This window comes from Bartonella sp. HY328 (assembly GCF_025449335.1).
GTDB lineage: Bacteria > Pseudomonadota > Alphaproteobacteria > Rhizobiales > Rhizobiaceae > HY038.
In genome coordinates, this window is the sequence record NZ_CP104883.1 from 173,014 (window position 1) to 230,684 (window position 57,671).

Sequence of the window (57,671 nt, forward strand, 5' to 3'; positions counted from 1 at the left end):
ATTGAAAGCTCAGAAGTTGGCGGAACAATAAAAACCGCTTATTCCGATCGCGTGGTATTAAGTGAAAAATTTTGGCTCTCCGTTCGCCCAGAAAGGGTAGAAATTGCCAAAAGCGGAACCCAAGGTGTTGAAGGCTTAGATGCCACTATTGAAACCATCACCTATACGGGCATCAAGCGCAATTACCGTATGCGTCTTGCCACGGGCAAAATCATCGACGCCATCCGCGTTAATCAAGGCATTGAAGACGACTTCGAGGTTGGCGATAAAGTCATAGCCCATTGGCAACCAGATGCTGCCCGACTATTGGCAGATTAGGCAGGAGGCTTTTATTATGATAAATCCTGATAAAAAAAGTTGGGGCGCAAGACTGCTCATCAGCATACCAGGACTTTGGTTGTTCTTATTCTTCCTTGCGCCTTTTGCTATGGTGGTGGCGATTAGTTTTTCTAGTCCTCGGGTTGGCATGCCACCTTATGATTTTTTGGTGGTGATAAAGGATGAAATTGTTTCCATTACCATCAATCTTGAAAACTTCCTTTATATTTTTTCAACCAATACCTATGTCTCTGCCGCTTGGACAAGTATTCGTATTGCGGCTATTTCCACCATTCTTACCTTATTGATTGCCTATCCGCTTGCTTATGGCATAGCAGCATGTCATCGCCGTTCGCGTAGTTTCTTAGTATTTTTAATCATTATCCCGTTTTGGAGTTCCATGCTTATTCGCGTTTACTCATGGATGATTATTTTACGCTATGAAAATGGGCTTTTGAATAATTTTCTTATGTGGCTCCATATTATAGATAAGCCGTTGGTGATCCTTAATACCGACATTGCCGTATATATTGGTATCGTCTATACTTATCTACCATTTATGGTTTTACCACTTTACTCTACCCTATCGGCGAGTGATAAAACTTTGATTGAAGCAGCACGCGATCTTGGCTGTTCAAAAATTGTAGCCTTTTGGCGTGTAACTGTGCCAATGAGCATGCCAGGGGTCATTGCCGGATGTACGTTGGTTTTCATTCCAGCCATTGGTGAATTTGTTATTCCAGAACTTTTAGGTGGCGTTAATACCAACATGATTGGTCGCGCAATTTGGTTTGAATTTTTCAATAACCGTGATTGGCCGCAAACGGCTGCTATTACAGTTGTTTTACTTGCTATCCTTATTATTCCAATAACCGCTACTCAGCTCATTCGTGCTCGGCAAACAAAAAATGGAGGGAAATAAGATGTTAAGAGCAACATGGTTTAATTATCTATCGCTTATTCTAGGCTTTTCCTTCATTTACTTGCCAATAGTTGTTTTGGTGGTTTACAGTTTTAATGCCTCAAGCCTTATTTCGATTTGGGGTGGTTTTTCCACCAAATGGTATGGTGAAGTTTTTAACAACGATTCATTACTTAGCGGTGCAAAAATAAGTTTTATTGTTGCTGGATGCTCAGCAACGGGTGCCACATTTTTAGGAACATTATCAGCTATCATCCTTAACCGCTTCAAACGATTTCGTGGTCGCAGCCTATTTAATGCAATGCTATTGTCACCAATGATCATGCCAGAAGTAGTTTTGGGTATTTCGATGCTTTTAATGTTTGTAGCGCTCGGCATTAGTCGAGGCCCGCTTACCATTATCATTGCTCACATTACTTTTACGATGTGCTTTGCCTTTGTAGTAATTCAATCGCGTTTAAGCGAGCTTGACCCATCTTTAGAAGAGGCGGCACGTGATCTTGGTTGTACACCTTTTAGCGCTTTTATTAAGGTAGCACTCCCCAATCTTACAACGGCTTTAATATCGGCGTGGCTTTTATCCTTTACGCTGTCTTTAGATGATTTGGTTATTGCTAACTTTACCTCTGGGCCGGGCGCATCAACCTTACCGATGAATATTTATTCGCAAATTAAATTTGGTGTGACGCCAGAAATTAATGCGATTTCAACCATTATTCTTGGTATTGTAACAAGTGGCCTAATCATTGCGCGATTATTAACTCGCAATTCAAAATCCGCCGCTGCTGCCGCTACGATATAAGAGTCTGTATATTGTAAGCAAAGTTACGATAATTAACCATTTTTTAAATAACTGATTATCGTAACTACATCTTAATTTCTCCTGGGGAAAGACCCACTATAAGCAGTACTCCTAAGATTAAAGGAATTGAGGCTATCGTCTCTAAAATTGATGGAGGTTTCCCCAACATTGTAGCTACTTGTTGATTTTTATCGTTTACTATTGGTCTTGTATTCTTTGCAACAGGTTTCTTTTGCTGACCTTTCTGTTTTGGCTGACTATACGCAGCCTGATAATATTCGGGCTTTTTGGTGCATGCTGTTAATAGCGATGATATAAGCAATATGCTAATTGCTATTTTTAAAAATTTAATCATTGAATTACCCCTTTAAATTGAACAATGTTCATAAAAATTACAAAAAAATACAGCGTTTTTGCATATAATTAAAATGTTCGAAATGGATGCAATCTCGTCGCAATTAAAAGCGAAGAAACCTCATTCAAAACAATAATGCTCTAGCGTTGATTAAATCCTAATGATTTAAACTGAAGTTCAACCGGTTCAGACTTTGCCTATAAAGCTTAACCAATTTAAGATGTTAGTATCATATACAATTGCAACGCCGCAGCAAAAAGATGAGTTTCATGGATGCTTTCCAATTTTTAAAAAAAGCATTTTTTAAAGTCATTTAAGCCGGTTTTCAAAATTAAGTTAAAACTGATTTGAACGACCATTAGCAAAAAATCTTTACCCCCCCTTTAATTGAACATCGTTCATTTTTGCAAAAAAAGCAAGCGGTATTTTTGAATAATTGATAATCCAAGATATTTGAGTTAATGTGGGATAATTATAGTGGAAAAACTAAAATAGGCACATGAGTTTAAACTCACGGTCAATAAACGCCTGCCTCTAACCCGATAGACGCTTAAACTTAAATTGCTACGTTTATGGTTGCAAATTACCAATCAATTTTAACTACACCTAACAGCCATGTTGCGCCACGAAGAAAATCCTTCTTTTTGTAATGATACTATCTTTCAATCAAATTTACGTTATTAATAACTTGACTTATAAACTCATGTTTGCTAGCGAGATATAAATCTACTTACATTGATATATTATAATAAAATAATTCAAAATAAAATTTGTGGTTATTTTAATATAAAAAAATTTTATGTAAGAAAAATTATATACAATATTATTGATATATAAATGTACAAGAAAATGGAAATTCCAGATGAAAAGTAAAAATCAGCTTTTAAAAACTTTAATGTTAACTTCAACTGTTTTTTGCCTTCATTACACCGCGGCAAATGCGCAAAGCGTAGAACATGAACATTTAGATACGGTGGTAATTCAAGCTGATAATAATCCAAATAATAAGGATATATTGGTTGACAAAATTTCAGCCAAAGAGATAAGCGCTAAACAAGTGGACAATGTCCGTGATATTTCTCGCTTGGACCCATTGATTAATTATAACCGCCAAAATAATAGTTTTAACATTCGTGGTCTTGATAGTAATCGCGTTTTAACTACTATCGATGGTATTCCAATGCCGTGGTTAAACGACATTTCTCGCGGTGTTCGCGGTGGTCCATCATCTTTTGATTTTGGTGCATTAACCTCGCTTGATATTGGTCGCGGTTCTGATTCAAGTCTTTATGGCTCGGGTGTTTTAGGCGGCATTGTCATGCTGCAAACCATCAATCCCGAAGATCTTATTAAAAACAATAAAAACTGGGGGTCCATCACCAAGGGGGCATATGACTCATCGGATAATAGCTGGCATATAAACCAAGCCTTTGCAGTTAAGGCGCAAAATACATATGTTATGTTGCAAGGCGGATATGTTGACGGCAAGCAGCGCCGCAATAATGGCGAAGGCGGCGGCTATGGCACGGCACGCGTTCTTGAAAATCCCGAAAATTACGATCAAAATAATCTTCTATTTAAGCTTCACCACTATATTAATCCCAATCATAAAATTGGTTTTACTGCTGAACGCTTTAGATCAGATCGTAATATTGATGTTTACAACCAATCAACTGTTACCTATCAGGCTGGTACTGCCGAGCAAGAACAGAAAAATCGTCGTGATCGTTTTTCATTATCTTATGATTATTATGGTGATGGTCAACAATTACTTGACCGCTTTGCAACGGTTTTCTATTGGCAAAACCAAGAAAACAATATTGAATCTCATGCTCAACGCCTTGTGGTGCCGAAGGGAGATTTTAAGCGAAATAATGAAATCAAGGATGAAAGTTACGGCTTTAGTTTAAGGGGCGAAAAGAAGATTGAAACCGGCACAATAAGCCATAATTTCCGCTTTTTGGCCGATGGTTCATCATCAAAATTCCAACAATATGCTAGCGGAAGTGATAGTTGTCCACCACCACCCCATACTGGTATTTATTTGCAATGTCGGATGCTGCACACCAACCAATCTGACGCGCCAGACACCAAAAGCAAAAGCTTTGGCTTTTCTATAGAAGATGAAATCGGCTTTTTTGATAATCGGTTACGGCTTACCCCCAGTGGACGCTTTGACTGGTATGAGCATAATCCGCAAAAAACGGCTAGCTTTGAAGTTAATCCATCCTTTAAAGGCTATCCTGAAAAAAACAACGCATCACGATTCTCGCCAAAGCTGCGGGCGGAGTGGCAAGCCAATCATGAATTAATGTTTTATGCGCAATGGGCACAAAGTTTTCGTGCGCCAAGTGTAACAGAACTTTATCTTGATTATACCAATCCTGGCATTTATCACGTTATCGGTAACTCTGCCCTAAAAGCAGAAACAGGCAATGGTTATGACATTGGATTAAAATACGGCAATGAAACTCTAAATGGCTCCCTTGGTTTATTCACCAATCGCTATAAGAATTTTATTGATTATATAGAATTGGCGCCAACGCGTGAATATATTCGTGGGCAACGCGCCTATATTAATAAATCACGAGTGAAAATTTCCGGTATAGAAGCAAAAGGCCAATGGCAGATCACCCATAATTGGCAGGCAAATCTTGCCCTCACTTATATGGAAGGTAAAGACACCGAAACCGGCGAATATTTAAATTCCATTCCACCATTTAAAGCCGTTTCCAGTATTGCATATCAACAGGAGAGTTGGGGCGCAGAATTATTTATGACTGCAGCTGCAAAACGCGACAAGGTCGCCGCTAATTCACAATTTGCAGTTGTACCAGGATTTGCAGTCTTTGACATGACAGCATGGTGGCGCCCAATTGGTGAAAAGGGGCCAAGATTACAAGCTGGAATTTATAATATTTTTGATAAAACTTATTGGAATAGTGTCGAAATGCCCGCCCTTTCAAACTTTAAGAAAGACTATTATAGCGAGCCAGGCCGTAACTTTAAAATTTCTTTTGTACAAGAATTTTAATTTTACAAGAATTGACTAAGGCTAAAAATATTTGTTTTTATCAAAGTTAGGCAAAACCAAATTATGGATCAAAAAACAGCACAAGCACTGGTTTCACGCTTTGAAGCTTCAGTTGTAACATCAAAGGGATTCATTCGTGAGCGTGATTTTGCCAAACAAAATGGTATAACTGAAGCAGATATTTTTAACGCCTATAGTATTATCTCTCAATTTGAAGAATTTGTCCCCAATCTTGATTTGCTTCTTCCAACGCTCAGCCAATTGGGGCCAATCATGATTATCACACGCAATGATTATGCAGTCCACCAATTGCGCGGTTGTTTTGACGGTTTTGATGATCAGCATGGGGTTATCACAACCTATGGCGATATAAATTTGTCACTTTCAAAAAATCAATGTCATCGGATGTTTTTTAAAACCAAAATCATCGATGATCAAACTTATTCTTGTTTGGCCATATTTGATAATCAAGGGGTTGCAGTATTAAAGCTATTTGAACAACCAAATTCTAATCATCAAGCATGGCAAGATTTAATTAAAGCTTTGCGAAGCAATAAAACCTTGCCAAGCAAACCTTCGGTCGGTGAAATAAACAATAATCAACCAAAACAATCAATAGAAGACAAACAGGTCACTTATGAATTTTTAAAATCTTTAATAGAATTTGCAATTCAAAAAGGCCTTAAATTTCATTGCAATGTATGCAATCAAAGCTGCTGTCAAAGCTTTAGCGGTATCATCCATAATTTTAAAATTATAAAAACATGGTTTAATATTATGGATGGCAGTTTTAACCTTCATCTAGATATCAGCCAATGCCAATTAAGCGTCAAAAAAGATAATAAGAGATTATTCTTAAATGCTAAAAGCAGCGATAATGACGAAGCATGTGAAATAAGCTTGGATTTGACCGATGTATCGGTCGAAGACTATTTTGATGAGATTACCAACCAATATGGGATGAGCAAACAATGATGAAATATTTATTACGCATTGTTTTACTGCTATCGGCTTTTTTAACTCTTCACGTCAATTTGGCAAACAGTGCCGAACTTGCTCAGCTAAGCGAACCTTCAATAAATGAAAAGCCAGTAAATAAAAAGCTAGCAAATGAAAGGCTTGTGGTTATTGGTTCAGGCCTTATTGAGACAATTTTTGCCTTAGGCGCTGGCGACAACATTATTGGTCGTGATACCGCTTCAACCTATCCAGAACAAGCAAAAGCGATTGCTGATATTGGCTTTATGCGCGCCTTGCCGCCAGAAAACATCTTATCGCTTAATCCGCAAAAAATTATTATGTCAAAGGGAAGTGGGCCAGCGACATCAGTTGAGCTTTTAAAAAAATCATCGGTCCCACTTATCATTATTGACGAGGAATTTTCGCAAAAAAGCGTTACACAAAAAATTCAAGAGCTCGGACAATATTTAAACAGACAAAATGAAGCCAAGGCACTCACAGAAAGCGTTAATCATCAGTTTGATGAATTAACGAAATACGTCAATAAAATTGAACAAAAAAAACGTGTTTTGTTTATCATGTCTATTCGCAATGGCCGTATCATGGCAGCTGGACAAAACACCGGCGCAAATGGCATGATTAATTTAGCTGGCGGTATTAATCCAGTTCAATATGACGGCTATAAATTGATTAATGATGAGGCAATCATTGAGCTTGCCCCTGATGTTATTTTAACGATGAACTATAATGGCATGGCGGTAACAAATGAAGAAATATTATCGGTGCCCGCATTGCGTTCAACTCCAGCCGGCAAAAGCCAAGCTTTTTTTAGCATGGAAGCCCTTTATTTGATGAATTTTGGCCCAAGAACTGCAAAGGCAGCTCTTGAACTGTCTAAAAAAATCTATCCCTAACAGCTTAATGATATAGGATTGTTGGAAAAGCCATTTTAGCTTTTTCCAACAAAAGTAGATTTAAAATCTTAGCTTATTAATTTTAAGCATAGCGTGAAATATCAAGCCCATTTGGGTCAATTTCAGGCCTATTACCACTGATAATATCAGCTAAGAATTTGCCACTGCCTGTTGACATTGTCCATCCTAGCGTGCCGTGGCCGGAATTCAAATAAAGCCCTTTAAATGGCGTTGCACCAAGAATTGGCACGCTATCAGGCGTAACTGGGCGGCGACCAGACCATAATTCACTTTGCGAAGAATCCCCAGCGCCTGGAAACATTAAATGCAGGGCTTCTTGCAATGTATTACGCCGCGCCTCTTTATAGGTGAGATTATAATTAGAAACCTCTGCCATGCCGCCAACACGAATGCGGTCCCCAAGCCGCGTAACGGCCACCTTGTAAATATCGTCAATAACCGTTGATACAGGTGCTTTTGCCTCATCAATAATCGGCACGGTAATCGAATAGCCCTTTACCGGACAAATTGGCGCATAAAGACCAAGCGGCTTTAATAAAAACGGCGTAAACGACCCAAGGGCCACTAAAACCGCATCAGCAGTAATACGCCCCTTCGATGTTTGGGCACCAATCACCCTATCACCATCACGCAATAGGGAATGGATATCGGTATTAAATAAAAACTCAACACCTTTTTCTTGGCAAAGCTTGGCCAATTTTTCAGTAAAAATTTTGCAATCACCGGTTTCATCATCGGGCGTGCGCAAACCACCAATAATTTTATCACTAAGACTTGATAAGCCAGGTTCAACGCCAATGCAGCCCTTAGCATCTAGCATTTCAAAATTAACGCCATCAGCACGTAAAACATCAATATCCTTTTGCACTGCTTCTAATTGATGAGCATCACGAAAAAGCTGAATAGTTCCGCGCATACGTTCATCATAATGGATATTAGTTTCCTCGCGCAATTCTTTAAGACATAAAGCGCTATAATCTGAAACGCGGATCATCAAGGCTTTGTTTTTTTTATATTTTTCTTCACTACAATTACCTAACATGGCAAAAAGCCAGCGGATCATCGCAAGATTAAGGTGGGGATGAATAATTAATGGCGAGTTTTTGCGAAACATCCATTTCATTGCCTTAAGCGGCAAACCGGGCGCTGCCCATGGCGTTGTATAACCAAAAGACACCTGACCTGCATTGGCAAAACTTGTTTCCTCTGCCGGTGCGCTTTCACGGTCAATAATTGTTACCTCATGGCCAAGCTTGGTAAGATACCAAGCTGAGGTAACACCAATAACACCACTTCCCAAAATAAGAACTTTCATAATTATTTCCCCTTTTATATCTTGCTGCATTTATAACTATGACAGTCAAAATAAGTTTTTATGATCTATAGGAGGAACAAAAGAACATTTTGGCAAAAGGTGAATTAATTTTTGCCAAATGCTCTAGCTTGAAATATAACGACGCTCATAACGCCGCCCAAGTGACGTTAATATTTCATAAGGAATGGTTCCTGCATCCCTTGCTACTTCATCTATGGTTTGATGTTTGCCAATAAGCTCGACATAATCACCGCGTTTTAATTTCCCCTCCGGCAAATCAGTTATATCTATAGTCATCGAATCCATTGAAACTCGGCCAATAATTGGTAAACGGATGCCGCTAAAATAAGCGGCGCTTTTGTCGCCAAGGCAGCGATGCCAACCATCAGCATAACCAACGGCAATCGTTGCCAAACGACTAGGGCGAGTGGTGATAAAAGTACCACCATAACCAACCCGCACGCCTTCACCTACCAAGCGTTGCTGAATAACGCAGGCTTCAAGACTAACCACAGGGCGCAAAAACTTACCCGTTTCCCCCATGGGATCAATGCCATATAATGCAAGCCCCGGACGCACCAATTGAAAGCGAAAATCAGGCCCTAAAAATGTGCCGCCGGAATTAGCCAAAGCAACCGGCGTTTTAGGCAAACGCTCAAGCATCGCTTTCAGGCGGTTTAATTGGTCGAAATTGACAAGACTTTCAGGCTCATCGGCGCAAGCCAAATGGCTAATAATGAATTTTATATCGGCATATTCAAATATTTCTGGATTATCCGCTAAAATTTCAAATTCAAGCTCATCTAGTCCAAGCCGGCTCATACCGGTATCAAGCTGCAAAAGGGCTGGAAGTCTTTTCTTGCGCTTTTGGCATAGTGCCTGCCATTCCAAAACGGAGTCGAGCGAATTTAACACCGGCAAAATACCGCGTTCGGCAGCTATGGGTGCAAAACCCGGTTGAATATCATTAAGGACGGCAATCTGGGCATCACTTGGCAAAATCGATTGCAATTCAATCGCTTCATTGGCTTGCGCCACAAAAAACATACGCGCCCCAGCACGATAAAGCGGCGGCGCAATAATATCAACACCAACACCATAGGCATTGGCTTTCACAACTGCCGAAACTTTGGCCGGATAAGCTTGCCGGACCAAAATCCGGTAGTTATGAACCAGCGCATTGAGATCAATGGTTAAAACTCCCCCCGCAGAGAGCTCCATCAACTCATCCATATCTGCCGCTGATTGATCAAATTCTAATTCTGTGCCCATAACTATCCTGCCTGACCGTTGCCAGACCATTATCTTCATGAGCACCATGCCCTAAACAAATAATAGCCCAACCTTATTCGAATGTTGTGTTTAAATATAAAATATTATACGAATTATGCATCAATATTATTAGAAACTGCGAAAAACAAAAAGATAATTGTCATGTTTCATCTCGATGCCATTGATCGTAATATAATTAGAGCATTAAGGCGAGATGGACGCATGACCAATGCCCGTATTGCTCAAGAGGTTGGTTTGTCAGCTTCTGCCTGCTTGCGCCGCGTACAAATATTAGAAGAAACAGGGGTTATACGCGGCTATACTGCCATTATTGGTGAAGTTGGCAATGACGAAGGCCTTAATATTATTGTTCAAATCACTCTTGAACGCCAAAGTGAAGAATTCTTACAAAAATTTGAAAACGCTGTTCGCCGCCATCCAGAAATAAAGGAATGTTACCTAATGGCAGGTAGCGCCGATTATTGGCTACGGGCAGAGGCGGAAAATGCCGCCGCTTATGAAATCATCCATAAGCAAATATTGTCACGCTTGCCGGGGGTTATGCACATTCAATCTAGTTTTTCGATAAGATCGGTATTGACGCAAAGACAATCATCTCAATATTGAGTAAAAACTATCGGCTGCGTCAATAGAGGTGATAGTATTTTGTTCGCATTTGGGGTACTGACTGATAGATCTTAAGCCTTTGCGGAACAATATCTCATGAGCGATACATTTAAACCATCTAATAAACTGTCAGACCTTAAAGTCCCCAATGACAAGCGTAAGCTGCAGGATATGGTCAAAAAAGCCAATCAGACCGTTACCATTAATGAAGGTGGTGTTATGATTCCTGCGGCATTTTTGATGTTTGGTATCGCTATTATATCGCTCGCTATACAAGAATTTTTAATCGGCAAGGTTTTAAGCGTTATTTTTTTGGTGGGCTTTGCCATTGTGCTCTTTACCTTGTTTACCCGCGCATTGTTACGCCGCCGCACGCCTTTTTTCGTTCTGACCCCGCAAGGGCTTGAAACCAGTGTTTTTCAAACGCCATTGCCATGGCGCGGTATAACAGATTTTCAAATTAATGCGACAAAATCCAATGCCTTTAATATAACTGTAGTTATGGAATTTGACATTGATGAAAAATATTTACCCGCTTTAAATAAAAAATGCCGCCCTGCGTCCTATTATGATGAAAAGCGTAAAATGCTTAAAGTTTCAGGCCTTAATTTTCGCCTTGATATGGGGCGCGATAAATTAAATGATTTAATTAATGATTATCGTTTAGCCGCCCTTGCAGAGCAAAAATTAACAATGCGCAAGTTTAACTAGCTTGTTATCAAAGCAATATTGCGGCTAAATACGCCAATATTGAACAAAAAAATGACATGTTTTGCCGCTATTTTTATAGTATCTTTCTTTATGCGCCCACCAAACGATGAGTGACGGCGATTTATCTACATATATGTAACATCCAACTGTTAGACAGCATATTTCATTGTAAAACATGATAGGGCTGCACCTTTTATCTATATGATACCTACTATATTGACTATCTTATCCACAGCCATACTTTATTTTGTCATATTAATGCGCAATTTTAAGCCATCCGATTTGAAAACCCGATTAGCGATGCGGATGTCGAGCAAAATATCGACCAAAATGTCCATAAGCGAGGTCTTCAACTCTTTGGATTTGTGATAAGGAGATGACAATGCCACGTCTTTTTACAGCTCTTGAAGTTCCCCATAATATTGCTTCTTCTTTATCGCTTGTGCGCGGTGGTTTACCCGGTGCCCGTTGGCTTGAAAATGGCGACCTTCATATCACTTTAAATTTCTTTGGCGATGTTGAAGCCCATATAGCTGATGAAATTGTTCATGCCCTTGATCGGGTAGAATTGCCATGTTTTAACCTTCGTTTACGCGGACTTGACGTGTTTACCCGCAAGAAACCAAGTACACTTTATGCGGGACTTGAAGCGAACCCTGCTTTAATGACCTTGCACGAAACCATAGGACGTAAATTGCGCCATCTGCCATTAGAGCGTAATAAGCGCAGTTTTACTCCCCATATTACCCTTGCCCATGTGCGGCAAAGCAAAATTCATGATCTTATTAAATATTTGACCGAACGCGGTGGCTTTTTAACCGACACATTTGAAGCCAAGCGCTTTGTGTTAATGTCATCGCGAGAACTGGTGGGTGGTGGCCCTTATATTATTGAAGAAAGCTGGCCATTACACCAAAGTGTCATGGCTGTAAAAGCGGCTACTGCCTTGTAAACACTAAACTCAAATGCCAATTTTTAACCCAATAGCGCCAATCTTAATTGATTGGCGCTTTTCTATTTTGTTATTGGCTAATCACAACGCGGGTAATAAGCGCCTGTAAATGTAGCGCATAGGCATTATCAAGCACCGAGCGATTAGGATCAGAGGTTACAACCACCGTTAGCGCCTTATCGGGTACAACAAAAATCATTTGTCCGCCATAGCCCCATGCATAATAGATTGGTACGCCGCCAGCACCGGAAATAAACCAACAATAACCATAGCCATGACCAGTAAAAATAGAATTGGTGCGCTTGACCCAAGATTGCGCGATCCAATCTGCGCTTATTAATTGCGTCCCATCGCTAAGCCTTCCCTTATTGCGATAAATCTCACCAAAGGCGGCCATTGAATGCGGTGTCATGGCCATTTCATTGCCACCAATAGCAATGCCTTGTTGGTCCTTTTGCCAATTGGTGATTTTAAATTCACGGCAGGGCGAAAACCATTTTGCTGCAAGCACGTCAGTAGGTGTGCCGCTTGCCTTCATCAGTATCGCTGATAAAAGATGGGTGGAACCAGTTGAATAAAGCATGCCGTCATTCGGACGGCCAATAAAGGGTTGCGCAAGGATAAAAGCAACCTTATCACGAGCCTTGGCAAATTGCCCATATTTAGGGCCAGATAGCGGCGCAAGTCCAGATTGCATCGATAATAAATCACCGATAGTTATATTATAAAGCTGACGATTGGCATTCCTAGGAAACTTGTTTTCCAAAAAATCGGCAATTTTCTGGTCGGTATCATTAATAATATTCTTATCAATTGCCATACCAATAAGAGCTGAAACAACTGACTTTGAAGCCGATTTTATATTGGTTGGTTTATTGACACTTGCGCCATTAAAACCTGCCTCATAAATATTAGAACCTTGTTCATAAATTACTATAGTCCGGATAGCTTCAAGGTTAGAATAGTCCTTTATGATTTTACTAAGCTTTTCTTTTTTATAAGTTAATATATTTTTCGAAAAGCTATGAACACTGCTCAAAATCAACGATGAACTTGCAAGGCCAGTTATAAAGCCGCGCCGATGAAGTGGTTTCATCTATCCCCCTTAAAATTATCGCGTATATTTATTGATAAAGCATGGAATAAATAATGCATAGGGCTATTTTAAGGCCTATATTTAGCTTTTATCGCCCCATTGCTCATTAAAAATTAGATCCTCCAAGGGCAAGCGATCACGCCAACCTTTACATTGCAATTCTGGCTCTTCATAAAAAAATTCCACATAGCCAAGACAAAGATAAGCGATAATTTCGATATTTTCTGGAATTTTCAATAATTGCCGTAACTTCGCTTCATGATAAATTGATACCCAGCCAACGCCAATATTTTCGGCGCGTGCGGCAAGCCAAAGGTTTTGCACGGCGCAAACGGTACTAAATTGCGACATTTGCGGGTTATGAAATCGACCAATGCCGCTTGTCCCATCGCGCTTAGTATCGCAGGTAACGCAAATATTGAGCGGCGCTTTAACAATGCCTTCAAGTTTTAATTGTCGATAAAGGCTTTGCCGTTCTCCGCTAAAAACTTCAGCTTCTTCTTCATTGGCTAATTTAAAAATATTTTGGACAGCCTGCCGACGGGTAAGGTCGCGGATAAGCAAAAAGTTCCACGGTTGCTGAAAACCCACTGATGGCGCAAGATGAGCTGCCGATAAAATCCGCAGCAAGGTTGCATCATCAATCGGTTTTGGCAAAAATTCATCGCGTACATCGCGGCGCGCTGCCATTACGCGATAAATGGCTTGTTTATCCAACATGTTATTAGTCCAAATCTTTTTCAGTTAACGCATGAAGCAAGCAAATTTTCATATTGTCGCAGCAAATTATAATTCGATTGCAGCGCAACCATTTTCGCTATAACTTGTTTTAAAGAAGTTAGCATCAACTACCAACCAAAAAATTGGTGCAATGGAATTATTATCGCAATTTCGCGTAAATTGAGGAACATATGGAAAATTCAGCACGAAAAACTCTTGTTTTAACCGGTGCAAGTCGCGGTATTGGTCATGCCACGGTTAAACGTTTTTCCCATGCCGGTTGGCGGGTTATCACCTGCTCGCGGCAAGATTTTGCCGATAATTGCCCTTGGCCAGCTGGGCCAGAAGATCATATCAAGGTAAACCTTGCCGATGCGGAAGACGTTGGACGTGCTATTTCAGAAATCCGCCGCCGTTTAGAAGCAGAAGGCAGCGTGTTGCATGCTTTGGTTAATAATGCTGGCATTTCTCCCAAGGGCGAGGGTGGCAAACGCCTCAATTCTATCGAAACCAATATGCAAATTTGGCGTGCCGTCTTCCAAGTAAATTTTTATGCACCAATTATGCTGGCACGCGGTCTTTTCAATGAATTAAAGGCCGCCAAGGGTGCAATTGTCAATGTAACTTCAATTGCTGGTAGCCGAGTGCACCCTTTTGCTGGTACCGCCTATGCAACTTCTAAAGCAGCCCTCGCTGGCCTTACCCGTGAAATGGCATCTGATTTTGGCCCCCATGGCATAAGGGTTAATGCCATTGCGCCAGGTGAAATTGATACTTCCATCTTGTCACCGGGCACTGAAAAGCTGGTAGAACAATTACCTATGCGCCGTTTGGGGCTTCCTGCGGAAGTGGCCGATACCATTTATTATTTATGCGGTAGTGAAGCTTCCTATGTAACGGGGTCAGAAATTCACGTTAATGGCGGCCAGCACGTATAATAATTTCATATCTTTAAAAATATTGAAAATCCCGAAGCTAACCATCTTCGGGATTTTTTATTTGTTTCATGTGAAACATTTAACCATGCTAAACACGCTTCTATTTACGCTAAAACTAGAAATCTAAAAAAATAAGCGTAACTACTATGATTTTTCATCACGAATAACATCATAGCAAAGCCAAACGAAATCTCGTTCAATTTGCTCAACATGGCTTAACTGCAGGTAAAAGCCTTGATTAATTTTAGCAATATCATCGCCCATATACTCCATAATTGATGGAGCGCCCGATTTACCGTAGATAGCAGGATAAACCATAATGCTATAGGCATCAATTGCATCTGCACCATAAAAGCCGCCATTAAGCACTGCGCCCCCTTCAAGGAGTAGGCTTCGCACATTGAAATAGCGTTTGATTTTTTGCAAAGCAAGATTGACGTCATTGCCATCTTTTCCCGCAAAAATATAAGAAATATTGAGTTGCTGCAAAGCGGCAAGATAATTAATATCTGCGCCCTCAGCAATAATTGTTACCACTTGTGCGCCTTCAATTTTATTACTTGGATAATGCACTTTGCCGTGGCGATCGACCACAATCATCAATGGTGAACCATCACGCGGCACAAAAAAATCTTCATCCGCCCTGGCGGTTATATCGGCAGGAACCGCCATTTTAATGCCATCACCCAACATTTCCTCGGTGGTAGCGCGTCCCATGATAAAGCCGTCGGCATGAAATTTATGCCCCACATCATGATAAATGCGCAATAATTCTGGCACATCCATCGGCTCTTTGGTTTTAGAATAATAATCTGTTTGCAACCGACCATCAATGGAACTTACCATATGACAAATAATTTTAGGACGCATATAAATTCTCCCACCCAATAGGCACTTCAACAAGAAATGCATTAAAAAAAATGATAATTTCAAATTGCCTTATAATAAGTGTTAATTAGAGCATTTTGCAGCCGCAATATAGCTTAAAAATCAACCAACGGTATTTAAAACAGCTTACCCAATGAATCTACAACGCCTTGAAATTATTAATAATTACAACGACAATATGACGCAAAATACAATTTATTTCAAATTTTTAATTTATATTGGAACCAAATAACCTTTAAATTAGTTGTATCTAATGTAGTCAAGAATTTAATAAAATGGAGTACTATTATGCGTCTATTTACACTAGTTGCTGCAGGCACCACCCTATTGAGTTCCGTTGCTTTGGTGCATAGTGCACCTATTGTGCAGGAAGTTTTCGTCACAGCAAATCCTACCAGTATTGTAACCAGTAATGTTTTAGGCTTAGATATTACCAATCATAAGGATGAAAACATCGGTAAGATAGAAGACGTTATTATTAATGATGATGTTCTTACTGGTTATATCGTCTCGGTCGGTGGTTTCCTCGGCGTAGGCGAAAAATATGTTATCGTGTCACCATTGTCAGTTAAAATTACTTATTCAGAAAGCGACAAAAAGTGGTGGGCAAAAATGGACACTACCAAAGAGCTTTTGGAAAAAGCACCAGAATTTAAATATGAAGGTCGTTGGGGCAAATAAGATTTATTAACGTACAAATCACGCAAAGAATTTTGTATTTTAACAACTTATTTCACAGTCAATTTTAATTTAAAGGAAACCCAAAATGGATTGGAACCGTATCGAAGGTAATTGGAAACAATTTAAAGGTAAGGCCAAAGAAAAGTGGGGCGACTTGACCGATGATGATCTTGATAAAATCAATGGCAAAAGAGATCAGCTTGAAGGCATAATTCAGGAACGTTATGGCATTGCCAAAGATCAAGCTAAAAAAGACATTGATGATTGGTACAATAATCAATAGTTGCAGTATTTTTGTATTTAATCGAGTATTTTGATAATTTGTTCTATTTAATTGCGAAGCAGCTATTTTAGTCTGCTTCGTTTTTATTTGGAGATACGCTTGTTTGAAACACCAAAACCTAAAGGGGTGATTTTAACGATTTGGCCGCGATAAAACAAAAGCCGCGCTTGCAATAAAAATAACTGCGACAATACTCAGCCAAAGCAGATCTGGTTTTACCAAAAAATAAAACATGCCAAAGCCAAAAACCATGCTGATTGCAGCTATTAGTTTAGCTTTTGGATTGATCGCACCACGCTCTTCCCAATCACGTAACATGGGGCCAAACACAGGTTGGTTGTAAAGCCAGCGGCTAAAACGTGGCGATGAGCGTGAAAAGCACCACGCCGCAACGATTAAAAATGGCGCCGTTGGCAGAACAGGTAGCCAAACGCCAATAAAACCCAATGTAACAAATATAAAACCAATTGTTAAATAAACATAGCGCATAGAAGCGCTCCTATATTGTTTCTTAAATAACGCATTTTCAAAGCATGTTTACGAAACATAGCAGCTTTAAACCTTAATAAAACCACCAAAACAACCCCGACACATTATTGTTTTAAATTGGCAGTACCATAAAATTTAGAACATGACCAAAGCACAATAGCAACGCATTTTATTTTGAGTATTAGGTAAACTTCATTTAAAATTAATTTTTACATCAGGAATTGTGATTTTAAAGGTTGGATCCCAATCACCACTATTATTTTCATAATAAATCTTATCCTTTTTAAAAATAATAGACATAGTAGAGGCATCCTTAAGTCCATAAAAAACCATGCTCATTGCGGCCAAATATATTTAATAATGGGAACTGTCTTAGAAAACTGAAATTATTTAAGGTTAGTCCCTGAGAAAAAGTCATTTAAGTTGGTATAGCAATGCAAGGTTATAAAACTGTTTATAGCTCGTCAACAGTTAAAACAGCGCCGCTTTGGTGGGTTTCAATAAAACAACAGCCGCCTATTATTTCCTTTATTTTCAATTGTTTATTTATCCTCACAGCTAACATTTAGAAATCTAGACAAGTGAAATTAAAACAGATTAATCTTATTTTGGCGGGTGATGTATAGGCAAACATGGTCGTTGTACTTTGGGAAAAGTACTCGTCTTTGGTCTTCTAAAACGTGACATTAAAGTTTACACAGTACATGTTGCCAATACAAAAGCAGTTACTATAGTTCCAGTATAAAAGAGCATGCCAAACCAGATAGTATTATTTATACCAATACACATCGAAGCTATGATGTTCTTATGGAAAGTGAATCAAATCATTATCGAATTAATCACAACAAATTATTTGCTAATAAACGAGTCACATTAATGTAATTGAGAATTTTGGGTACCAAGCCAAGAAATATTTGCGAAAATTTAATGGTAATCCTCGCGAGCATTTCCACCTATTTTTGAAGGAATGTGAATGGCGTTTTAACAACAGTGACCTAAAATCTAAATTTTCTATCTTAAAAAAAATAGTAAGAAATAATTTAGCCTAGTTATTTAGGACATTTTTTATGAATTTTAGCCGTTTTTAAATTTTCGTTATAAGATTTAATATCCGCATGCTCTTAGCATATTTACTACTTCATGTGGTAAACGATTTTGTAAATCTATAGGTAAATCAATTTCTGGTAAGTCTGATCGTGCAGCAAGTAGTAAGCAGACTGAACTAATATTATGTTCGCCACATTCAATTATTTTAGATAAGCGATTTTCGGGCAAAACTATTGGATTGATTAATAAAGCTGCAAATTCGTAATTCGGTTGAGGTGCAACTTTAAAATCTAATTTGTTCCATATCGTGAAAATATCTTTCAAAACTGCATTTTCACACCATGTTAAAGCAGTCGCCGCCTCTTTTGTCCAACCAATAGCATGGTTAAGTGAAATCCAATTTTGGGCAGGAAAAGTTTGCAATTTTTCTGCCATGCGTAGTGATACGGCTATTTGCTCTTGCCAATCTTCTGATTTTTGGCGATTTTTTAACCAAAATTGCGCATCGGCATGAATTTCATACCAAATATCAACAGCCGAAAAACCACCACCCAAATCAATTAGAGGATTAATATCATCAATATCCCATGGTTGCATTATGAGTTATTAATCTCATGCATCACCATCATCAAAAAATACATCTGGCGATCCTGTTTGCGAAACTCCACCGCAATCGATTGCATCTCCAATACGTGCGGCGGGATAACCATTTATAAATATTGTCGGCGATCCATCTGCTTGCTTTCTAGGATGATCAGGGGCTGGACATGTTGGACAGCCATGCGCCGCATAACTATCCCCAACTCGAACAGCAGGAATATTATTAATAAACACATCAGGGCTACCGGTGATCGCCTTAGTGGGCGGATAGTGGCAGCTATGACCAGAGCCTATATCACCTTTTCTTACAGAAGCTGGCATTTTAAAACCTTCTTTTCAGTTAATACTACTTAACACTATTAATAACAAAGTTTAAAAAATCAATATTTTTTGATATCCTAAATATATATATATCTTCATCAGCTTATTTAATAATGAATATGTTCAAAAATACATTAATGGGGTAATATTATTAATTAAACGTTATAATCAATAAATATATTAACTTTTTTGGCTTCTATATATAATATTAATGTCTATAACATTAAAAATTAATTATTTTTATATGTTAGGTTGAATTAACTCATAAATTATATAAATTAAAAATTTAATTATTATTTAATTTATATAACACATAAGGCAATATTTTATTATTTATTTTATTTTTATTTATTTTTTTAATATTTTCATAACCGTTAATATTTATTTTTGAACGTAATATTACAGATATAAGATATATATCTTCTTCTAATAATTCGTGTAAATCAAAACTTTTTAAAAATGTTTCATTTATAAAAGAAGATATGATGTCATCATATTCTAAAGCTGCCAAATATTTCGATTGAGTTAAAACATGTATAATGTCTTCCTTTAAATATTCTTTACAATACGATAAAGCAACCATTGACAATGGAAACCAACCACAGCTATTACATAATAAAATCCAATCTTTAGAGTTAATTTCTGGTAATAATAATATAAATTTTCTTATATCTTGTTTTAAATCATTAATCATTAAATTTTGATTTGTAGTCATATTTAAACAAATTGTATTATCCCATGTACGGTTAAACGATAATAACGATCTCCAAACATCTGTAATCAAAAAATTACTTTTCAATACCTCAACAGTTTTATAATTTGGCGTAATGTTATTCATTAATCTTATCCTTAACATAATTATGCAATTTCTTAATAATAAACCTTATTAAAAGCAAAATAAAAATAATAGTTACAGTGATAAAAAAACCAGCATAATATATTTTATCTTGATTAATTAAATATAAATAAAACAAAAATAAAAATAAAAATAAACTTAACAAAACATCAATAAATGCAATTAAAATACCAAAAAAAGAGTAGTTTAATATTTTTTTTATCATGAAAAATCCTTTTTATATTGAGAAAATACATTTTGAAATGCCTTAGTTGCGTCACTATATAATTCGAAAAGAAATTTAACTATGTTATTTATTATTTGCAACTCAGTATCACTGAACTTAATCACTAATTTATCATTTTTAAGAAGATATAATAATTCATTATAAGCTTCTTTACCCAATGATTTTTCTACAGACACTAGATCAACCCCTCCTGTCACAATATGGTTTAAAATAAGAGACAAGCCATCTTGAATGACCTCCCCTTTCCTTTTTAATTCTCGTATTTTTAAACACGCTTGTAATATTGCTCCTGCAATTGCAGCAAAAAAAGCTGAAATAGATCCTAAAGTGGAACCAATAGCTGCACCTGGTACACCTCCTATACTAGCACCAATATCAGCCCCAATATTCGACATAATAATTTTTGAAACAGTGCCTCCAACTAAGAGCCTTGATAAAGAGCTAACAAAAGTTTTACCGCGAGTTGATACCTGTAAAGAAATTAAAAAAAGTAAAACAGCAACTCTGATATTATTTTCTGTATCCTCAGCTGACTTACCTTTAGCTGTTTTAAATATTGAAAGAAATATTTCTAAACATTCATCGGCCTCTTCCTTTGCTTCAACAATTTTTGGTAAAAGTAAAGCTATTCCCCAAGTAATCCCAAAAACGACATCTCTAGGATGAGAGTAGGCGCCATAAGCTGCTGCCCCTAAAATTTCTCCAAACCATTTGATAGTAGATTCGTCTCCAGATCTTGCAATATGCAAAATAACACTTTCACCCTCCCTTACTAGAGTTATTTTTCCGTGATTATCTAAATTATATTCAGCTAATGTCTTTATCTTGGTGTTATTTAAATGTTGAGCTTTGCTCGCTTCATTTAAATAATAATTATCGTTTCCTTGCAGCAATAAATTATATGGCCCCATAGCTATATCCAATCTCCAATCTATTAAATCTTAAAATTTATTTTCTATAACTTAGTTGATATTTACTTTTGCAGATTTAATTATGAACTCTAGCTCACTTAATAAAATAATTCGATTACCAATATCAAATTCCAGATCTTGTGCTTTTATTCTAATTCTTCCATCATTTGTCATTAAAAAATGTGATCTTGCAAGTTCAATTTTAAATGTTTTATCGGCTGATATAGTAATATTTTGTCCAGCTTTTAAGTTACAGTCGATCTTTGATGAAGAAGTAATACTACCAGCAGAAGCTGTATCAATATTACCCTTTGAATTAATAGTCATGTTATTTTTTGACATTAATTTAAATGATGAATCAGAAGAGAAATTAATGGAACCTTGTGTTAAAATTGAAAAACTATTATTACTTCCTTCAAAGAATTTATCATTATCAAGAAAGTCAGGCCTTTGTAAGTTATCCTCCCTTAAATCTAATAGATCAGTAGTTGATTTTTTTGAATTACCATATCCAATAATTATATTATATGAACCTGCTACATACGCACTATAATCTTTACTTATATGTTTTATTTCATCTTTATCTATTTTTCTAATATTTGATCCTGAAATATTTTCTACTAAATTATTTTTAATTCGCACCCCCATATCCTTTTGTGCATGAATGAATATTTCCTCTTGATCCTTTTCGTCTTCGAAACGTAATTCATTAAACCCATCACCCTTATGGGTTTGAGATTTAATCGTCATACGTGTTTTATTCTCAGGCAAGGCGTAAGGTGGCATGTTCTGTGCATTATAAGTGCGGCCTGTCACAATTGGCTGATCGGGATCACCTTCCAAAAAGTCAACAATGACTTCTTGCCCAATACGAGGAATAGCAATATGCGCCCATTTAGCGCCTGCCCAGTTAGATGCCACCCTTATCCAACATGATGAATCTTCAGCTTTTGGGTCTTTGTGGCGGTCCCATGGGAAGTGGACTTTGACGCGGCCATATTGGTCGGTGTGGATTTCTTCACCCTCTGGCCCCACAACCGTTGCTATCTGTGGGCCGTCGATGAGTGGTTTCACTGTCTGCGGTGCGCGGTAAGGCAAATGCGATGGCTGCACGGCAAAAGCATTGGCATAGACGGTGGCATTATCTGAACCATTGTTGTTGCCGGCAATGGCTAGCCCCATGCGGCGGTTTAAGCTCTGAGTGAGCAAGTTAGGGCTATGCGATGAGGTGGTACCGAAGCTAAGGCCTGACAGCATTGTACCATGCAAACCAGGTGCAACAATGCCGGTATCTGCCATACTTGCCCCTTGCGCATCCTCGCCCCATGCTTGCGGTTGCACGCCCTCATGACGAATGGTGAGGAGCCGCCATTTTTGGTTTAACCGATCATCTGGATGCTCAAACAAGGTAATACCATGACCGGTCAGCAAATGTGGCGCATTAGAAACACCATAGCCTAATGACGCATCAACACGCGTTGCTTCTAGCTTATAACGGGTGAAGGCTTTACCAGCACTATCCTTCTTATAGCGACCTGGATAATCATAAAGCTCATAATCATGCTTTTCGCCATTGGGGTTTGCGGTCTTTTCCTTATGCTCCTGATTATAAACTGGGTTCTTGAAGGTATAATCGCGCTGCACAACGGTTGTGGCGCGCAATTTCTCACGATAAGAAAGCGATGAGCAGAATAGTCCCTTAACTGAGCCTGATGAGAGAGAATTATATTCAATCTCTTTTAAGCCTGGGCAATCATGTAAAACATTGGGCTTATCGGAGATGATGAGCTTTAAAATTCCTTCCTTGTCATGCTCAAAGTAATAGAAAATACCTTCTTCAGCCAAAATACGCTCAACAAAGCCAAGATGGCTTTCGCGATATTGCACGCAATATTCACGCGCATCATGACTACCTTCATCAATGTCCCATGTGACATTTTCAATACCATGCTCTGAGAACAGTTCCTTAACAATATCGCCAACTTTTTTGGTCTGAAACACACGGCAATCAGACCCATGATCCAAACGATAAAGGCTTGGCATAAGCACAAGACGATAGGCAGTACGGTGATGACCTCGGTCACCGCGCTCAGCTTCCACCACAACGCCGGAAAAGTGACGCAATGTTTCCATATATTTATGATGCACGGTTAAAGTGCCAGCACTATCAAGCAAGGCTTGCAAATCAATATTATCATCACTGCTTGACAGCATGACTTCAATCTTCGTCATGCCAAAGATTGCTTCATCGACCGCAAAGGCAGTGACGACAAAGGTATCATTAGGCGCTTCCTTCATCCAATAGCTAAAGGCAATATCTTGATCTTGAAATTGTTTTGGCAATATTGGCATAGCGCTCATAGATATTCTCCGGATGATAAAGTAAAAGCAGGACTATTCAGAACTAGAAACAAGGCCCAAAGAGCCAAGTCTTCACTTCAATGAGGCAAAAAAATAAACACCGCCCCATTGTCTTTATTTAAAAAATATTATTTAATTTTATAAAGCCTTAAGCACATAGCTAATGGTTTAACATCATCGGTATGGCTATGCCCCGCAAAGCCATACCGATGCTTGTTCCCTCATTCATAGCTCTGATCTTATCAATGAGGGAGGTGAGCAAAGTGAAGCGTTTATTTTTAAACCCCATATAAACGCTTCATTCCTTGCCTAATGGCTTAAACCTTAGGCGCACGCCAGTCGTCAGCACCTGAAGTACCAGCAACTGCATGTTCCCATTCAATCTTACGATAGCTGAGTGATACAGTTACCAACTGGGTAAAGTCTGCATTTTTTGCATCTTGGCAATGCGGCATGTTGCAATCAATATCAACAATGATCGCATCGGTAAGCTTGGTGGTGAAGAAATGCTCTTGCTTACCGGATGTATTGGTACGATACCATTTTACTTCACAAGTGCTGAGCATTTCACCTGAAGTAAGCGCATTGTAAAGCAAAGGTGTTGCTTTGCTCAAAGCTGCTGTGAACTTGAAAGGCTTATGGACGCGCTGACCTGAAGGCTGACCTGACTGTGGATCACGAGGAATGGTTACAACATGGTCAATGGCCTGAACGAGGATTTCGTCTTCATGGCCTTCTTGCCAGATATTGCCGATTGAATCTTCAGAAGCTGCTCCTTGAGTGATTGGGCCCTGTGTTGTACCTTCGATTTTAATATAGGCTGGTGTTGGCATTTCTTTATCCTTTTATATAAACAAACAAACTTACATTTTAAAAACTGACGGCACTTTACCCCCGATTGAGAGCTTAAAATGATGATAGCCAACAGTCCTGTGAGCAAAGAAAGTTCAAAAGAGAAATGAAAACCCTTGCCCACACCAAATACTAAGCAAGTTTCATGCCAACTCAGAGCAATAACAAAAATAAAATGATAAGAAATTGAAAGTAAAAATGAAAATAAATTTTAGCCCTCAAAACACAAAACATTAGAAAATACTAATAACTGCAAAAAATTGCGGTACACTTTTGCTAAAATCAGATAAAAACGCACCTAACAAACGGAAAACAAACAGAAAAATACCGGACTGCAAAAAATTGCAGTCGACTGCAATTTCTTGCAGTTATTAGTATATTAGTAATATTCTAATATAAGAAATACTTGATATATATCAAATTTTAAATCTTATTATAAATCATGAAGAAAAAATTTCATTCTTTTTTTAATATGGCACTAGAAATTATTAATTATTTTTTGTAATTTGCTTTTTTTCATGTTAGAAATTTATATTCTTATAAGTATATTTTAAAAGGCTAGAAAATGTTTAAGCTAAATATATTTCTTTTAACTATTATGTCGATTTTTTGTTTAGTTTCTTGTTCTACGGTGGAAGAAAAAAATAAAAATCAATCGAGTCAAATTACAGAAGAGCCTTTTAGATCTGGAGAAAGAACTAATTATAATCCTGGAAATGGTGATTTTAACAAAACAAAAAACAAAACACGTTATTGCACATATCATGATGATGATGGCTTCGCTTATGAAGCGCCATGTGGTAAACCTTAAACTTAGTTTTACAATTTAAAATTATAATTTTTGATATTTTCAATTATATTTATATATAAATATTCCACTTTTAATAATTAAAGGTGGAATATTAATTTAACAAAAATCTTTATTTTATGCTTTAGTTAGCTGTGTTATACGTGTAATTAAATCTGGTTCAAAGTCTTTGACGAGCAAGTTACTTATTTCATTTTGTAATCTATTGGCTTGAGACGACACAAGCTTTTGCATTCCCCATTCACTTAAACACTCGAGCATGAGCATTTCCCATAACGCATGGGAACGAGGAGTATCAGCAGCAGGTTCTGCATCTTCTAAGATTTTAATTGCTTCATTAACTTGACCGCTATTTGCTTTTTCTCGTGCAGCACGAATAATTGTTTGCAAATCGGCACCGATCATTTCATTATTATTGCCACCCGCCGATTTACGGGAGGTTTTAAAATCCTCGATCCATAATTTCGCGTCTTCTGAAATAAAGGGGGCGCCATTTGTAAACTGTAATTTAAACAGCCAAGGTACAGTATTCACAAATTGTACGGTTTCTTGATAAATTGCATCTGCGGCTAATTTTCGTTCACAGACCGATGCTAAGCGATAGGCCAATAACTGGCCTTCAATCCAAAACGGTTGCAAATGGCAACTACGTTCCAATTTTTGTGCTATTTCGTGGTCTATTTGCTCTCGCTCTATAGCTATTTTATATTCATCAATGGCATTAGCCGATACTGGCATAATAACTGTTTTAACATCGTCCCTGCGTTTTAACTCGGGCGGATTATTAATACCATACCAGGTTGCAAAACGCCGTAAACGATAGGACAAAGGATTAGAAATATCGACATTGAGTAAAAAATCCGCAACGATTGCCAGACTTTGCTTTAATGCGCGTTCATTTTTGCCATCTAGCACCAAATTTTCAGGATGAATTTCAATATTAGGCTGATTGGTCGGACTTTTTTCTTTAACTTCAACGATAGGTTTGGGCTTAACAGGTTCCTTAAGCATCCGCTCTAAAGATGGTAATCCATTTTCATCATCGGCAATAGAAAGAGCCTCAATTTTATTTGCTAATGATAAAATTTTTAATTCTAAGTCATTATCTAATGACTTCAAGTAACCGGAAGTAGAGCGTAAACTTTGTGCTATAAGTAAAATTTGATCATTATTTAAACCGGTCCGCAAAGCAAAATCATATAATTGCTCAATTGCATCAACTATCTTGCGCATGACAGGTAAACGTTTTTTTGCAAGAGGAAAAGCGCTATCTCCCCAAAGATTAACAAACCTAGAAAAAATAGCTGCACCTAGTGTTGTAGGATCTTCGCATTTTTTTAAGCTCGATAGTGATTGCAAGATAAATAATATGAGGCGAAAATCTTTAGCCTCGGTTTTTAATAGCAATTCACATTGATCGCACACCCATTCCCAACGAATAGTGGAATGATTTAATGTTCCACGCTTCATCATCTCGGTATCTATTTCATCATAGATATCATTATCATCAATTATCACACCTATAGGTGGCTCTTTCGTTATTGAGGCACCTATAGCGAGGAAAAGTGGATTTGTATTAATCCAGTCAAAACTGGTTATTCCACTTTTGGGAAAGGTATCAGCACTCATTATAATTGCTCTGGAAGTTTAAGGGATGTCAATGGTTTAAGAACAAAGGGGTTCTTATCAGTGGCTGACATCCTTATTTTGTATTTTACTTGTCCATTTCCAACATTAAAGACCAATTCCGCGCTATCAGGAAGGACATTAGCGACTTGCGCTCTGTCAAAAAGCCTGAAGCTTGACCATAATCCAGAATAAGTTATAGACCCACTATTGCCTGCAGATAGTTGGCTAATATCTTGATTGCTGGATAACGCATTTGGCCATAAAATACTGATTGGTCGCGAAGGACCATGACTATAGGGTACAAGTTGTCCTTCAATATTGAGAACACTGCGTGATATATTTCCGCTCATTGATACTGGTTCAACCGAATAACGCAATGTTGGAATGCCATCTGCGTTAAAGAAGATATCACGAACTGCCCGAACTTTGGCAATTTGTGCAATAAAGTTTTCACTTACACTTAGGCTTTGTCCATCAATCATAATCGGCGTGCCATTATTGGGATTGATAAATGTTTTCAAATGATCATTAAAAAATTTATCAAATTGCCCTTCAGGGCCAAAGAATTTTTGAAACTCAGCGAGGGATACTTCTTCTTTACTATTTATATTGAATGGATATCGCCCAGCTAGTTCAACATTAAATGTGCGATAAACGCTGTTTTGCCAAACCGATTGTAAGTCTTTTTTTGCTGCATCAAGAATAACTTTCCAGCTATTATCTGCAATTTGAGCATAAAATTTATCAAATGGCTTTGGCATATTTGTACCGGTGCGCCGAATAACAAATATTGGGTCATCGCCTTGTAACTTCGCTCTCTCTTGTGCTTTTTCTAAGGCAACTGGCTTACTTGACTGTTGGCCTGCCAAGATTGCACGCATATATGCCTCTAACCCAGAAAGCGAGGCCATCATTTCTTCTAAAGGCGGTGTTTGTCCTTCCTTGGCAGTAACCAAAGCTGACAGATCTGCAAATGCACGAGTAATGCGTAAAGCATGCTCGCGATTTTTATCAAATAAAATTTGCGTTTGAGGTTGATCGGCATTTACTTGTGTTGGTTCAGCTGAATAAATTTCTGTCTCTGATTTAATCAAGTTAAGCAATCGCCCAAATGGTGCAGAGGGACCATTGATTTCCGATAAAACGCGTCCTGCATCATCAATATTTCTAAAGTCTGAAATATTCAGATTATTAATCATATTGGTCCAGTAATTAATATAGTCTGTTGCATAGGCATGACGTATTTTTTCAATAAAGGCTTGTAAATCTTCTTCAGAATATCTTATGTCTTTGCGTTCACCCGTAACCCAAGCGTCTTCAACTGCAATAACCGATAGATCTTGGCTTTTGGGAACAAAAAAGTCCAAAAACCCACGTTTTGTATAAAAATAAGGAACGGTCACATCATGTGATAAAACTTCGCCATTATCTGCCTGCTTAAAAACAATATCAAAACTTGGACCTATTGCATTTCTTAAACTTAAACCATTAGGAACTTGGCGTTGCGCTAAAGTTTTTAAGTTACGATAAAGACGTACATCACGAGGTACTTCACGCAAAGCTAGCTGAGTTTTTGTTACAAGCTGCTGATCAAGTGGGGCTGCAATATGATTGGTTGAAAGCGCATAATTTAAATGACGTGCAAGCCCAGCTTGGACATCATTTTCTCCTTCAAAACGTTTTTGCCAGTCTTTTTGTAACCAAGCGATAACAGCTTTTTTGCCGATCGACATGGTATCATCACTGGAATCCAATTCTTTACGCCTTTGAATATCACCAAGTAATAAATATACTCTCAAAGCATCAAGACGTTCATCACTATTATAAGTTTGTGGATCTTCACCAAGCCTGATGATTTCAGCTTTTACTTTATCTGCAATGCTGGGCATAAACCGGTCACGTAACAAATCCTCATAGGCTTTATTAACTTCTGGACCAACTCTACCACCTTGATAGAGAGCTGCGAAACGACGGACCTCGCTTTTATCCTGCCAATTTGGAAACTCGCTATTAGCCGCAGATATCGCATTTAACGCCGATAAAAATTGTGCTTCACTTCCAGAAATATCAGCATATCGGGGTAAATTTATAAAATTTTGACTGGCTTTTAAAACATTATTTGCACGAGCAATATTATCTTTGCTTGTTTCTGCTAAAATAAAACCAAAAATCAAAATTCCTATTGAACTGGCTAAAATGGTAGCGCGCAGAACAAATCTTTTGTGTTTTTCAACTGTTTGATTGTCACCAGCAAGTCCTGCTTCTCTGAATATAACATTTGTAAAAAGTTTAGACGTAAAATAAGGTGTGCTATTGCCTGAATAAGCCGGCATGACAGGTGACGTCATATGGTAATCATTTGAAATTTTAGTTAGGAGAGCATTAAACGGCGCGCCCTCTTGAACGGTTGAGGTAAAATAAATACCACGCACCATTGGAGGAGTAGAAAACCTATCAGACAAAAGCGCTTTTCTAAAGAATTCTGCCACAATCGGGCCTGAAGCTGCAAACTCCCGTAAAAAAGTATAAATGTTCTTACGAATTTCTGTTTCTTTTTGATTATTGACCCGATCAATTAAATCATCATTGGCCTCAGTTAAAAACTTTGCAAATTCTTTTTCAAAATTTTCTACCCATTCGTCCGCTTGTAATTCATCGAATACAGAAAAGGAAAAGCCAAAAGGCTCTTGCCGCTCCGCTTTGGTTAATTGAGCAAAATAATCTCTAAAGCCTGCTAGGCGGTCAAGCTTGGTCATAACAACATGTACGGTAAAGCGTGTGCCAAGTTTTTCAGCAATTTCGACAAGTCGTGCATGAATATTCATTGACATTACATTACGCGCGTCGGCATCCATACGGATAACATCGACAACATCAAAGGTTAGAACTACGCCATTAATAGGTCTACGCGGTCTAACGCTATTTAAAAGGTCTGTAAAAGCGTTCCATAAGCGTTTACGACTATCTTTCACTGTAGTGCGGACCACTGGAATATTAGGATCTATTTCATCACTATCAAGACCGTCAAATGAAATCGGCGTTGTCATGTCAAGCCAAGAACCAGGAATATCAAACAGAACACTTTCACGCGTTACCCAATATTGAGGTAATTCATCACTCACGGTTTTATTTATGTGACCTTGCTTTAGCTCATGGGTGAGTGGAAAATTTAAATCAGAATCTTGAATTAATGTTGTTTTTCCTGATGCCGTTGGACCGATAATCAGATACCAAGGCATAGCATAAAGCGTTCGCGCTCCCTTATCCTTCCCCATCCACTTATCTTTAATAGTTTTCATTGTCATAAGAAATGAGGAGTTCAAGATAGCAATTAGCTCACTGACAGGATCACGAGGTTTTATTTCTTCCTCAACCTGTTTTTTGGGTTTTTTCTTAGCGGCGGCTCTAGCAAGAAAATAATTATTCAATCCCCACAGAATAATGAGAACACCAATAACAATGATACGATTAGCAACCGGCTTTAATGGGGTATATTCAAGATATTGAAAACCCGGCCCATAGAACCAAACCAAACATGCCAAGACAATCAGAATAATAGTACTGATAAATAGACCCGAACCAAAACCGCGAGCAATCATACGAAAAGTGCTGCTAAGACGACTAAGGAGTGAAGTACCACCGAAATTTTGCATAATTAATCTACTCCCTTACCAATGACACGCAGTTCTAAGTGGCTTTAGTCTTGACCCAATGTCGTTCATGTCAAAAACAAAAGCGCGAGGCCCATCTGGATAATTAACTTGTAATTGAAGTCTTTTGTAATTGGCCAATGTTTTTATCGTATCTATACTTTCTAAGCCACGCCCAGCAATAATGACCTTACCGTCCTCGACATCACGCCAATTAAGATGGAAAACACTCCCACTACCTGATGATAAGGCAATATTGGCTTGTAACGTCTTAATCGGTTTTGGTAGCAAAACAGCTAAAGTCGAAATATCATTTTCGCAGCTAAGCATCATAATCGCTTGGTCATCACTTGGACGATCTGCAGATACATCGGCTTCTTTCATTGTCATAAAAACATCAACAGTTTGAGGTGTCCATTGATGTTCAATGGCGTTTTCACCCTCGCCACGCCTATTCGCGGGGCTAGCAATAATATTTTCATAATCACTCTGTGTTAAGAGCATAGTTTCTTGCCATGGTCGCATGCGCAAAACCCAGTTTATATCATTTACTGCTCGCAAAGTTTCCAAATTTTTTGCCATGCTTCTAATGGGACCATCAGTTTTAACAGGTTCAATCGGCACGATAACAACGGGCTTTATTTCAACTGGTGTTTTGAAAAGCTCATCAAAGCATAAAAGACGTTGCATACGATCATCGATAGCACGACATTCCATTGCTTTTTGATTTTTATCCGTTATCGGTGCTTGCTCTTGAGCTTGAGCTTCTAAACCTAAGCCGACAAAAAACAAACAAAATGACTTGAACGCAATAGACCAATATTGCTTACTCATTTTTTTAATACCTCCAAGTCATATTTTTTTAACTTATAAAACAGCGTACGCTCAGATATCTGCAAGGTTTTCGCCATATCATGTTTAGATCCACTAAAATTTTTAAGAAATTGATTTAATATTTTCTCTTCATAGGCTTCACATGCTTTTTGGAAGCCATTGTTTAAATCCACTTTTTCAAGATTTCTTGAAGGAAAACAATCAATTCTATTGTCATCGTAAATCTCTTTAATAAGGTGTGGCGTGATGACTATATTGTCATTTGCACTATGGCAAATATTCTGGATTAATGAACGTAATTGCCGGACATTTCCTGGGAAAGATAATTCGCGAAATGCCGCGAGGCTTTCATCACTAAGAAAATAGTCCGTATTATGCGATTGATTATAGGCATCAATAAAATGTTGCACCAAAATAGCAATGTCGGATATGCGCTCACTTAGAGGTGCAATAAGAATACGACTTTCCGCAAGGCGGTAATATAAATCACGCCGAAACAGATTTTCTTCAACCATGGAGCCCAAATCTTTATGGGTTGCGCATATAATCCGTGCTGCAAATATACTTTCCTCAGAAGAACCAACTTGACGGTATTTTTTTTCCTGTAAAACACGCAGTAATTTAGCTTGTAAATCAAGGGGTAAATCGCCAATTTCATCGAGGAATAACGTTCCACCTTTCGCTTGACTTAGAAAACCTTCCTTGTTTTTATCCGCACCAGTAAACGCACCTTTTACGTGACCAAAAAAAGCACTTTCAATAAGATTTGCATTGATTTCTGCCATATTGACCGCAACAAAAGGTTCAAGTCGATGATCCGAAAAATTATGCAAAGCATGGGCTACAAGTTCTTTACCCGTGCCTGTATCGCCCAATATCAAAACTGATGAATGAAGTGAGCCTAATTTTTTTATGTCGTTGCGTACTTTTACAATATTGGCAGAATTACCTAACAAAGTATTAGCGAGTTCCTTTTCTTTTAACTCGTCATGTTTTTGAATGGTAGAATTTAATGTTTTAAGCGAGTTTGAAAGTTGTTTTTCACGAGCACCAATCATTTCTATACCGAAACTCATTCGTGTAAAAACTGCACAATGATTAGCAAAACTCTGAGCAATTGCTAAAGTCTCTTGTGTAACCGATAAATCATTACCAATGACGAAAAAGACAAGATCAGGATATTGATTAGCCTTATAAATTGCAGGAACAACGACAAATCCATCAAAGTTTAAAACCGGAAAAAATTCTTGTTTCAAACGCCTTAAAATTGGTAAATTCGTATATTTTATTGACAGAGGCTGAACTTGCTGAAAAGCCCAATATAAGGCAGAGCCGTTGCGTTCAGCCTCATCAAGTCCAATAGAAAAATTGTGTTGTTTAGCTGGCCATGCTGCAAGTTCAATTAAATTTTCATTGGTTTCATCGCGGCCAAGTAAACAAATCGCACTTGCATCAAATAATTCGCTTAAAGCTTCCACCATAAATAAACGCATATCAGACATTTGTCTGATATGCAGAAGATCGGTATATTTAGGTAGAAAGTCTATCAAACCAATCATTATTGAGCGGCCTCAATAATTGGCTCAGCTTGCTCACTAAATTTGAAAGTATAATTATTATCTTCATCAATATCGACAAATACGCTAATTAAGACCTTTTCGGTTAAACGGCTTTCAAGAATAGTGCGCGATATTTCTGGTAAAATACGTTTTTGAATTAATTGATCAATAAGACGCGCGCCACTTGCAGCTTCACTACAAAGGCTTTCTAAATGCTCAATCGCCCTTTCACTCATTTCGAAGATAAGTCCTTGGCGTTCAATAAACATTTCTTTAAGCTGTGTTAATTTAGCTTCAATAATATCGCGCATAACTTGGCTACTAAGCGGTAAATAAACGATGGGCTGCATACGAGCCAATAAAGCAGGTTTAAAATGTTTGGTTAAAGCTGGCTTTATTTCGTTTAATATTACATCCGAGGATTTTTCAGGTGCTGTCAGTGCACTTTCCGTAATGTGATGACTAGCAAGATTAGATGCCAAAAAGAAAACAACATTTTTGCAATCAATTTCACGTCCTTCTCCATCGGACAAAATGCCCTTATCAAATACTTGATAAAAAAGATTGAGGACATCCGCATCAGCTTTTTCAACTTCATCTAATAATACAACTGAATAAGGTTTTTTACGAATAGCTTCGGTTAATATACCACCTTCACCATATCCAACATAACCGGGCGGCGAGCCTATAAGACGTGATACGGTATGTTTTTCTTGAAACTCGGTCATATTAATAGTTGTCATAAATTGTTCGCCGCCAAAAAGTTTACGGGAAACTTCAATAGCCGTTTCCGTCTTTCCAACACCCGATGGCCCAACGAGTAAAAAGACGCCCAATGGTCTGCCAGATTTGTGCAGATCTAAACGCGAAGCTTGCAATTGTTCTTGTATGACTTGCAGAGAGTAATCCTGCCCCTTGATGACCTCGCCAATATTATTCTTTAAATTTAACAGACTAGCAATTTCATCTTGTGCCATAGAAGAAACAGGAATACCTGTCCAATCTGAAATAACACCGGCTATTTCTTGCGGGCCGACTTCTAAACTCACAAGTGAATATTCGCGGCGAGCATCTTCAAATTTTTTACGGGCGATAATTATTTTTTCTTGTAAGGTATTTCGCGCATCATCATCTTTTGCTTCAGATTTTTCATCTCTTAATTTTTTGAGCTCATTAATTAAAGCGCGCTGTTCATCAAGAACTTTGTTTAATCTATCTTTTTCAAAATTAATATGAACAAGCTTTTCATGAATAAGATCAATACGCTCTTGCAATGCTTTATCATGATGACCGGCAGTGATATCACGTTCAATGCTATCTTTTTCACGCTCCAATGCTTTTGCTTCTTGAATATATTTTTCAATTTGCAATGGCATACCTGTAGCGCCAGCTTTAACGCGAGCACAGGCGGTATCAAGGACATCAATCGCTTTATCAGGTAATTGGCGCCCCGTAATATAGCGCGAAGACAAACGTGCAGCGGCTTCGACCCCTGCATCACTAATATAAATGCCGTTATGCGCCTTTTCATAAGCAGGAACAAGGCCGCGAATAATAATGGCAGCTTGCTCGACACTTGGTTCATCAAGCTTCACGAGTTGAAAACGGCGGGTTAATGCTGGGTCTTTTTCAAAATATTTTTTATATTCAGACCATGTCGTTGCTGCGATTGTTTTAATTTCACCACGGGCCAATGCTGGTTTTAAAAGATTAGCCGCATCACTCCCCCCTGCATTACCACCAGCACCAATTAATGTATGCGCTTCATCAATAAAAAGAACTGTTTGCTTATCTGCGTTTTTTAGCTCATCAAGAACAGCTTTTAATCTTTTTTCAAATTCACCTTTTACGGATGCACCAGCTTCCAATGCGCCCATATCAAGGCCATAAAGCTCCGCGCCTTGCAAACTTTCAGGAACGTCATTATTGACTATTTTATAAGCCAACCCTTCGACAACTGCAGTTTTACCGACACCTGCGTCACCCACACAAATAGGATTATTTTTACGTCTACGTGCCAGTATATCGATAATTTGACGTATTTCATCGTCACGGCAGAAAACCGGATCAATTTTACCATCACGGGCTTGCTGAGTGAAGTTTTCAGCATATTTTTCTAAAGCGCTTTCACTACCGCTCGTTTGGATTATTTTTTTTCCCGTTTCATTGTCATTTGAAAAAACCTGTTCCACTGAGCCGCTGGTTATTTCAAAAAATTTATTGGTTAAAGTCTCTGCTGAAATTTTTTCTAAAATATCAATATATTCATAACGGCAATAACGAGCAGGATCACGAACAAGAGCAAGTAAAATTGTCCCTCCCCTAATTTTACTTTCATTAAGCTCAAGTGACGTTATTAACCAAGCAGCTTCAAGTAAATCAAAGATTAATGGCGATAATGATGGCATTTCACCATTGCTCATACGAAAGCGATTAAAACAACTACGCAATTCATCGACAAATTTATCAAAATCAAGATTAAAATTGCGAAAAACCAATCTTATATCATTACCATTTTGTTCACACATTGAAACGAGAAGGTGCTCAATCACCACTTCGCGGTGGCCAGCTCCAACACAGACATTTGATGCTTCTGACAATGCCGAATGGCACGCTTTATTGAGACGATCAACCAATTGGCGTCTGATATCGATATTTGCCATAATAATTACCCGCTATATTGATGCTATAAATCAATTTTAAATGTTTAAGATAAGCTTATTCACCAAGAACACCTGAAATATCCCTGATAATACTTCCCGTATAAGCCTCGGTGTAGAAGAAAAACGCCAAATAGAGTAAAACCGCGCAGCCAAGTGCAATCAATACAACCGCTATCACCGGTGTTTGCCACTTTATTTCGTGTTTTTTGATAACAACATTATCAGCTTCGAACAATTGCAACGTTTCTGGATAGCCTCGTTCTTTTCGAATAACGTCATGAACATCTTTAATAAATGCTTCAAGGTTAAGCTTGCCGTTATGCTGTGGGCGATACTTTCCTTCATAGCCTAAAATCATGCACAAATAGAGAAATTCTACTATGTCTATGTAACGATGTGGCTCATCCATCAACCGATCAACAATCACGAAAAACTTTTCACCACCCCATGTTTCTTGATGATATAGGGCTAAAAGACTATTTTGAGACCAGCGGCTGTTTTCTCCCCATGGAGTAATAAGGACCGTTTCATCAAGTACACTGCACAAACAATATCGAAAAGCTAAAATTGTGACCCGGTCATAGCCAAATTTGTGTAACTCAAGTTCAATTGCATCTATTTCATGACAGCAACGCTTATGTAAATCTTCTACATCGTCAAAATTACCTAAATTTGAAATACGCATAATCAAGGCTATTAAAGGTGAAGCGCAATCAACAATTTTATTAAGTGTCATTCCCCTTAGTGCAAAGGCAAAATTTTTACCCCGATTAACCGGTGCAGAGCTTAATTGAGGCTGTATTATATCAGAGCCAAGCGACGTGATTTCATTATTCTTATTTCCAAGATAAAAGCCTTCTGAATTCTTCACCTGTGGCACATTGGAATTATCTAATGTCTCACTCATGCTATTCCTCCATTATCGCGACGCCCCCGAATTGCCCAAAATTGCATTTCCAAATCAGGAAATTCACCTGCAATATGAAATGCAAAACCACTTGATTTAATAATATTTTTCCAACCACTTGAATGATGATCAAGAAAGAAATACGTATATTCTGCATGGTAAGGCAATTGACGCGGTGCGGTTGCCAATGGTTGCAATACAACACCAGGTAGATGGTGTTGAACCAGTTCCCTAATTTTTTCAATTGAAGAAATTTTAACCTGCGAAGGAAATGTTTTGGCAAGACGGTCAAGCGGCATAGCAGCCCGAACAGCCAAAACAAATGAACATGTTTCAATAATTTCAGTGTCACTAATCGGAGATGTAAGCACCCCATATTTATGTTTTTGCAGCGGAAGTGCAATAGCGTTAGGTTCAAGCATTACTGAAAGTGAGCGCCGCAAGGATGCTATGAGCGGATGAAAACAAATATGCGGTTCTTCATGCGAATAAATAGGCCAAACCTCAGGTAATCGTCCTTCATGTGTAAAGGTCGCTAGTTCTCCTGCGGCACCTGCAAAAAGTTCAAACAAGCGTTCTGGATGAATACGCATAATCGTACTTAGATGCTTAAATATTGGTCCTAAACGGTTAGTCGTTTGCAAAAGCATGAAGTCAGCAACATCAGCTACACCGCCTTGAGTTAAACCACCAAGGCGTTGGGCAATTTGCTGCGATCGTTGATTGAGCAGACCTGTGAAATCATCAAGAACACGACGCAGTTGTGGGATTGCTTGAATATCATAAGCAACTGGCATAAAATCCGCATCTAATATAATGCTACCATCGCTGCGCTTTTCCTTGACCCGTGCAATAGGAATACAGCTATAAGAACTTCGATCATCGCGCTCGGTTAAAAGCAATAAACGCAATTGGCCAACCTCAATATCCCATGGATCAGCATCATCACTGGTTACATCACGGGTTTCTTGATTATATGTATTAAGACGCGCAGATTCCTTGGCGCTTTCTTCGGTTAAAACCTCAGGAACTCCGCTTGTCCATAATGGTAAACATAAATAAATTGTTTCGTTAACAATATTCGTGCCACTCACATCGAGGGCTTGTGGCGCAGGTGTTTCACCTGGAATTTCAAATACGGTTCGATCCGGAAATATACCAGATGCATGAACTATAGATATACGGCCATGTAATAGATTTTCTTGATTTATTTCAATAGATTCAAGACCATATTGATATGCATTAATGGCATCGCTACGCCGACGCGTAATATATTCATGATATCGCGTTTGTTGCTGAAAATGGTTTGGTCTAATAAATTGCCCATCTTTCCAAATGGGAGGATTGCGTAATGACACGGTTAGCCCCTTATCTGTGAACCTGAATTGCAACGCCTTTGCGCACAATAGGAACCATTATTTTATATTGCTCGCCGGAAGCATTTACCTTTTCAACGGCTTTCCAGGTTACATTGTCCATATTGGCATAGGCTGCAACAACGCCGATATAATTGGTTGTATCGGTAAACTTAAATGGAGTTAGAACCGTAGAATCCCCAGGTTTTACCTGCTTTTTTATATGGCGAATATAGGACGTTTCTAAAGCTTTTTTGGGATCTTCAAGGAGCGAATAATAATCGACCCCCTCAAACTCATCGGGATCGCTTAATTGAAACACCCAAACATCAATCGGAGCATCACCAAGTTCAGATGTATTGGCTTTACTATCTGCATAAATTGTAATGAGAGCAGTTGACGGTTTATCGGCGCTTTTCTCTCCGACAGGCAAGCTTGGATCCATCATGACCTGCCCCATCTTTTTCATTGCCTCAACACTTTTAGATGGAGTACACCCGCTTATAGTTAACCCCAATAAGCCAATGGATAATATTATAAAAAATGCTTTTATACGCATGGCTTAACTTTCCAATGTTTGTTCGCGCATTTGGCGATCATAAACCTGACTGTAAACTTCCCAGAACATGCGCGATAAACCGCCTTGCTGTTCTGAGCGCATTTCTTTGTAATAATGCTGGTACATTTCCCAATGCCAAGCATCAAGATCGCCAACTCGTGGAGCGTGGCCCTTATATTTTTTAAATCTTTTGGCAAGAGCCACTGGTCCAAGAGCTCGCAAAACCATATCAAGAGCTTCCTCAACCGCCTTTTCATTGGCTTTTTGATGATATTGAATGAGTTGAAGGCTTTCTTCAATTGCAGCTCTTGCAGATAGATGCACGGGGCTTCGAACCAATAGAAGATCTTGAATAACTTCTTCGACAGACTTATCGAGGCGCAGTGGATTATCTTCAATTGCATGAAGGTGCGTTTCAGCCAAATGACTTTTATCTGACAATTCACGCTGATAGCTTTCCATCAGCCCTGATATTGCAGCTTTTAATGCGTCGCCAACATCGCTCATTAATCTATTGGCTTGCGGAACAGACATCTTTTGTATCGGAAGACCTAAAGCTGCACATAATGGGCGTAAAAGCACATGATCAACTAACTCTTCACTGCCATTTTCAAGTGTTACATCGGCGAGATAACGGTCTCTAGTAAACACATCACCTATATTTTGTTGTTTTTCGGCATCTGTAATGGCTGCATTGGCCAATCTTTCAAGATAGGAATCTAAATCATCGCTATTATTGGTTTTTGAAGACGTTTGCCCCGACATTTTTTCGCCCCTTACTTTTGGCATATTCATATAGGCTGAACCTGGTTGTAAATCGTCTGGAATTTCAGCAAATCCAGGTTCTTCAGGTTGTACATCAATAAGATCACCTATCTTACTTGCGGTATAATTTTTTTCAGCCTTTTCAACCTTATCGAATAGTTTTACCGGATCTCTTTCAAAAGTGGACCGGCTATCAATACTTTCCTCAATAAGATTAATTGGATCAACATCTTGCACGCGCTTCATTGTTTCGCGCATTTTTATATTGCCGCCATTATTCATGGCTTTACTTTCAAAAAAGTTTTGTGCGGTAATATCTTCGTTTTCTTGTTGATCTACCAACGTGCCAACGGAGACAAATCGTTTCGCCCAACGTTCGCCGCGTGTTTCCAATTGATCCGCTTCATTAATAGTCATTTCAACGAAAGCTGTGACTAAAAATTTTCCAATTTTCAACGTATCGCCATCGGTAATTTGTATTTGTTCACCAAGAGGAAGAAAAGCTTTGGCACCGTTTACTGATAGCCCACCTGCAACAACAGCCTCAAGGCAAAATTGGTTATCAATAAAGTGTATATGCGCATGATCTGGCGCAATACTGCCCTCACGGTCAACAATTTGCCAATCTGCGGCGTCGCTAGCGCCAATAGATCCGCCCCGCTCATTAAAATCTTTAATAGCGCTATAACCGCCACTTAAGTCATCTGTATTATTAACGACAAGACGTAAATGCACTGCGTTTAACTCCTCACCTTAATAATAACATCGCGAACTTCATCAAATTTCCCATCACCTAAGAAAGATGACCATCCAAGACGGCTAGGACTATCTTTGGCAAGAGTGATCGGATACGCCTCCTGTTTTTTAAGGCCTAACTTCAAATCATAACTTAATTGATCTCGAAACATGAATTCAACGAGACCACGTAAACCGTTAAAATCCTTGCCATGAGGCAGAAAATCTTGAAATCTCCTAAAATCAAGGTCTTGTATTACAATTCGTATTTTGCCTTGAATATCTGGAGCAAACTCACCTAAAATCATATTTTGACCAAGCTGACTGTTTTTTTGGCCAAGTTTCGTTAATTGCTCCGATGCAATTTTTACTTTTCGAGGTATCCATTCTTCAATTTTTACTTTTTCAAGATTAAATGCTCGCGATATAACGGTTGAGAACAATGCAGGTGAGCGATTACGCGTCGATAAAAGACCCGCAAAACATAATAATCTTGGCCAATAAATATTTGTAAACTTACGAGATTCTGTATTACCAAGCCCAAACATAGAAAAGATCCATGTTGAAAACTTGTCTTCGCCACCTGGTTGATAACGCCTAAAGTAACGTGGTTGGCGCCAAGCGCGATATAATAGCCCAATTATTCTATTATGAAAAAAGTCGAAAAAGTCCTTTGTAACCGATTGGTCTTGTTCATAATGAGCAATTTGTTCAGCATAATAAGAGGGCAATACAGTACTTGAACCGTGAAGCCCCATAAAGGTAACCTTTATTTTATATCGCTCAGAATGCGAACTTTCATCGATTTGCTTTATTCGTACAATATCAGATGTTGGAAATCCTAAACTGGAATCGACCTCAAAAAGAATTTTCTCATCAAAAGCCAATTGATGAGTTCCAACCTCGACGCCTTTGTCAATAATTTTTTCAATGAGCTCTATTGCTTCGAAAGCAGAAAACTCACGAGAATTTTTAAATAAAAAACCGCTTAGATCAGCGGCTGTCGTCCGATCTTCGCTGGCCATTGATAAATTTCTCCGTTTTCTATTCCGTGGACTTCAAGCTCATGGAAAGAATTAACTGTTGCATAAAGGGTAAAAAACTCAGCAAGAACTGCTGCAAAAAGAAACATTTCTCCTTCGGTATAAAATGCACTTTCATTGATTTTCATAATTGATTTCAAGCCACGAACTGGTAATCCTTTAAATAACAAATCAATTGGCTTGGTTTTTAAATCAACAATACCACTAATACGTTGCTTAGCTGCACGCTCAGCTTGGCGATTAGTTAAACTTTGATAATCATAAATTGATAATATTGCTGCTAAAGCGTCATGACTTAACAATGACATATAATTTAAAGATAAATTAGAAATCAGGTTCCAATTTAACGTACCATCAAGCGGCGGATAAACCGGCTCGGTTGGTCGGGTAATGTTGGTATAAGAAACAAACACGGGAGCTTTTTCAGTTGGTATGCAAATATCGCCCACTGCTAATTCTTGACATAAATCACTATGAAAGCAGGTAATATCAATTGATACAACTTCTTCGCTTGGAACAGCTGGCTCGCTATTGTGTAAAACAAAAGACACATCATACTCAAAACCTTTTGAACGCAAAGATTGAAGAGGTCTGCTATAAAAAAATACTTGCTCGGCTAATTGTTCCGAGCCTATTTCATGATTAAATGATTCAAATGCAGGATAATTTCTCTCAACTAAAAACCGATCCTTATCATTGGAAGCCCTTTGTCCCTTAATGTCATCAATCGAAAATATCTCGACATGATCTGTATCAAAACCTAAAGGCCGTACACGATAATGGGTTTTTGTATGTTTAATAATTAAAGGCTCTGCATCAGTTTCAAAAAGATTTACCGCAGCAATACAATATAATTTTATATTATCGGTTTTTAACCTGACATCTGCTGGTAAAGCTCTTTCAAAATCGATCTCTAACGAAAAGTCACTTTCTTCAATATTTTCAAAAATAGATTTCAATTTAACAAGGTCATAACCATAGAATTTGTCAGGAAACACAAAATATTCTTGCAATAATCTATGACCATCAAAAGCCGTATTTTGATGAGGCAAAATGGATTCTTCACTGTTAAAACCAATGGGTTTAACATTATTTTTTGCGATTGATTTACGTTTACCACTTGGAAAAACAGCTGTGATTTTACTCAAATATCGTCCGAGCCATAAATATAACATTTGCCGTACCGGCATATCGCCACATAGCGTTAAACGCAAATCTTCTAAATTGATTTGACTTAAAGGTAAACCTGATAATGTTTTGAAATCAATACGAATTTTTGACGTATCACGCGAACGCTCGAGAATTATATTTTCAATCTCCAACGGATATATAGGACAATCGGCAACTGTTTGAAAAAAGCATTGTTGCCCACGGATTTGATTTGATAAAATAGATGATCCCTTGGGCAAGATATGCCGCTCTGTGATAACACGATCAGCCGGCGTAAATTTCATCATTGTAGTTGATGGAAATGGTCTTAAAAAATTCGGCCATAATAATTTGATCACTGAAATGGTGAACTCTGACATTTCATCATCAATTTTTTCTCGCACACGACTGGTGAGAAATGCAAACCCCTCTAGCAATCTTTCAACATCGGGATCGGTGCTAGTGTCAGCCAAATAGCGCGCAAGCTTAGGATTAAGACGAGCAAAATCACGTCCGCTATCTTTCAAGTAACTCAATTCATCTTGAAATAAACGACTCATGAAACTCCCCGTTGGTTTTAAAACCAGATTACAAATTTGATAAAATTTTAAATTATAATTATTAGAATAGTTCATTATGAAGAGTAAAAATGCCCATCTCTCATCGCAATATCTATTCTTATCTGTTCTTCATGGCGTGCAATTTTTAACATTGCTGTAATATAAAAATTTAGCTCTAAAGGTGAATCAATATCTGATTGTGATTTCACCTCGATATTGAAAATTCTTGGTTCCGCGCTTCCTATGCATTTCCTGATTGAATCAATTAATTGCATAGAGACCTCAAAAGAACTGACTGTACTATGATTAAAATCAGGAATACCTAAGTTCATGTTTGAAAGAGCACCACCAGCATGAATATTCAATGCTCGGTTCAAATTCTTTTTTATTGAACGAATAATTCCGTCAATTTCATAACTGTAATGAGGTTGAGGTAAGTCTTCATCATCCGCAATCAAACGATCAAGCAAACTACCGCTTGCAAGTCGTGTCTTAGTATCAATAACTTGATTATCTGGCGTCCCGGAAGACTTTTTCCGGGACGAAGAATAAAGTTTCATCGGCATTAATCCTAGTCGGATTCAACCGTTGATTTTTCAAGCTTACCCACAAGAGAAAGTTCAAAATTTGCGCCCATATATTTAAAATGAGGACGAACCTTCAAAGCAACTTGATACCAACCTGGATCGCCTGCAACATCAGAAACATCGACACTTGCGGCACGTAGAGGACGTTTACTGCGTACATCTGACGGTGGGTTTTCTTGGTCTGCAACATATTGCTTGAGCCATATATTCAATTCACGTTCCAAATCTTCACGCTCTTTCCAAGAGCCAAGCTGTTCGCGCTGCAATACTTTTAAATAATGAGCAAGACGGTTGATGATCATAATATAAGGTAGCTGTGTACCCAACTTATAATTAGTCTCAGCTTGTTTGCCTTCACGAGTATTTGGAAAACGCTTAGGGGCTTGAACACTATTTGCCGAGAAGAAAGCAGCATTATCAGATCCCTTACGCATTGTAAGGGCGATAAAACCATGTTCAGCCATTTCAAGTTCGCGACGATCTGTAATCAACACTTCAGTTGGAATTTTGGCGTCAAGCTGACCAAGCGCTTCAAATACATGGACAGGAAGGTCATGAATTGCACCACCACTTTGTGGGCCAATAATATTGGCACAAAAACGATATTTCGCAAAACTCTCAACTAACCGCGTTGCAAATGCGAAAGATGTATTTCCCCATAAATAATTTTCATGTTCAGAAGCTACATCCTCAGTATACACAAAACTACGCACGGGATTATCAAGTGGATCGTAAGGCTGGCGAAGCAAAAAGCGTGGGCCCGTTAAAGCGACATAGCGGGCATCTTCTGATTCTCTAAAAGCATTCCATTTTCTAAAGCGCGGACTTTCATACACAGAAGAAAGTTCCTTAACCGCAGGTAGATCTATATTACTATTAACACCATACATTTCAGGAGCTGCACCAGCAATAAAAGGTGCATGCGCCATCGCGCCAACTGAAGACACATATTGCATAAGCTTAATATCAGGAGCAGACGGTCCAAAATCATAATTCGCGATCATAGCGCCAACAGGCTCACCACCAAATTGACCATAATGCGCAGAATAGACATGCTTATATAAACCAGACTGGACAATTTCAGGCGCTTGATCAAAATCTTCTAAGAGATCCTCCTTAGAGACTGACAATAAATCAAACTTGATATTTTCGCGGAAGTCTGTACGATCAATAACGAATTTCAATCCACGCCATGAGGCTTCAAGCTGCTGAAATTTTTGATGATGTAATATTTGGTCAACTTGTTGACTGATTTTGCGATCAAGCTCGGCTATCATACGATCAACAGTATTTTTATTAACCTTTTCATTGGCATTTTTAGACTTTAAAAGGTCGTTAATAAGAACCTCTACGCCTTTTTTAGCTATATCATATTCTTCTTGATCTTTTTTATAAGTTGTTTGTTCTAACAATTGATCAAGAAGTGAACCATTTGTAACAATAGTAGATTTTGCAGTTGTTTCTTGTGAACTTTGCGATTTAGCAACAGTCATTACACGACCTCTCTCGACTTTTCCCGATTAATAAATATTTGACAAACATAGGCCTTCGATATTTTTCGAAAAAATTAATTATCAGATGGCTCACTTGGAAACTTAGCTGCATCGCTTGTATCAATTGCAGCAAGCTCCTTAAGGACCTTTTCACGACTATCTTTGTCATCAATAATATTCTGGATTGTTTGTCTAAAAGATGGGAAATTGCCAAGAGGCCCCTTCAATGCATTAAGCGCATCACGCAACTCCAAAAGCTTGCTAAGCTCAGGTACTTTTTTAGCAATAGCATCTGGTGAAAAATCATCTAGTGAATTGATATCCAAATCAACTCTTAATTCGTCATCTTTATTGCCGCTTAATGTATTAGGTACGGTTACGGCAATATTAATATTTTGGTCTTCCATAACTGCAGAAAAATTATTTTTATCAATAGATAAAATTTTTCGTTCTTCTATCGGCGTCTGATCTTCTTGCCCTGTAAAGTCGCCAACAAAAAACATACGTAGTGGAAGCTCTTTTTCTTCCTGTTGTCCTAATGTTGCTGGTGTGTATTTGATATTTACACGCTCCTTTGGTGCAACACTGCCTTCTTTTGTGCCTCTAGCCATTGAAAAACCCCTATTTCAATTTTCACATTAGACGATACGCTTTAAATATTTTTCGCAAATAACATTAACATCCTAATTTAGATATTATTCAATTCGAAATATGATATAGCAAGTGAAAGCACTCTATATTTAATACATCTAACTAGTCAACTATAAAAATAATTTTAGAAAATACTAATATTATAATTTATTAAAAGTACAATATAATAAGATTTAAAATTTGATAATTATCAAGGATTTTTTTTATTAGAATATTATTAACACTCTAATAACTGCAAGAAATTGCAGTCAACTGCAAATTTTTGCAGTCCGGTATTTTTCTGTTTCTTTTCTTATGGTTAGGTGCGGCTTTATCTGATTTTTGTTAATTTGGACTGCAATTTTTTGCAGTTATTAGTATATTCTAAGTATTACATGTTTGGACGTAATAATTTATTTTCATTTTTATTTTCAATTACTTGTCTTTTTATTTTTGTATTTGCGCTAAATTGGCATGAAACTTGCTTCATATTTGGTGTGGGCAAGGGTTTTCATTTCTCTTTTGAACTTTCTTTGCTCACAGGACTGTTGGCTATCATCATTTTAAGCTCTCAATCGGGGGTAAAGTGCCGTCAGTTTTTAAAATGTAAGTTTGTTTGTTTATATAAAAGGATAAAGAAATGCCAACACCAGCCTATATTAAAATCGAAGGTACAACACAGGGCCCAATCACTCAAGGAGCAGCTTCTGAAGATTCAATCGGCAATATCTGGCAAGAAGGCCATGAAGACGAAATCCTCGTTCAGGCCATTGACCATGTTGTAACCATTCCTCGTGATCCACAATCAGGTCAGCCTTCAGGTCAGCGCGTTCATAAGCCTTTCAAGTTCACAGCAGCTTTGAGCAAAGCAACACCTTTGCTTTATAATGCGCTTACTTCAGGCGAGATGCTCAGCACTTGTGAAGTAAAATGGTATCGTACCAATACATCTGGTAAGCAAGAACATTTCTTCACCACCAAGCTTACCGATGCGATCATTGTTGATATTGATTGCAACATGCCGCATTGCCAAGATGCAAAAAATGCAGACTTTACCCAGTTGGTAACTGTATCACTCAGCTATCGTAAGATTGAATGGGAACATGCTGTTGCTGGTACTTCAGGTGCTGACGACTGGCGTGCGCCTAAGGTTTAAGCCATTAGGCAAGGAATGAAGCGTTTATATGGGGTTTAAAAATAAACGCTTCACTTTGCTTACCTCCCTCATTGATAAGATCAGAGCTATGAATGAGGGAACAAGCATCGGTATGGCTTTGCGGGGCATATCCATACCGATGCTGTTAAACCATTAGCTATGTACTTAAGGCTTTATAAAATTAAATAATATTTTTTAAATAAAGACAATGGGGCGGTGTTTATTTTTTTGCCTCATTGAAGTGAAGACTTGGCTCTTTGGGCCTTGTTTCTAATTCTGAATAGTCCTGCTTTTACTTTATCATCCGGAGAATATCTATGAACGCTATGCCAATATTGCCAAAACAATTTCAAGATCAAGATATTGCCTTTAGCTATTGGATGAAGGAAGCGCCTAATGATACCTTTGTCGTCACTGCCTTTGCGGTCGATGAAGCAATCTTTGGCATGACGAAGATTGAAGTCATGCTGTCAAGCAGTGATGATAATATTGATTTGCAAGCCTTGCTTGATAGTCCTGGCACTTTAACCGTGCATCATAAATATATGGACACTTTGCGTCACTTTTCCGGCGTTGTGGTGGAAGCTGAGCGCGGTGACAGAGGTCATCACCGTACCGCCTATCGTCTTGTGCTTATGCCAAGTCTTTATCGTTTGGATCATGGTTCTGATTGCTGTATCTTCCAGACCAAGAAAGTTGACGACATTGTACAAGAGATATTCTCCAAGCATGGCATTGACAATGTTACATGGGATATTGATAAAAGCTCTCATGATGCGCGTGAATATTGCGTGCAATATCGCGAAAGCCATCTTGGCTTTGTTGAACGTATTTTGGCTGAAGAAGGCATTTTCTATTACTTTGAGCATGACAAGGAAGGGATTTTAAAGCTTATCATCTCCGATAAGCCCAATGTTTTACATGATTGCCCAGGCTTAAAAGAGATTGAATATAATTCTCTCTCATCAGGCTCCGTCAAAGGACTATTTTGCTCATCGCTTTCCTATCGGGAGAAATTGCGCGCCACAACCGTTGTGCAGCGCGATTATACCTTCAAGAACCCAGTTTATAATCAGGAGCATAAGGAAAAGACCGCAAACCCCAATGGCGAAAAGCATGATTATGAGCTTTATGATTATCCAGGTCGCTATAAGAAGGATAGTGCCGGTAAAGCCTTCACCCGTTATAAGCTAGAAGCAACCCGTGTTGATGCGTCACTTGGCTATGGTGTTTCCAATGCACCGCATTTGCTTACCGGCCATGCAATTACATTGTTTGAGCATCCTGATGATCGGTTAAACCAGAAATGGCGTTTGCTCACCATTCGTCATGAGGGTGTGCAGCCGCAAGCATGGGGCGAGGATGCACAAGGGATAGGCATGGCTGATACCGGCATTGTGGCGCCTGGTTTGCATGGTACAACGCTGTCAGGCCTTAGTTTTGGCACGACCTCATCGCAAAGCCCTAACTTGCTCACCCAGAGCTTAAACCGCCGTATGGGGCTAGCCATTGCCGGCAACAATAATGGATCAGATAACGCCACCGTCTATGCCAATGCCTTTGCCGTTCAACCCTCGCATTTGCCTTACCGCGCCCCGCAAACCAACAAGCCACTCATCGATGGCCCACAGATAGCAACGGTTGTGGGGCCAGAGGGCGAAGAAATCCACACCGATGAATATGGCCGCGTCAAGGTCCACTTCCCATGGGATAGACGCAAAACTTTTAAATCAAAGCCATCACCGGATCAAAATGATAAATCTCCGGAAACAATCGATTCATCATGCTGGGTAAGGGTGAGTCAAATATGGGGTGGTGGCAAATATGGTGGAATGGTACTACCACGTATTGGCCATGAGGTGATTGTAGATTTTTTAGAGGGTGATCCAGATCAGCCGATCATTACTGGGCGGACATATCATGCAATCAACAAACCACCGTACAATCTGCCTAAAGATAAGACCAAGATGGTTATACGGTCTAATACGCATAAAGGAGAGGGCTTTAACGAGCTATCGTTTGAAGATGATGCAGGAAGAGAAAAAATTTATATCCATGGTCAAAAAGATCAAGAGGTTCACATAGAGAATAATCGATCAAAACGTATAGATAACAATCAATTTGAATCCATCGGTAATAATAAATCTATTGTCGTTGGCAATAATCATCATGAGGTTATTAGTGGTAATATGACCCTAATGGTTGGACCTAATAAAATACAAAGCTTTTTTACTAAAAAATTTAAAGCTTTAACTTCTAAAATAGGTGACTTAGCTGATAAACTTGGACTTCCAGATGCTTTAAACATGGGAGAAGGTAATATGATTATTGGAGTAGCAAAAAATAAAGCAGAAACTGTCATGCTTTCATCAACTGAAATAGTTGGAGCAGGTAAAGCTACAACTGTAGGGGGCGGTTATCAAGTTGTAGTTGGAGGGATTCATAATGTTACTGTCGGTATTGGAGCATATGAGGAAGTAGGCCAAAATAAAGTTACTGTGGTTGGTAAACAATATGAAATTGTTTGTGGTAAATCCAAAATATTAATGACTGAAGATGGTGTTATATCATTACAGGGAACTAAAATCCTAATAGATGGAAATGATATTATTAGAGCTAATTCAAAAGAAGTAAAAATTAATTGAGGTCGCAATGTATTTTGATGATGAAGCTTGGGTTACTCGTGGTCGAAAAAGAAAAGTTTATAGAGATCGTATGCGTGAAAAGTTTTTTAAAGAAACAGGTTTAAAAAAACTTAGTGATACTCAGGATATGGAAGGTGCACCACAGAAGCAACGTATTTATACTGTCACTTTGATGAACCTTTCGCGCAAAGGCATAGTGAAAAACGATATTACTGAAATCTGTACCAAAATGGCAAAAGAGCTAAAAAAGCTAGGTTTAGGTACAGGAGTAATGGGTGATGTTGCAAAGACAAAAGAGGATCTTTCGCAATATACCATGAAAAATCTAAGAGATTTTTTTGTGTCCCCCGCTTTTTTTGATTAGAACTGGTATTTTAAAATGAGCGAAACTGCACCAGTACAACAAAAGCCTATTAGTCTTTTAAACGAAGCTAAACGCATATTTAAAGGCCGTAATAATGTTGACATGACTTTTAATGAATTTTTGCTTCACGCTGAAAAAGATAAACAACAATATTTTTTAGAGCGCTTGAAAGAATATCAGGCCATGCTTCACGTTATAGGCCTTCTCGCGGGTGTTATTGGAACAGAGAAAGAGCAAAAAGATCTTCGTGATGCGGTTATGAAAGCGATAGAAGATTATATAAAGACTATAAAAATTACAGAAGCTGATAAAAATACAGTTTATTTTGAAACTGTAGGGGGAGAAGGCGATGGATACCTAGCAATCTCTTGGCTAATTTCTGATTTATTTGGTCTTGAAGGTACAAAAAAACAACTTGAGGATGCTGGGCGAACAAATCATGAAGCTAATCAAGTAATAAGCCAAATAGTAAAAGATTTCATATACTCACTTTGGAATTCATTAAAAAAATGGTGGGAAGATTTTTGGAAAATTTATGAGACTGAAGGATTATTAATAGCGATTAATCGTTTGAAAATAGATGTTGTTTTTTTCGTAGCAGAAACGGCACTTGATATTGGTATATCGGTCGCTTTAGCTGGCGCTGGAGCAGCTGTAGCCGCAGCTCTTAAAGGTTTACGTTTTATTGGACAAAGAGTTGGTCGAACAGTTACACGTGTTATTATTAAAGCTATTCCAGATAAACCGCATAGCCATCAATTAGATAAAGTTCTAAAAGAAATATCTATTGATGATGTTAATTTAGATCCTAGTCTCAAAAAACTAATTAATGAAGAAAAATTAGGCGGTGCAAGTCCAATTGATGATATTTCAAAACGACAACATTCTAAACCAGATTTTAAGAAAACTACTTTGGTAAAAGGAAAAAACGTTGCAGATATTAAATATCATCCAGTTAGTAAACGTCCTATAGAAGTTAAAGCTACAATAAGAGAAGATTTTGGAGGTGGTAAAAGAAATGATAATGCAACAAAAATTGGTAAAGAGTTTGGTGATGGTAATGACGATGGTGGACATTTAACCGCGCATCGATATTTTAAAGATTCACCTGATGAAAGTATTGCTCCGCAGCATGTTAAAACAAATCGTAGCGCCTTTAAAATGATGGAAAATGAATGGGGTGATTGGCTAAAGTATGGTAGACGTAATAATAAAGATATAGAGATAAAGTATGTAATAAAAACAGATCCACCAGGAGCTGAAAGACCAAAGAAATTTTATGGAGAGTATGAGGTTTTTGAAAGAGATAAACTCAATCCGAAAGAATGGGTTAGTGTTAGAAAAAAAGTTATTAATATAACGAATGATGAACATGCAAGCTTTAATCGTGTTATGTTCAGAACGGATAACAAAGGTAATTTTACCCCTATGAAGTAAGGTATAAATTTATGACAATTGAAAATGATATTGTAAACGATATAGGTGCTATTATGTTTAGAAGTGCTAAACAAAGTGCTTTTAGAATGTCGGGTAATGAAGATGAATGGGATTATGGTGTCTATGTTTTTACTGAAGGAAGTGGAGATATAGCTTTGTATTTTAAAAAGAAATACATAAGTTACAGTTTTGGAGATGAATTGCTTGACATATTAAATTTGTTTGAAAATTTTAGAGATATCACTCGCGTGGACGGTGATAAACCGTGGCTAAAATGTAAGGCGGCTATCCGTAAAAGTGATCGCCAATTAAAAATGTTATTTGAATTTGATGATTTAAAAAAATGGTCAATTGGTCCAAATAACTTAGATAAACAATATGAAATATTACTTGGTGATATTTTTCCAGAAGCATTAGAAATACAACCTTAATAATTTTTTGCTGTAGGAAAATATGGATATTATATGTAAATACGCCATTCCTAGGATTTTTTTTCAGCATTGGGATAAGGACGGAAAAGAATTTGGTGTTCTTATCGTAAAAGCTGATTTCCACATTAATGAAAATCATTTTGCTTTATTAAAGGAGGAGCAGAATAGTTTTATATTTGATGATATATATTGGGGAGATATTGGGACTAGTTCACTAAAATATGAAAGTGAATTGGCACCATTTAAGCCTAAAACAGACATTATGTTTAATGCTATCGCTCGTTCGCCTAACAATGAACAATGTAAATATTGGCAGGTTGGAATAAAAATTGATGATTTGTTATTTTATCAATTTTCTGTTTTTGGAAAACGTGTAATCTCAAGCAACCAAACCCCTTTAGGTAGAAGTTGGCAACTATCAGAGATTGAGCCAATAACAGAAATTCCTTTACAATATGAATATGCTTTTGGAGGCACTATAGCTTGTTCTGAGCACGAACAAAATTATTGTCGATATAACCCCGTTGGTACGGGTTTGTTAAGCAATTTTATTTTAAATCAAGATAATCCTATCTTTGCTCCACAAATCGGAATTTTTGCAGAACTTAATAATTATAAACCAGGTGACGAACTTGTTGTATGTGGAATTTCTCCCATTGCCAAGGGGTGGTATCCTCGTCTTAATTTAGCTGGAACGTTTGATCAAAAATGGCAGCAACAACGGCATCCTTTAGTTCCAGAGGATTTTGACTTTAATTATTGGAATGCAGCTCCAACAGTATTACAAATAACACCTTATTTAAAAGGAAACGAAACTATAACCGCTTACGGAATGTTTCATGAAAAGCAAGAATATTCTTTCTGTTTACCTGGCGTTCAATTAATTTGTGCAATAAAAATAAAGAATAATGTAAATATTCAAATTGAAAAAATGAACTTAGATACAGTATATTGTGATATTTCATCAGATAATTTTATTAAACACAGTATGACTATAACATGGAGAAAAATATTTTCTTATTACGAAGAAATAGAAAATATTAATATTAATATCTCAAGAATTATTAATCCGAATATTTGAGGACAGAAAATGACACAAGATGCATTAAGATTTACTTCTGAAACAAATATGATTAGTTGTCTTTCTCCTTGTGTTTGTCTTACGCCTGTTGCAGGAGCAATAGTTCCAATTCCTTATATGATTTTTTCAAAATTAAATTGGAGTAAAAAGACAATAGAGAATGTTACATTTGGCGGCGAACAAGCTTTTACAATGGATAGCCGAACCAATAAAGTTATAGGCAATGAACCTGGTGTAAAGGGGGGGATTATTTCTGGAGTTAATAGAGGATGGTGTCGCCCGCAATCAAATAAATCTAATTTTTATGTAAATGGTAAGCAGGTAATACAGCACGATTGCATTTTTGAAATGAATTGTAATGGACCAGACGGGCCTTCAAATACCATTGGAAAAATTATGTACTATGATAAATAACTTTAAAAATTAACCAAATTTTGTTTTCCATAAAGGTGAAGATGTTGTAATTACAACAGGGACTGGAAGCGATAAGGGAACGGTTATCACAGCCTAAAGTTCGACAGGAAGTAAAGGGGAAACTGGAGCCAGTACCTTAGATGGGCTAGCAGCGGACAAAGGAGGAGCTATAACCGTCGAAATGATAACGGGTATTGGTATTCCTAAACTAAGTGGTAGCTTCTTACCTCCCGCAACACGAATAGATTTGAATTAAAAAAATAACGTTTTTGAGAAAAGTTAATTTTGATAATGAATAGATGTTTTTCTGCAGCTTAATTTTATTAAAAATCATTCTTAAAATTACACTTCAAAAACGCAATTGTGCTATTTCTAAGCTTTGTGCCTGTTTCTTTCCTGAAATACGCTCTATAATCAATGCAGAAGGCAATAGAAACGACTTTACAACCATGAGGCTAGTCTTGTCACTAGGTGTGATGCACTAGGAACATTTTTGAGAAATTTGCTTTGATAAGTAAAAAATGCTACCATCAACGAAACTAATTTTGAGTTCATCAGCGCCATGCATCACGCATCAATATTTAATTATACTTTTTTGAACAATCAAAAATTGTGGCTAATTGTGGCTAATTGCGGCCAAATATATTTAATAATGACATTAAAGCTTTAAAACTAAGCTCAGGGGCTATTAATTTTGGGGATTCCCATTTTAGCTAATTTATGATTCATTTGTGTTACGGAGATAACCAATGAGTGATTTATTTTTATTGAGGGAAGGTCAGATGGCGCGGATATCGCTTTATTTTCCATTGTCCCATGGGGTAGCACGTGTTGGTGATATGCGCATTATCAGTGGGATTGACTATGTTATCAAGCATAGCTTGCAATGGAAAGATGCTCCTAAGGATTATGGCCTACATAAAACACTTTATAACTGCCTTTTTCGCTAGAGGCGATTGGGTGTGTTTGATCGTATCTTTGCAGTGCTCTCTGGGGAAGATCCAAAACCTCAGCATATTATCATTGATGCAACCCACCTTAAGGCACACCGCACAGCAGCCAGCCTGCTTAAAAAGGGGATGTTACCCGCAGTATCGGACGCATTAAAGGAGGGCGGAATTCAAAACTCCATACAGTCTGCGATAAAGATGGAAAGCCGATATGCCTGTTATTATCGTAAGGTGAGATGAGTGACCACAAAGGTGCAGCTCTTTTGTTACCTGTTTTGCCTGATGCGCAAGAACTCATTGCTGATAAAGGTATTGACACAGATTGGTTTAGGCAAGCCTTGCTTGACAGAAACATCCAGCCTTGCATTCCTCCCCGAAAGGGTAAAACAACAATTATCTTCTTTGACAAAACAATCTACAAATTACGTCATAAAATTGAAAACTTGTTTGCAAAACTCAAAGATTGGCCGGCCTATAGCTACAAGATTTGACAGATGTGCTCATACTTTCTTTTCACCGATATGTATCGCTGCGGCCGTCATCTTCTATTTTAATTAATGAGTCCTGCCCATAAACCGACCTGCCGTCACGACATAAACTTCAAATCTAATGTCACAAAAAAACCCGCTAAAAAGCGGGTTTTCTTAAATTTATGTAAAGCAAGGATTAGTCTTGGTCTTGCTTCTTAAGAGCTGCGCCAAGAATATCGCCAAGAGAAGCACCAGAATCTGCTGAACCATATTGAGCAACAGCTTCTTTTTCTTCAGCAATTTCAAGAGCCTTGATAGATACTGAAATCTTACGGGTCTTCTTATCAAATGCTGTTACACGAGCATCGATTTTCTGACCAACGCTGAAGCGTTCTGGACGTTGTTCTTCACGGTCACGAGCAAGGTCTGCACGACGAATGAAAGCATCAAGATCATGATCAACAAGCTTCACATCAAGACCAGTTTCTTGAACGCCAGTAACTTCACAAGTTACAACGGCATTCTTACGAAGATCGCCAGAAGCAGCAGCTTCGCCAACTTTATCTTCAGAAAGCTGTTTAATGCCAAGAGAAATACGTTCTTTCTCAACATCAACATCAAGAACAACAGCCTTTACAGTGTCACCCTTTGAGAATTCTTCGATAACTTGTTCGCCTGGACGGTTCCAATCAAGATCAGAAAGGTGAACCATGCCATCAACATCGCCTTCAAGGCCGATGAAGAGACCAAATTCAGTCTTGTTCTTAACTTCGCCTTCAACGATTGTACCAACAGGGAATTTGTCAGCAAATGCGTTCCATGGGTTTTCAAGAGTTTGCTTGAGGCCAAGTGAAATACGACGCTTAACAGGATCAACTTCCAACACAACCACTTCAACTTCCTGCGAAGTTGAAAGGATTTTACCTGGATGTACGTTTTTCTTGGTCCAGCTCATTTCTGAAACGTGGATAAGACCTTCAATACCTGGTTCGATTTCAACAAATGCACCGTAATCAGTGATGTTGGTAACAGCGCCAGAGATCTTTTTGCCAACTGGATATTTTGCACCAATGCCATCCCAAGGATCGCTTTCAAGCTGCTTCATGCCGAGTGAAATACGATGAGTATCTTGGTTGATACGGATAATCTGTACCTTAACAGTTTGGCCAATGGTGAGGATTTCTGAAGGATGGTTAACACGGCGCCATGCCATGTCGGTCACATGCAACAAGCCATCAATGCCACCAAGATCAACGAATGCACCGTAATCGGTGATATTCTTGACCACACCATCAACAACCTGACCTTCTTCAAGGTTCTGAACGATTTCAGAGCGTTGTTCTGCACGGCTTTCTTCAAGAACGGTACGGCGTGACACGACGATATTGCCGCGACGACGATCCATTTTCAAGATTTCAAATGGCTGTGGGTTGTGCATCAAAGGTGTAACATCGCGGATTGGGCGAATGTCAACTTGGCTGCGTGGCAAGAAGGCAACCGCACCATCAAGATCAACGGTGAAACCACCCTTAACTTGACTGAAGATTGTACCATCAACGCGCTGACCAGCATTGAATTTTTCTTCCAAACGGATCCAGCTTTCTTCACGGCGCGCTTTTTCGCGCGAAAGAACAGCTTCACCCATGGCGTTTTCAATACGCTCTACGTAAACTTCTACTTCATCGCCTGGCTTTAATGAGCCATCTTTAGCTTTTAAGCCAAATTCCTTCAAAGGAATACGGCCTTCAACTTTAAGACCTGCATCAATGATAGCCATATCTTTTTCAATGGCGATGATGCGGCCCTTAACAACATTACCTTCTGCAAGGTCTTGTTTTTGGAAAGATTCAGCTAATAGGGCTTCAAAATCTTCGGTGCTTGGATTGGATAGTGACATAAAAACTCCTGAATGTGCTTTAGATATTTCAAAGCACAAGGCGCCGGGGGTTGGTGTTGAACAAATATGGCAAAAATCCTTTGATCCATAAAATGGATACCGGCGCAGGATCTACCATGGAAAATTTGCGTATGAGCTAGCCAGATAAGAAACCATAAAATTTTTCTTAAAAAGAAATAACTATAATGATGTATCAATCACTTGGCATGCTGTTACAAACGCTGTTTCTATACTCAATTTTGTTGTATCTAGCAAGTAGGCATCTTGCGCTTGTTTAAGTGGCCCCTCAGCTCTATTGCTATCACGGGCATCACGCTCAATAAGATCCGTTTCAATTTGGGTCAAATCTGCGCTGCCACCACGCGCAACTATCTCATCAAAACGCCGCTTTGCTCGCACTTCAACCAAGGCAGTTACAAAAAATTTGACCGTTGCATCAGGGCAAACGACCGTGCCAATATCACGGCCATCAAGCACAGCACCAGCACCATTTTTTGCAAATTGACGCTGTGCATTAACCAAAGCACGGCGTAATTTTGGAAAAACCGCTATTTTTGATGCAGCTTCACCGATCAAGTGATTCGATAAAATAGCCCTATCCATTTTTGAAAAGTCAACGCTTTCAGCAGTTTTAATCACCGTTTCTTCATCATCAAGGGGTAAATTATCTTCCAGCATTTTATGGGCAACGGCGCGATAAGTAAGCCCCGTATCCAAATGTGGTAATTGATAATGCTCGGCAATCATTCGCGCCAGCGTTCCCTTACCAGAAGCTGCCGGTCCATCAATGGCAATGATCAAGGTTTTTTCTGTATTGTTATTTACTGACATTCTAAATCCGCTCCAAGATTGCCCATAAGTGTCATAAATTCAGGGAAACTTGTGGCAATCATTGTGCTATCATCAACACTTACTGGCTTTTGGCTAGCGCAGCCCATTACAAGAAAGCTCATGGCGATACGGTGGTCAAGATGAGTTGCAACTTTGCCGCCGCCAAGGCCTTTGCCTTCTGGTACGCCCGCAACAATTAAATAATCTTCACCCTCTTCGCAAACAACATTATTGGCTTTTAGACCAGCAGCAACCGCCGCAAGGCGATCAGATTCCTTAACCCGCAATTCTTCTAAGCCCGGCATAATTGTTCGCCCTTGTGCAAAAGAAGCGGCGATGCTTAAAACTGGATATTCGTCAATCATCGATGGTGCACGTTCAGCTGGAACCGTAACGCCGCGCAAATCAGACGAGCGCACACGCAAATCTGCAACATCTTCACCGCCGGTTTGCCGTTCATTCATTAATTCAATATTAGCGCCCATTTCCAACAATGTGGTGATAAGTCCAGTTCTGGTTGGATTCATCAAAACATTGCGAATGATAATATCAGAACCCGGAACAATTAATGCTGCAACAATGGGAAAAGCCGCAGAA

General features: G+C 38.3%; 52 protein-coding genes and 2 pseudogenes (2 of these 54 only partly in view). 23 read left to right on the plus strand and 31 right to left on the minus strand.

Features of this window, described 5'->3' with window-relative positions; genetic code table 11:
- The 3 genes in view from N5852_RS00650 to N5852_RS00660 are tightly spaced (at most 16 nt apart) and all read left to right on the plus strand, a layout consistent with a single transcriptional unit that may run on beyond the window.
- On the plus strand, positions 1-318 hold the 3' end of the coding sequence (locus N5852_RS00650) for an ABC transporter ATP-binding protein (RefSeq protein WP_262098448.1). The gene continues 762 nt to the left of window position 1, outside the view; 318 of the gene's 1,080 nt are visible here — the last part of the coding sequence; its start codon lies off the left edge, out of view; the stop codon is at positions 316-318.
- Positions 319-334: 16 nt separating this feature from the next.
- A complete protein-coding gene (locus tag N5852_RS00655; RefSeq protein ID WP_262098450.1) occupies positions 335-1,240 on the plus strand; it encodes an ABC transporter permease in 906 nt (301 codons plus the stop codon).
- 1 nt (position 1,241) lies between these two features.
- On the plus strand, positions 1,242-2,042 hold the full coding sequence (locus N5852_RS00660; protein ID WP_262098451.1) for an ABC transporter permease: 801 nt from the start codon (positions 1,242-1,244) through the stop codon (positions 2,040-2,042).
- 64 nt (positions 2,043-2,106) lie between these two features.
- On the opposite strand, the gene N5852_RS00665 is transcribed toward N5852_RS00660, so the two are convergent.
- On the minus strand, positions 2,107-2,397 hold the full coding sequence (locus tag N5852_RS00665; RefSeq protein ID WP_262098452.1) for a hypothetical protein: 291 nt from the start codon (positions 2,395-2,397) through the stop codon (positions 2,107-2,109).
- An 862-nt stretch (positions 2,398-3,259) separates the two neighbouring features.
- Between N5852_RS00665 and N5852_RS00670 the strand changes: the two genes are divergently transcribed.
- From N5852_RS00670 to N5852_RS00680, 3 genes are all read left to right on the plus strand, one after another.
- On the plus strand, positions 3,260-5,431 hold the full coding sequence (locus N5852_RS00670; protein ID WP_262098453.1) for a TonB-dependent hemoglobin/transferrin/lactoferrin family receptor: 2,172 nt from the start codon (positions 3,260-3,262) through the stop codon (positions 5,429-5,431).
- A 63-nt stretch (positions 5,432-5,494) separates the two neighbouring features.
- Positions 5,495-6,406, plus strand: coding sequence for a ChuX/HutX family heme-like substrate-binding protein (locus tag N5852_RS00675; protein WP_262098454.1), 912 nt, complete (start codon positions 5,495-5,497; stop codon positions 6,404-6,406).
- Complete coding sequence (locus N5852_RS00680; RefSeq protein ID WP_262098456.1) at positions 6,403-7,305, plus strand: heme/hemin ABC transporter substrate-binding protein; 903 nt, start codon at positions 6,403-6,405, stop codon at positions 7,303-7,305. Before N5852_RS00675 ends, N5852_RS00680 begins: the two co-directional genes overlap by 4 nt.
- Before the next feature lie 82 nt (positions 7,306-7,387).
- Here the strand turns inward: N5852_RS00680 and N5852_RS00685 are convergent, their stop codons facing one another.
- Positions 7,388-8,641, minus strand: coding sequence for a D-amino acid dehydrogenase (locus N5852_RS00685; RefSeq protein WP_262098458.1), 1,254 nt, complete (start codon positions 8,639-8,641; stop codon positions 7,388-7,390).
- 123 nt (positions 8,642-8,764) lie between these two features.
- Positions 8,765-9,874: an alanine racemase gene (gene alr, locus N5852_RS00690; protein WP_262099791.1), complete on the minus strand. Its 1,110-nt coding sequence runs from the start codon at positions 9,872-9,874 to the stop codon at positions 8,765-8,767.
- Between the two features lie 201 nt (positions 9,875-10,075).
- Between alr and N5852_RS00695 the strand changes: the two genes are divergently transcribed.
- The 3 genes from N5852_RS00695 to thpR all read left to right on the plus strand — a co-directional run bounded on the left by N5852_RS00695 (position 10,076) and on the right by thpR (position 12,203).
- On the plus strand, positions 10,076-10,540 hold the full coding sequence (locus tag N5852_RS00695; RefSeq protein WP_182418164.1) for an Lrp/AsnC family transcriptional regulator: 465 nt from the start codon (positions 10,076-10,078) through the stop codon (positions 10,538-10,540).
- A gap of 96 nt (positions 10,541-10,636) precedes the next feature.
- Complete coding sequence (locus N5852_RS00700) at positions 10,637-11,251, plus strand: hypothetical protein (RefSeq protein WP_262098459.1); 615 nt, start codon at positions 10,637-10,639, stop codon at positions 11,249-11,251.
- A gap of 382 nt (positions 11,252-11,633) precedes the next feature.
- A complete protein-coding gene (thpR, locus tag N5852_RS00705) occupies positions 11,634-12,203 on the plus strand; it encodes an RNA 2',3'-cyclic phosphodiesterase (RefSeq protein WP_262098460.1) in 570 nt (189 codons plus the stop codon).
- Between the two features lie 70 nt (positions 12,204-12,273).
- On the opposite strand, the gene N5852_RS00710 is transcribed toward thpR, so the two are convergent.
- Positions 12,274-13,299, minus strand: a complete 1,026-nt coding sequence (locus N5852_RS00710; RefSeq protein ID WP_262098462.1) for a serine hydrolase domain-containing protein — start codon at positions 13,297-13,299, stop codon at positions 12,274-12,276.
- 81 nt (positions 13,300-13,380) lie between these two features.
- Positions 13,381-14,019 carry a 5,6-dimethylbenzimidazole synthase gene (gene bluB, locus N5852_RS00715; protein ID WP_262098465.1) on the minus strand — a complete coding sequence of 213 codons (639 nt, stop codon included), beginning with the start codon at positions 14,017-14,019 and terminating at the stop codon, positions 13,381-13,383.
- 191 nt (positions 14,020-14,210) lie between these two features.
- Here bluB and N5852_RS00720 point away from each other — a divergent pair, with 191 nt between their 5' ends.
- Positions 14,211-14,957 (plus strand): SDR family NAD(P)-dependent oxidoreductase, encoded by a 747-nt coding sequence (locus N5852_RS00720; protein ID WP_182418158.1) that lies wholly within the window; start codon positions 14,211-14,213, stop codon positions 14,955-14,957.
- Positions 14,958-15,101: 144 nt separating this feature from the next.
- Here the strand turns inward: N5852_RS00720 and N5852_RS00725 are convergent, their stop codons facing one another.
- Positions 15,102-15,827: a RibD family protein gene (locus N5852_RS00725; RefSeq protein WP_262098467.1), complete on the minus strand. Its 726-nt coding sequence runs from the start codon at positions 15,825-15,827 to the stop codon at positions 15,102-15,104.
- A gap of 306 nt (positions 15,828-16,133) precedes the next feature.
- Between N5852_RS00725 and N5852_RS00730 the strand changes: the two genes are divergently transcribed.
- Together N5852_RS00730 and N5852_RS00735 are read left to right on the plus strand one after the other, a co-directional pair.
- Entirely contained in the window at positions 16,134-16,526 is a 393-nt protein-coding gene (locus tag N5852_RS00730) for a PRC-barrel domain-containing protein (RefSeq protein WP_262098469.1), read from the plus strand.
- 85 nt (positions 16,527-16,611) lie between these two features.
- Positions 16,612-16,809, plus strand: a complete 198-nt coding sequence (locus N5852_RS00735) for a CsbD family protein (protein WP_182418155.1) — start codon at positions 16,612-16,614, stop codon at positions 16,807-16,809.
- Positions 16,810-16,941: 132 nt separating this feature from the next.
- Here the strand turns inward: N5852_RS00735 and N5852_RS00740 are convergent, their stop codons facing one another.
- On the minus strand, positions 16,942-17,298 hold the full coding sequence (locus N5852_RS00740; protein ID WP_262098471.1) for a YbaN family protein: 357 nt from the start codon (positions 17,296-17,298) through the stop codon (positions 16,942-16,944).
- A gap of 403 nt (positions 17,299-17,701) precedes the next feature.
- Here N5852_RS00740 and N5852_RS00745 point away from each other — a divergent pair.
- A pseudogene (locus N5852_RS00745) lies at positions 17,702-18,347 on the plus strand (IS1595 family transposase).
- 55 nt (positions 18,348-18,402) lie between these two features.
- On the opposite strand, the gene N5852_RS00750 reads toward N5852_RS00745, so the two are convergent.
- The 7 genes from N5852_RS00750 to N5852_RS00785 form a co-directional block, all read right to left on the minus strand.
- A complete protein-coding gene (locus N5852_RS00750; protein WP_262098472.1) occupies positions 18,403-18,942 on the minus strand; it encodes a hypothetical protein in 540 nt (179 codons plus the stop codon).
- Positions 18,943-18,957: 15 nt separating this feature from the next.
- Complete coding sequence (locus N5852_RS00755) at positions 18,958-19,266, minus strand: PAAR domain-containing protein (protein ID WP_262098473.1); 309 nt, start codon at positions 19,264-19,266, stop codon at positions 18,958-18,960.
- Positions 19,267-19,552: 286 nt separating this feature from the next.
- Positions 19,553-20,104: a hypothetical protein gene (locus N5852_RS00760; RefSeq protein ID WP_262098474.1), complete on the minus strand. Its 552-nt coding sequence runs from the start codon at positions 20,102-20,104 to the stop codon at positions 19,553-19,555.
- 219 nt (positions 20,105-20,323) lie between these two features.
- Positions 20,324-21,259, minus strand: a complete 936-nt coding sequence (locus N5852_RS00765; RefSeq protein WP_262098475.1) for a hypothetical protein — start codon at positions 21,257-21,259, stop codon at positions 20,324-20,326.
- A gap of 51 nt (positions 21,260-21,310) precedes the next feature.
- Complete coding sequence (tssI, locus tag N5852_RS14680; RefSeq protein WP_315973225.1) at positions 21,311-23,620, minus strand: type VI secretion system tip protein TssI/VgrG; 2,310 nt, start codon at positions 23,618-23,620, stop codon at positions 21,311-21,313.
- Between the two features lie 160 nt (positions 23,621-23,780).
- Positions 23,781-23,909 carry a hypothetical protein gene (locus N5852_RS00780; protein ID WP_262098476.1) on the minus strand — a complete coding sequence of 43 codons (129 nt, stop codon included), beginning with the start codon at positions 23,907-23,909 and terminating at the stop codon, positions 23,781-23,783.
- A 28-nt stretch (positions 23,910-23,937) separates the two neighbouring features.
- Positions 23,938-24,453, minus strand: coding sequence for an Hcp family type VI secretion system effector (locus tag N5852_RS00785; protein WP_262098477.1), 516 nt, complete (start codon positions 24,451-24,453; stop codon positions 23,938-23,940).
- Positions 24,454-25,037: 584 nt separating this feature from the next.
- Here N5852_RS00785 and N5852_RS00790 point away from each other — a divergent pair.
- Positions 25,038-25,283, plus strand: a complete 246-nt coding sequence (locus tag N5852_RS00790; RefSeq protein WP_262098478.1) for a hypothetical protein — start codon at positions 25,038-25,040, stop codon at positions 25,281-25,283.
- Between the two features lie 114 nt (positions 25,284-25,397).
- On the opposite strand, the gene tssA is transcribed toward N5852_RS00790, so the two are convergent.
- The 14 genes from tssA to tssB all read right to left on the minus strand — a co-directional run bounded on the left by tssA (position 25,398) and on the right by tssB (position 45,379).
- Positions 25,398-26,909 (minus strand): type VI secretion system protein TssA, encoded by a 1,512-nt coding sequence (gene tssA / locus N5852_RS00795; protein WP_262098479.1) that lies wholly within the window; start codon positions 26,907-26,909, stop codon positions 25,398-25,400.
- On the minus strand, positions 26,909-30,562 hold the full coding sequence (gene tssM, locus N5852_RS00800) for a type VI secretion system membrane subunit TssM (protein ID WP_262098480.1): 3,654 nt from the start codon (positions 30,560-30,562) through the stop codon (positions 26,909-26,911). Before tssM ends, tssA begins: the two co-directional genes overlap by 1 nt.
- Before the next feature lie 15 nt (positions 30,563-30,577).
- A complete protein-coding gene (locus tag N5852_RS00805; RefSeq protein ID WP_262098481.1) occupies positions 30,578-31,393 on the minus strand; it encodes a type VI secretion system-associated protein TagO in 816 nt (271 codons plus the stop codon).
- On the minus strand, positions 31,390-32,895 hold the full coding sequence (locus N5852_RS00810) for a sigma 54-interacting transcriptional regulator (protein WP_262098482.1): 1,506 nt from the start codon (positions 32,893-32,895) through the stop codon (positions 31,390-31,392). The genes N5852_RS00805 and N5852_RS00810 overlap by 4 nt, the downstream gene beginning before the upstream one ends.
- Before the next feature lie 56 nt (positions 32,896-32,951).
- Positions 32,952-35,615, minus strand: a complete 2,664-nt coding sequence (gene tssH / locus N5852_RS00815; protein WP_262098483.1) for a type VI secretion system ATPase TssH — start codon at positions 35,613-35,615, stop codon at positions 32,952-32,954.
- 55 nt (positions 35,616-35,670) lie between these two features.
- Entirely contained in the window at positions 35,671-36,522 is an 852-nt protein-coding gene (icmH, locus tag N5852_RS00820) for a type IVB secretion system protein IcmH/DotU (protein ID WP_262098484.1), read from the minus strand.
- Positions 36,519-37,880, minus strand: coding sequence for a type VI secretion system baseplate subunit TssK (tssK, locus tag N5852_RS00825; RefSeq protein WP_262098485.1), 1,362 nt, complete (start codon positions 37,878-37,880; stop codon positions 36,519-36,521). Before tssK ends, icmH begins: the two co-directional genes overlap by 4 nt.
- A 10-nt stretch (positions 37,881-37,890) precedes the next feature.
- The gene (gene tssJ, locus N5852_RS00830; protein WP_262098487.1) at positions 37,891-38,436 is read right to left on the minus strand and encodes a type VI secretion system lipoprotein TssJ; all 546 of its coding nucleotides are present in this window, start codon (positions 38,434-38,436) and stop codon (positions 37,891-37,893) included.
- A 3-nt stretch (positions 38,437-38,439) separates the two neighbouring features.
- Complete coding sequence (gene tagH, locus N5852_RS00835; protein ID WP_262098488.1) at positions 38,440-39,936, minus strand: type VI secretion system-associated FHA domain protein TagH; 1,497 nt, start codon at positions 39,934-39,936, stop codon at positions 38,440-38,442.
- 5 nt (positions 39,937-39,941) lie between these two features.
- Positions 39,942-40,961, minus strand: a complete 1,020-nt coding sequence (tssG, locus tag N5852_RS00840) for a type VI secretion system baseplate subunit TssG (protein WP_262098489.1) — start codon at positions 40,959-40,961, stop codon at positions 39,942-39,944.
- Positions 40,925-42,688 (minus strand): type VI secretion system baseplate subunit TssF, encoded by a 1,764-nt coding sequence (gene tssF, locus N5852_RS00845; protein ID WP_262098490.1) that lies wholly within the window; start codon positions 42,686-42,688, stop codon positions 40,925-40,927. Before tssF ends, tssG begins: the two co-directional genes overlap by 37 nt.
- A 74-nt stretch (positions 42,689-42,762) precedes the next feature.
- Positions 42,763-43,248, minus strand: coding sequence for a type VI secretion system baseplate subunit TssE (gene tssE, locus N5852_RS00850; protein WP_262098491.1), 486 nt, complete (start codon positions 43,246-43,248; stop codon positions 42,763-42,765).
- 11 nt (positions 43,249-43,259) lie between these two features.
- The gene (gene tssC, locus N5852_RS00855) at positions 43,260-44,768 is read right to left on the minus strand and encodes a type VI secretion system contractile sheath large subunit (RefSeq protein WP_262098493.1); all 1,509 of its coding nucleotides are present in this window, start codon (positions 44,766-44,768) and stop codon (positions 43,260-43,262) included.
- A gap of 74 nt (positions 44,769-44,842) precedes the next feature.
- Positions 44,843-45,379, minus strand: a complete 537-nt coding sequence (gene tssB / locus N5852_RS00860) for a type VI secretion system contractile sheath small subunit (RefSeq protein ID WP_262098494.1) — start codon at positions 45,377-45,379, stop codon at positions 44,843-44,845.
- 659 nt (positions 45,380-46,038) lie between these two features.
- Between tssB and N5852_RS00865 the strand changes: the two genes are divergently transcribed.
- From N5852_RS00865 to N5852_RS00905, 9 genes and pseudogenes are all read left to right on the plus strand, one after another.
- The gene (locus N5852_RS00865) at positions 46,039-46,554 is read left to right on the plus strand and encodes an Hcp family type VI secretion system effector (RefSeq protein WP_262098477.1); all 516 of its coding nucleotides are present in this window, start codon (positions 46,039-46,041) and stop codon (positions 46,552-46,554) included.
- A gap of 28 nt (positions 46,555-46,582) precedes the next feature.
- A complete protein-coding gene (locus tag N5852_RS00870; protein WP_262098495.1) occupies positions 46,583-46,711 on the plus strand; it encodes a hypothetical protein in 129 nt (42 codons plus the stop codon).
- A gap of 160 nt (positions 46,712-46,871) precedes the next feature.
- Positions 46,872-49,199 (plus strand): type VI secretion system Vgr family protein, encoded by a 2,328-nt coding sequence (locus N5852_RS00875; RefSeq protein ID WP_315973226.1) that lies wholly within the window; start codon positions 46,872-46,874, stop codon positions 49,197-49,199.
- Positions 49,200-49,206: 7 nt separating this feature from the next.
- On the plus strand, positions 49,207-49,563 hold the full coding sequence (locus N5852_RS00880; protein WP_262098496.1) for a hypothetical protein: 357 nt from the start codon (positions 49,207-49,209) through the stop codon (positions 49,561-49,563).
- A 15-nt stretch (positions 49,564-49,578) separates the two neighbouring features.
- Complete coding sequence (locus tag N5852_RS00885; protein ID WP_262098497.1) at positions 49,579-51,000, plus strand: DNA/RNA non-specific endonuclease; 1,422 nt, start codon at positions 49,579-49,581, stop codon at positions 50,998-51,000.
- Between the two features lie 11 nt (positions 51,001-51,011).
- Positions 51,012-51,431: an antitoxin YezG family protein gene (locus tag N5852_RS00890; RefSeq protein ID WP_262098498.1), complete on the plus strand. Its 420-nt coding sequence runs from the start codon at positions 51,012-51,014 to the stop codon at positions 51,429-51,431.
- Between the two features lie 22 nt (positions 51,432-51,453).
- Positions 51,454-52,512, plus strand: a complete 1,059-nt coding sequence (locus N5852_RS00895) for a DUF2169 family type VI secretion system accessory protein (RefSeq protein WP_262098499.1) — start codon at positions 51,454-51,456, stop codon at positions 52,510-52,512.
- A gap of 9 nt (positions 52,513-52,521) precedes the next feature.
- Positions 52,522-52,926, plus strand: coding sequence for a DUF4150 domain-containing protein (locus N5852_RS00900; RefSeq protein WP_262098500.1), 405 nt, complete (start codon positions 52,522-52,524; stop codon positions 52,924-52,926).
- Positions 52,927-53,675: 749 nt separating this feature from the next.
- Positions 53,676-54,434, plus strand: a pseudogene (locus tag N5852_RS00905) (IS5 family transposase).
- Positions 54,435-54,542: 108 nt separating this feature from the next.
- On the opposite strand, the gene rpsA reads toward N5852_RS00905, so the two are convergent.
- The 3 genes from rpsA to aroA all read right to left on the minus strand — a co-directional run.
- On the minus strand, positions 54,543-56,243 hold the full coding sequence (gene rpsA, locus N5852_RS00910; protein WP_182418152.1) for a 30S ribosomal protein S1: 1,701 nt from the start codon (positions 56,241-56,243) through the stop codon (positions 54,543-54,545).
- A gap of 180 nt (positions 56,244-56,423) precedes the next feature.
- Entirely contained in the window at positions 56,424-57,074 is a 651-nt protein-coding gene (cmk, locus tag N5852_RS00915) for a (d)CMP kinase (RefSeq protein ID WP_262098501.1), read from the minus strand.
- Positions 57,065-57,671, minus strand: the 3' portion of a protein-coding gene (gene aroA / locus N5852_RS00920) for a 3-phosphoshikimate 1-carboxyvinyltransferase (RefSeq protein WP_262098503.1). It continues 737 nt past the right edge of the window; only the last 607 of its 1,344 coding nucleotides appear in the window; its start codon lies off the right edge, out of view — the gene reads right to left on this strand; its stop codon occupies positions 57,065-57,067. The genes cmk and aroA overlap by 10 nt, the downstream gene beginning before the upstream one ends.

What these genes read in the sequence shown, in the direction of transcription:
- N5852_RS00655 (WP_262098450.1), top strand. Translation starts at nt 335, where the DNA reads ATGATAAATCCTGATAAAAAAAGTTGGGGCGCAAGACTGCTCATCAGC.
- N5852_RS00660 (WP_262098451.1), top strand. Translation starts at nt 1,242, where the DNA reads ATGTTAAGAGCAACATGGTTTAATTATCTATCGCTTATTCTAGGCTTT.
- N5852_RS00665 (WP_262098452.1), bottom strand. Translation starts at nt 2,397, where the DNA reads ATGATTAAATTTTTAAAAATAGCAATTAGCATATTGCTTATATCATCG.
- N5852_RS00670 (WP_262098453.1), top strand. Translation starts at nt 3,260, where the DNA reads ATGAAAAGTAAAAATCAGCTTTTAAAAACTTTAATGTTAACTTCAACT.
- N5852_RS00675 (WP_262098454.1), top strand. Translation starts at nt 5,495, where the DNA reads ATGGATCAAAAAACAGCACAAGCACTGGTTTCACGCTTTGAAGCTTCA.
- N5852_RS00680 (WP_262098456.1), top strand. Translation starts at nt 6,403, where the DNA reads ATGATGAAATATTTATTACGCATTGTTTTACTGCTATCGGCTTTTTTA.
- N5852_RS00685 (WP_262098458.1), bottom strand. Translation starts at nt 8,641, where the DNA reads ATGAAAGTTCTTATTTTGGGAAGTGGTGTTATTGGTGTTACCTCAGCT.
- alr (WP_262099791.1), bottom strand. Translation starts at nt 9,874, where the DNA reads ATGGATGAGTTGATGGAGCTCTCTGCGGGGGGAGTTTTAACCATTGAT.
- N5852_RS00695 (WP_182418164.1), top strand. Translation starts at nt 10,076, where the DNA reads ATGTTTCATCTCGATGCCATTGATCGTAATATAATTAGAGCATTAAGG.
- N5852_RS00700 (WP_262098459.1), top strand. Translation starts at nt 10,637, where the DNA reads ATGAGCGATACATTTAAACCATCTAATAAACTGTCAGACCTTAAAGTC.
- thpR (WP_262098460.1), top strand. Translation starts at nt 11,634, where the DNA reads ATGCCACGTCTTTTTACAGCTCTTGAAGTTCCCCATAATATTGCTTCT.
- N5852_RS00710 (WP_262098462.1), bottom strand. Translation starts at nt 13,299, where the DNA reads ATGAAACCACTTCATCGGCGCGGCTTTATAACTGGCCTTGCAAGTTCA.
- bluB (WP_262098465.1), bottom strand. Translation starts at nt 14,019, where the DNA reads ATGTTGGATAAACAAGCCATTTATCGCGTAATGGCAGCGCGCCGCGAT.
- N5852_RS00720 (WP_182418158.1), top strand. Translation starts at nt 14,211, where the DNA reads ATGGAAAATTCAGCACGAAAAACTCTTGTTTTAACCGGTGCAAGTCGC.
- N5852_RS00725 (WP_262098467.1), bottom strand. Translation starts at nt 15,827, where the DNA reads ATGCGTCCTAAAATTATTTGTCATATGGTAAGTTCCATTGATGGTCGG.
- N5852_RS00730 (WP_262098469.1), top strand. Translation starts at nt 16,134, where the DNA reads ATGCGTCTATTTACACTAGTTGCTGCAGGCACCACCCTATTGAGTTCC.
- N5852_RS00735 (WP_182418155.1), top strand. Translation starts at nt 16,612, where the DNA reads ATGGATTGGAACCGTATCGAAGGTAATTGGAAACAATTTAAAGGTAAG.
- N5852_RS00740 (WP_262098471.1), bottom strand. Translation starts at nt 17,298, where the DNA reads ATGCGCTATGTTTATTTAACAATTGGTTTTATATTTGTTACATTGGGT.
- N5852_RS00750 (WP_262098472.1), bottom strand. Translation starts at nt 18,942, where the DNA reads ATGCAACCATGGGATATTGATGATATTAATCCTCTAATTGATTTGGGT.
- N5852_RS00755 (WP_262098473.1), bottom strand. Translation starts at nt 19,266, where the DNA reads ATGCCAGCTTCTGTAAGAAAAGGTGATATAGGCTCTGGTCATAGCTGC.
- N5852_RS00760 (WP_262098474.1), bottom strand. Translation starts at nt 20,104, where the DNA reads ATGAATAACATTACGCCAAATTATAAAACTGTTGAGGTATTGAAAAGT.
- N5852_RS00765 (WP_262098475.1), bottom strand. Translation starts at nt 21,259, where the DNA reads ATGGGGCCATATAATTTATTGCTGCAAGGAAACGATAATTATTATTTA.
- tssI (WP_315973225.1), bottom strand. Translation starts at nt 23,620, where the DNA reads ATGAGCGCTATGCCAATATTGCCAAAACAATTTCAAGATCAAGATATT.
- N5852_RS00780 (WP_262098476.1), bottom strand. Translation starts at nt 23,909, where the DNA reads ATGGGGTTTAAAAATAAACGCTTCACTTTGCTCACCTCCCTCATTGAT.
- N5852_RS00785 (WP_262098477.1), bottom strand. Translation starts at nt 24,453, where the DNA reads ATGCCAACACCAGCCTATATTAAAATCGAAGGTACAACACAGGGCCCA.
- N5852_RS00790 (WP_262098478.1), top strand. Translation starts at nt 25,038, where the DNA reads ATGTTTAAGCTAAATATATTTCTTTTAACTATTATGTCGATTTTTTGT.
- tssA (WP_262098479.1), bottom strand. Translation starts at nt 26,909, where the DNA reads ATGAGTGCTGATACCTTTCCCAAAAGTGGAATAACCAGTTTTGACTGG.
- tssM (WP_262098480.1), bottom strand. Translation starts at nt 30,562, where the DNA reads ATGCAAAATTTCGGTGGTACTTCACTCCTTAGTCGTCTTAGCAGCACT.
- N5852_RS00805 (WP_262098481.1), bottom strand. Translation starts at nt 31,393, where the DNA reads ATGAGTAAGCAATATTGGTCTATTGCGTTCAAGTCATTTTGTTTGTTT.
- N5852_RS00810 (WP_262098482.1), bottom strand. Translation starts at nt 32,895, where the DNA reads ATGTCTGATATGCGTTTATTTATGGTGGAAGCTTTAAGCGAATTATTT.
- tssH (WP_262098483.1), bottom strand. Translation starts at nt 35,615, where the DNA reads ATGGCAAATATCGATATCAGACGCCAATTGGTTGATCGTCTCAATAAA.
- icmH (WP_262098484.1), bottom strand. Translation starts at nt 36,522, where the DNA reads ATGAGTGAGACATTAGATAATTCCAATGTGCCACAGGTGAAGAATTCA.
- tssJ (WP_262098487.1), bottom strand. Translation starts at nt 38,436, where the DNA reads ATGCGTATAAAAGCATTTTTTATAATATTATCCATTGGCTTATTGGGG.
- tssG (WP_262098489.1), bottom strand. Translation starts at nt 40,961, where the DNA reads ATGGCCAGCGAAGATCGGACGACAGCCGCTGATCTAAGCGGTTTTTTA.
- tssF (WP_262098490.1), bottom strand. Translation starts at nt 42,688, where the DNA reads ATGAGTCGTTTATTTCAAGATGAATTGAGTTACTTGAAAGATAGCGGA.
- tssE (WP_262098491.1), bottom strand. Translation starts at nt 43,248, where the DNA reads ATGAAACTTTATTCTTCGTCCCGGAAAAAGTCTTCCGGGACGCCAGAT.
- tssC (WP_262098493.1), bottom strand. Translation starts at nt 44,768, where the DNA reads ATGACTGTTGCTAAATCGCAAAGTTCACAAGAAACAACTGCAAAATCT.
- tssB (WP_262098494.1), bottom strand. Translation starts at nt 45,379, where the DNA reads ATGGCTAGAGGCACAAAAGAAGGCAGTGTTGCACCAAAGGAGCGTGTA.
- N5852_RS00865 (WP_262098477.1), top strand. Translation starts at nt 46,039, where the DNA reads ATGCCAACACCAGCCTATATTAAAATCGAAGGTACAACACAGGGCCCA.
- N5852_RS00870 (WP_262098495.1), top strand. Translation starts at nt 46,583, where the DNA reads ATGGGGTTTAAAAATAAACGCTTCACTTTGCTTACCTCCCTCATTGAT.
- N5852_RS00875 (WP_315973226.1), top strand. Translation starts at nt 46,872, where the DNA reads ATGAACGCTATGCCAATATTGCCAAAACAATTTCAAGATCAAGATATT.
- N5852_RS00880 (WP_262098496.1), top strand. Translation starts at nt 49,207, where the DNA reads ATGTATTTTGATGATGAAGCTTGGGTTACTCGTGGTCGAAAAAGAAAA.
- N5852_RS00885 (WP_262098497.1), top strand. Translation starts at nt 49,579, where the DNA reads ATGAGCGAAACTGCACCAGTACAACAAAAGCCTATTAGTCTTTTAAAC.
- N5852_RS00890 (WP_262098498.1), top strand. Translation starts at nt 51,012, where the DNA reads ATGACAATTGAAAATGATATTGTAAACGATATAGGTGCTATTATGTTT.
- N5852_RS00895 (WP_262098499.1), top strand. Translation starts at nt 51,454, where the DNA reads ATGGATATTATATGTAAATACGCCATTCCTAGGATTTTTTTTCAGCAT.
- N5852_RS00900 (WP_262098500.1), top strand. Translation starts at nt 52,522, where the DNA reads ATGACACAAGATGCATTAAGATTTACTTCTGAAACAAATATGATTAGT.
- rpsA (WP_182418152.1), bottom strand. Translation starts at nt 56,243, where the DNA reads ATGTCACTATCCAATCCAAGCACCGAAGATTTTGAAGCCCTATTAGCT.
- cmk (WP_262098501.1), bottom strand. Translation starts at nt 57,074, where the DNA reads ATGTCAGTAAATAACAATACAGAAAAAACCTTGATCATTGCCATTGAT.